Origin of the sequence: Allobosea sp. CS1GBMeth4, from assembly GCF_900185715.1 — a bacterium.
Taxonomy (GTDB): domain Bacteria; phylum Pseudomonadota; class Alphaproteobacteria; order Rhizobiales; family Beijerinckiaceae; genus Allobosea.
The window spans coordinates 217647-273702 of the sequence record NZ_FYAS01000019.1; the positions used below are offsets into that span (position 1 = coordinate 217647).

The 56056-nt window shown below is 68.4% G+C and carries 50 protein-coding genes (1 of these 50 running past the window's edge); 30 read left to right on the forward strand and 20 right to left on the reverse strand.

The genetic code is table 11. The annotated features are described in order from the left end of the window. The 14 genes from xdhB to CS1GBM4_RS12435 all read left to right on the forward strand — a co-directional run. Positions 1–2291, forward strand: the 3' portion of a protein-coding gene (gene xdhB / locus CS1GBM4_RS12370) for a xanthine dehydrogenase molybdopterin binding subunit (RefSeq protein ID WP_186419017.1). The gene continues 58 nt to the left of window position 1, outside the view; 2291 of the gene's 2349 nt are visible here — the last part of the coding sequence; the start codon falls outside the window, past its left edge; the stop codon is at positions 2289–2291. After that, positions 2288–3133 carry a xanthine dehydrogenase accessory protein XdhC gene (gene xdhC / locus CS1GBM4_RS12375; RefSeq protein ID WP_244607190.1) on the forward strand — a complete coding sequence of 282 codons (846 nt, stop codon included), beginning with the start codon at positions 2288–2290 and terminating at the stop codon, positions 3131–3133. The genes xdhB and xdhC overlap by 4 nt, the downstream gene beginning before the upstream one ends. After that, the gene (locus CS1GBM4_RS12380; RefSeq protein ID WP_186419018.1) at positions 3117–4676 is read left to right on the forward strand and encodes an ABC transporter ATP-binding protein; all 1560 of its coding nucleotides are present in this window, start codon (positions 3117–3119) and stop codon (positions 4674–4676) included. The genes xdhC and CS1GBM4_RS12380 overlap by 17 nt, the downstream gene beginning before the upstream one ends. Continuing rightward, the gene (locus CS1GBM4_RS12385; protein WP_186419019.1) at positions 4669–5733 is read left to right on the forward strand and encodes an ABC transporter permease; all 1065 of its coding nucleotides are present in this window, start codon (positions 4669–4671) and stop codon (positions 5731–5733) included. The genes CS1GBM4_RS12380 and CS1GBM4_RS12385 overlap by 8 nt, the downstream gene beginning before the upstream one ends. Before the next feature lie 196 nt (positions 5734–5929). Then, positions 5930–6853 carry an ABC transporter permease gene (locus tag CS1GBM4_RS12390; RefSeq protein ID WP_186419020.1) on the forward strand — a complete coding sequence of 308 codons (924 nt, stop codon included), beginning with the start codon at positions 5930–5932 and terminating at the stop codon, positions 6851–6853. Between the two features lie 32 nt (positions 6854–6885). Further along, entirely contained in the window at positions 6886–7959 is a 1074-nt protein-coding gene (locus CS1GBM4_RS12395; protein WP_186419021.1) for a BMP family ABC transporter substrate-binding protein, read from the forward strand. Positions 7960–8226: 267 nt separating this feature from the next. Beyond that, complete coding sequence (locus CS1GBM4_RS12400; RefSeq protein WP_186419022.1) at positions 8227–9396, forward strand: ABC transporter substrate-binding protein; 1170 nt, start codon at positions 8227–8229, stop codon at positions 9394–9396. A gap of 98 nt (positions 9397–9494) precedes the next feature. Continuing rightward, positions 9495–10421, forward strand: a complete 927-nt coding sequence (locus CS1GBM4_RS12405) for a branched-chain amino acid ABC transporter permease (protein WP_186419023.1) — start codon at positions 9495–9497, stop codon at positions 10419–10421. Continuing rightward, positions 10418–11410: a branched-chain amino acid ABC transporter permease gene (locus CS1GBM4_RS12410; RefSeq protein ID WP_186419024.1), complete on the forward strand. Its 993-nt coding sequence runs from the start codon at positions 10418–10420 to the stop codon at positions 11408–11410. The genes CS1GBM4_RS12405 and CS1GBM4_RS12410 overlap by 4 nt, the downstream gene beginning before the upstream one ends. Continuing rightward, positions 11403–12152, forward strand: a complete 750-nt coding sequence (locus tag CS1GBM4_RS12415; RefSeq protein ID WP_186419025.1) for an ABC transporter ATP-binding protein — start codon at positions 11403–11405, stop codon at positions 12150–12152. The genes CS1GBM4_RS12410 and CS1GBM4_RS12415 overlap by 8 nt, the downstream gene beginning before the upstream one ends. Next, entirely contained in the window at positions 12152–12850 is a 699-nt protein-coding gene (locus CS1GBM4_RS12420; RefSeq protein WP_186419026.1) for an ABC transporter ATP-binding protein, read from the forward strand. Before CS1GBM4_RS12415 ends, CS1GBM4_RS12420 begins: the two co-directional genes overlap by 1 nt. A 14-nt stretch (positions 12851–12864) precedes the next feature. After that, positions 12865–13323 (forward strand): cupin domain-containing protein, encoded by a 459-nt coding sequence (locus CS1GBM4_RS12425; RefSeq protein WP_186419027.1) that lies wholly within the window; start codon positions 12865–12867, stop codon positions 13321–13323. A 94-nt stretch (positions 13324–13417) separates the two neighbouring features. Further along, positions 13418–13759 carry a hypothetical protein gene (locus CS1GBM4_RS12430; protein ID WP_186419028.1) on the forward strand — a complete coding sequence of 114 codons (342 nt, stop codon included), beginning with the start codon at positions 13418–13420 and terminating at the stop codon, positions 13757–13759. Between the two features lie 107 nt (positions 13760–13866). After that, a complete protein-coding gene (locus tag CS1GBM4_RS12435) occupies positions 13867–14241 on the forward strand; it encodes a PilZ domain-containing protein (RefSeq protein ID WP_186419029.1) in 375 nt (124 codons plus the stop codon). A 7-nt stretch (positions 14242–14248) separates the two neighbouring features. Here the strand turns inward: CS1GBM4_RS12435 and CS1GBM4_RS12440 are convergent, their stop codons facing one another. Beyond that, complete coding sequence (locus CS1GBM4_RS12440; RefSeq protein ID WP_186419030.1) at positions 14249–15490, reverse strand: flavin-dependent oxidoreductase; 1242 nt, start codon at positions 15488–15490, stop codon at positions 14249–14251. A gap of 282 nt (positions 15491–15772) precedes the next feature. Between CS1GBM4_RS12440 and CS1GBM4_RS12445 the strand changes: the two genes are divergently transcribed. The 3 genes from CS1GBM4_RS12445 to CS1GBM4_RS12455 all read left to right on the forward strand — a co-directional run bounded on the left by CS1GBM4_RS12445 (position 15773) and on the right by CS1GBM4_RS12455 (position 18282). After that, complete coding sequence (locus CS1GBM4_RS12445) at positions 15773–16045, forward strand: HU family DNA-binding protein (RefSeq protein ID WP_066468590.1); 273 nt, start codon at positions 15773–15775, stop codon at positions 16043–16045. Between the two features lie 343 nt (positions 16046–16388). Beyond that, positions 16389–17564: a VWA domain-containing protein gene (locus tag CS1GBM4_RS12450; protein WP_186419031.1), complete on the forward strand. Its 1176-nt coding sequence runs from the start codon at positions 16389–16391 to the stop codon at positions 17562–17564. Positions 17565–17667: 103 nt separating this feature from the next. Beyond that, positions 17668–18282 (forward strand): hypothetical protein, encoded by a 615-nt coding sequence (locus CS1GBM4_RS12455; protein WP_186419032.1) that lies wholly within the window; start codon positions 17668–17670, stop codon positions 18280–18282. Here the strand turns inward: CS1GBM4_RS12455 and CS1GBM4_RS12460 are convergent. After that, positions 18275–18697, reverse strand: a complete 423-nt coding sequence (locus tag CS1GBM4_RS12460) for a universal stress protein (RefSeq protein ID WP_186419033.1) — start codon at positions 18695–18697, stop codon at positions 18275–18277. The two genes, CS1GBM4_RS12455 and CS1GBM4_RS12460, sit on opposite strands and share 8 nt — an antisense overlap. Before the next feature lie 255 nt (positions 18698–18952). Between CS1GBM4_RS12460 and CS1GBM4_RS12465 the strand changes: the two genes are divergently transcribed. Beyond that, a complete protein-coding gene (locus tag CS1GBM4_RS12465) occupies positions 18953–20188 on the forward strand; it encodes an MFS transporter (protein WP_186419034.1) in 1236 nt (411 codons plus the stop codon). Between the two features lie 63 nt (positions 20189–20251). Here the strand turns inward: CS1GBM4_RS12465 and CS1GBM4_RS12470 are convergent, their stop codons facing one another. Together CS1GBM4_RS12470 and CS1GBM4_RS12475 are read right to left on the reverse strand one after the other, a co-directional pair. Further along, positions 20252–20572 (reverse strand): 2Fe-2S iron-sulfur cluster-binding protein, encoded by a 321-nt coding sequence (locus CS1GBM4_RS12470; protein ID WP_186419035.1) that lies wholly within the window; start codon positions 20570–20572, stop codon positions 20252–20254. Positions 20573–20760: 188 nt separating this feature from the next. Continuing rightward, on the reverse strand, positions 20761–21096 hold the full coding sequence (locus CS1GBM4_RS12475; RefSeq protein ID WP_186419036.1) for an Hpt domain-containing protein: 336 nt from the start codon (positions 21094–21096) through the stop codon (positions 20761–20763). A gap of 261 nt (positions 21097–21357) precedes the next feature. Here CS1GBM4_RS12475 and CS1GBM4_RS12480 point away from each other — a divergent pair, with 261 nt between their 5' ends. Then, on the forward strand, positions 21358–27378 hold the full coding sequence (locus CS1GBM4_RS12480) for a hypothetical protein (protein ID WP_186419037.1): 6021 nt from the start codon (positions 21358–21360) through the stop codon (positions 27376–27378). Between the two features lie 135 nt (positions 27379–27513). Next, complete coding sequence (locus CS1GBM4_RS12485; protein ID WP_186419038.1) at positions 27514–27891, forward strand: DUF1232 domain-containing protein; 378 nt, start codon at positions 27514–27516, stop codon at positions 27889–27891. Positions 27892–27987: 96 nt separating this feature from the next. On the opposite strand, the gene CS1GBM4_RS12490 is transcribed toward CS1GBM4_RS12485, so the two are convergent. The 5 genes from CS1GBM4_RS12490 to CS1GBM4_RS12510 form a co-directional block, all read right to left on the reverse strand. Further along, a complete protein-coding gene (locus CS1GBM4_RS12490) occupies positions 27988–28584 on the reverse strand; it encodes an ABC-type transport auxiliary lipoprotein family protein (RefSeq protein WP_186419039.1) in 597 nt (198 codons plus the stop codon). Between the two features lie 12 nt (positions 28585–28596). Next, a complete protein-coding gene (locus CS1GBM4_RS12495; protein ID WP_186419040.1) occupies positions 28597–29730 on the reverse strand; it encodes an MlaD family protein in 1134 nt (377 codons plus the stop codon). A gap of 12 nt (positions 29731–29742) precedes the next feature. Next, entirely contained in the window at positions 29743–30459 is a 717-nt protein-coding gene (locus CS1GBM4_RS12500; RefSeq protein ID WP_244607197.1) for an ATP-binding cassette domain-containing protein, read from the reverse strand. A 128-nt stretch (positions 30460–30587) separates the two neighbouring features. Then, on the reverse strand, positions 30588–31733 hold the full coding sequence (locus CS1GBM4_RS12505; protein WP_186419042.1) for an MlaE family lipid ABC transporter permease subunit: 1146 nt from the start codon (positions 31731–31733) through the stop codon (positions 30588–30590). 141 nt (positions 31734–31874) lie between these two features. Beyond that, positions 31875–33062 (reverse strand): MFS transporter, encoded by a 1188-nt coding sequence (locus tag CS1GBM4_RS12510; RefSeq protein WP_186419043.1) that lies wholly within the window; start codon positions 33060–33062, stop codon positions 31875–31877. 66 nt (positions 33063–33128) lie between these two features. Between CS1GBM4_RS12510 and CS1GBM4_RS12515 the strand changes: the two genes are divergently transcribed. Next, on the forward strand, positions 33129–34055 hold the full coding sequence (locus CS1GBM4_RS12515; RefSeq protein WP_186419044.1) for a hypothetical protein: 927 nt from the start codon (positions 33129–33131) through the stop codon (positions 34053–34055). A gap of 61 nt (positions 34056–34116) precedes the next feature. Here the strand turns inward: CS1GBM4_RS12515 and CS1GBM4_RS12520 are convergent, their stop codons facing one another. The 3 genes from CS1GBM4_RS12520 to CS1GBM4_RS12530 all read right to left on the reverse strand — a co-directional run bounded on the left by CS1GBM4_RS12520 (position 34117) and on the right by CS1GBM4_RS12530 (position 36994). Next, on the reverse strand, positions 34117–34995 hold the full coding sequence (locus CS1GBM4_RS12520) for an ABC transporter permease (protein ID WP_186419045.1): 879 nt from the start codon (positions 34993–34995) through the stop codon (positions 34117–34119). After that, positions 34992–35801 carry an ABC transporter ATP-binding protein gene (locus CS1GBM4_RS12525; RefSeq protein ID WP_244607191.1) on the reverse strand — a complete coding sequence of 270 codons (810 nt, stop codon included), beginning with the start codon at positions 35799–35801 and terminating at the stop codon, positions 34992–34994. The genes CS1GBM4_RS12520 and CS1GBM4_RS12525 overlap by 4 nt, the downstream gene beginning before the upstream one ends. A gap of 164 nt (positions 35802–35965) precedes the next feature. Further along, complete coding sequence (locus CS1GBM4_RS12530; protein WP_186419047.1) at positions 35966–36994, reverse strand: ABC transporter substrate-binding protein; 1029 nt, start codon at positions 36992–36994, stop codon at positions 35966–35968. Between the two features lie 273 nt (positions 36995–37267). On the opposite strand from CS1GBM4_RS12530, the gene CS1GBM4_RS12535 reads away from it, so the two are divergent. After that, entirely contained in the window at positions 37268–38068 is an 801-nt protein-coding gene (locus tag CS1GBM4_RS12535; RefSeq protein WP_186419048.1) for a creatininase family protein, read from the forward strand. Between the two features lie 100 nt (positions 38069–38168). Here the strand turns inward: CS1GBM4_RS12535 and soxR are convergent, their stop codons facing one another. Beyond that, complete coding sequence (gene soxR / locus CS1GBM4_RS12540) at positions 38169–38630, reverse strand: redox-sensitive transcriptional activator SoxR (protein ID WP_186419049.1); 462 nt, start codon at positions 38628–38630, stop codon at positions 38169–38171. Between the two features lie 76 nt (positions 38631–38706). Here soxR and CS1GBM4_RS12545 point away from each other — a divergent pair, with 76 nt between their 5' ends. Together CS1GBM4_RS12545 and CS1GBM4_RS12550 are read left to right on the forward strand one after the other, a co-directional pair. Further along, positions 38707–39261 carry an NAD(P)H-dependent oxidoreductase gene (locus CS1GBM4_RS12545; protein ID WP_186419050.1) on the forward strand — a complete coding sequence of 185 codons (555 nt, stop codon included), beginning with the start codon at positions 38707–38709 and terminating at the stop codon, positions 39259–39261. A gap of 233 nt (positions 39262–39494) precedes the next feature. Continuing rightward, positions 39495–40265 carry an MBL fold metallo-hydrolase gene (locus tag CS1GBM4_RS12550; RefSeq protein ID WP_186419051.1) on the forward strand — a complete coding sequence of 257 codons (771 nt, stop codon included), beginning with the start codon at positions 39495–39497 and terminating at the stop codon, positions 40263–40265. Between the two features lie 169 nt (positions 40266–40434). Here CS1GBM4_RS12550 and CS1GBM4_RS12555 read toward each other — a convergent pair whose 3' ends face one another. The 3 genes from CS1GBM4_RS12555 to otnK form a co-directional block, all read right to left on the reverse strand. Next, positions 40435–41964 carry a malonyl-CoA synthase gene (locus CS1GBM4_RS12555; protein ID WP_186419052.1) on the reverse strand — a complete coding sequence of 510 codons (1530 nt, stop codon included), beginning with the start codon at positions 41962–41964 and terminating at the stop codon, positions 40435–40437. A 188-nt stretch (positions 41965–42152) separates the two neighbouring features. Continuing rightward, complete coding sequence (locus CS1GBM4_RS12560) at positions 42153–43481, reverse strand: malonyl-CoA decarboxylase (RefSeq protein ID WP_186419053.1); 1329 nt, start codon at positions 43479–43481, stop codon at positions 42153–42155. A gap of 81 nt (positions 43482–43562) precedes the next feature. Then, complete coding sequence (otnK, locus tag CS1GBM4_RS12565) at positions 43563–44828, reverse strand: 3-oxo-tetronate kinase (RefSeq protein ID WP_186419054.1); 1266 nt, start codon at positions 44826–44828, stop codon at positions 43563–43565. 352 nt (positions 44829–45180) lie between these two features. Between otnK and CS1GBM4_RS12570 the strand changes: the two genes are divergently transcribed. The 5 genes from CS1GBM4_RS12570 to CS1GBM4_RS12590 all read left to right on the forward strand — a co-directional run bounded on the left by CS1GBM4_RS12570 (position 45181) and on the right by CS1GBM4_RS12590 (position 51215). Further along, complete coding sequence (locus CS1GBM4_RS12570; protein ID WP_186419055.1) at positions 45181–46686, forward strand: ABC transporter substrate-binding protein; 1506 nt, start codon at positions 45181–45183, stop codon at positions 46684–46686. A 148-nt stretch (positions 46687–46834) separates the two neighbouring features. Further along, positions 46835–47779 (forward strand): ABC transporter permease, encoded by a 945-nt coding sequence (locus CS1GBM4_RS12575; protein WP_186419056.1) that lies wholly within the window; start codon positions 46835–46837, stop codon positions 47777–47779. Continuing rightward, on the forward strand, positions 47779–48651 hold the full coding sequence (locus CS1GBM4_RS12580) for an ABC transporter permease (protein WP_186419057.1): 873 nt from the start codon (positions 47779–47781) through the stop codon (positions 48649–48651). The genes CS1GBM4_RS12575 and CS1GBM4_RS12580 overlap by 1 nt, the downstream gene beginning before the upstream one ends. Before the next feature lie 22 nt (positions 48652–48673). After that, positions 48674–50476, forward strand: a complete 1803-nt coding sequence (locus tag CS1GBM4_RS12585; protein ID WP_186419058.1) for a gamma-glutamyltransferase family protein — start codon at positions 48674–48676, stop codon at positions 50474–50476. 13 nt (positions 50477–50489) lie between these two features. Further along, positions 50490–51215: a DUF1028 domain-containing protein gene (locus CS1GBM4_RS12590; RefSeq protein ID WP_186419059.1), complete on the forward strand. Its 726-nt coding sequence runs from the start codon at positions 50490–50492 to the stop codon at positions 51213–51215. 118 nt (positions 51216–51333) lie between these two features. Here the strand turns inward: CS1GBM4_RS12590 and CS1GBM4_RS12595 are convergent, their stop codons facing one another. From CS1GBM4_RS12595 to CS1GBM4_RS12610, 4 genes are all read right to left on the reverse strand, one after another. After that, positions 51334–52290 carry a dihydrodipicolinate synthase family protein gene (locus CS1GBM4_RS12595; RefSeq protein WP_186419060.1) on the reverse strand — a complete coding sequence of 319 codons (957 nt, stop codon included), beginning with the start codon at positions 52288–52290 and terminating at the stop codon, positions 51334–51336. A 71-nt stretch (positions 52291–52361) separates the two neighbouring features. Continuing rightward, a complete protein-coding gene (locus tag CS1GBM4_RS12600) occupies positions 52362–53351 on the reverse strand; it encodes a TRAP transporter substrate-binding protein (protein ID WP_186419061.1) in 990 nt (329 codons plus the stop codon). A gap of 33 nt (positions 53352–53384) precedes the next feature. After that, positions 53385–54653 (reverse strand): TRAP transporter large permease, encoded by a 1269-nt coding sequence (locus CS1GBM4_RS12605; RefSeq protein WP_186419062.1) that lies wholly within the window; start codon positions 54651–54653, stop codon positions 53385–53387. Beyond that, positions 54653–55279, reverse strand: coding sequence for a TRAP transporter small permease (locus tag CS1GBM4_RS12610; protein ID WP_186419063.1), 627 nt, complete (start codon positions 55277–55279; stop codon positions 54653–54655). The genes CS1GBM4_RS12605 and CS1GBM4_RS12610 overlap by 1 nt, the downstream gene beginning before the upstream one ends. Before the next feature lie 86 nt (positions 55280–55365). On the opposite strand from CS1GBM4_RS12610, the gene CS1GBM4_RS12615 reads away from it, so the two are divergent. After that, positions 55366–56031: a GntR family transcriptional regulator gene (locus CS1GBM4_RS12615; RefSeq protein WP_186419064.1), complete on the forward strand. Its 666-nt coding sequence runs from the start codon at positions 55366–55368 to the stop codon at positions 56029–56031. The last annotated feature ends 25 nt before the right edge of the window (positions 56032–56056 follow it).

Below are 56056 nucleotides of genomic sequence, written 5' to 3' on the forward strand. Positions count from 1 at the left end.
CGCTGACGCATGATTCCGCCGAGAAGCATGTCGCCGGCGAAGCCCTCTACATCGACGACATCGCCGGGCCGGCGGGTCTCGCCCATGCCTGCCTCGGCCTCTCGACCATCGCGCATGGCAATCTGCTCTCGCTCGACCTCTCGGCCGTCGAGGCAGCGCCGGGCGTGCTCGCTGTCGTGACGGCCGCCGACATTCCCGGCGAGAACGACATCTCCTCGACGCATCGGCACGACGAGCCGGTGTTCGCGACGACGGAGATCCTGCATCACGGCCAGCCGCTCTTCGCGGTCGTCGCCGAGAGCCGCGAGCAGGCCCGCCACGCCGCGACGCTGGCGAGGGCGACCTGTGACGAAGGGCCTCCCCTGCTCGACGTCGCCGCTGCGCGTGCCGCCGGCTCCGATCTCGTCACTGAGCCGCTGAAGCTGGAGCGCGGCGACATCGCGGCCGCCCTCGCGGCGAGCCCGCGCCGGCTGAAGGGATCGATGGCGATCGGCGGCCAGGATCATTTCTATCTGGAGGGCCAGATCTCGCTCGCCATCCCCGGCGAGGACCAGGACATGCTGGTGCTGTGCTCGACCCAGCATCCGAGCGAAGTCCAGCACATGGTTGCCCAGGTCCTCGGCGTCGGCGCGCACGCGGTCACCATCGAGGTCCGGCGCATGGGCGGCGGCTTCGGCGGCAAGGAGACGCAGGCGAACCTCTTCGCCTGCGTCGCGGCGCTCGCCGCCCGCAAGCTGAAGCGGCCGGTGAAGCTGCGGCCCGATCGCGATGACGACATGATCGTCACCGGCAAGCGTCATGATTTCGTCGTCGACTACGAGATCGGCTTCGACGACGAGGGCCGCATCCACGCGGTCGATGCCGTCTATGCCGCGCGCTGCGGCTGGAACGCCGACCTCTCCGGCCCGGTCACCGACCGCGCTTTGTTCCATATGGACAATTGCTATTTCTATCCGGCGGTGCGGGCCCGTTCGGAGCCCCTGCGCACGCATACGGTCTCGAACACAGCCTTCCGCGGCTTCGGTGGGCCGCAGGGCATGGTCGGGGCCGAGCGCCTGATCGAGGAGGTCGCCTACGCCACCGGCCTCGACCCGCTCGATGTGAGGAAGCGCAATCTCTATGGCGGCGAAGGCCGCACGGTCACGCCCTATCATCAGCCGGTCGAGGACATGATCGCCGCCGAGGTGATCGACGATCTCGAGCACTCCTGCGATTACCGCGCCCGTCAGGCGGCGATCCGTGCGTTCAACCGCGAGAGCCCCGTCGTCAAGCGCGGCATCGCGCTGACGCCGGTCAAGTTCGGCATCTCCTTCACCGCCACCTGGTACAATCAGGCCGGCGCGCTGGTGCATGTCTATACCGACGGCACGGTGGCGCTGAACCATGGCGGCACTGAAATGGGCCAGGGGCTCCACCAGAAGGTGGCCCAGGTCGTGGCCCAGGCCTTCGGCATCGGCCTCGACCAGATCAGGATCACCGCGACGACGACCGGCAAGGTGCCGAACACTTCGGCCACGGCCGCCTCCTCCGGCTCCGACCTCAACGGCATGGCGGCGCTCGACGCCTGCGAGACGATCAAGGCAAGGCTCGCCGCCTTCGCCGCCGAGCATTGGCAGGAAAAGCCGGAAGCGATCGCCTTTCTGCCCGGACACGTGCAGGTCGGCGCGCGCGAGATCGGCTTCGCCGATTTGGCCAGGGCAGCCTATATGGCCCGCGTCCAGCTCTCCGCGACCGGCTTCTATGCAACGCCGAAGATCCATTGGGACCGCAAGGCAGGCAAAGGCCACCCGTTCTACTATTTCGCCTATGGCGCCGCCGCCGCCGAGGTCGCGGTCGACACGCTGACCGGCGAATACAGGGTCGAACGCGTCGATATCCTGCACGATTGCGGCAACTCGCTGAACCCGGCGATCGACAAGGGCCAGATCGAGGGCGGCTTCCTGCAGGGCATGGGCTGGCTCACCACCGAGGAACTGGTCTGGGACGAGAAGGGCAGGCTCAAGACCCATGCGCCCTCGACCTACAAGATCCCGGTCGCCTCCGACCGGCCGCGCATCTTCAACGTCGCGCTGCTGGAGAACGCCCCCAATCGCGAGCACACCATCCATCGCTCCAAGGCGGTGGGCGAGCCGCCGCTGATGCTGGCGATCAGCGTTCTGCACGCGCTCTCGGACGCCGTCGCCAGCGTCGGCGATCACCGCTTCTGCCCGAGGCTCGACGCGCCGGCGACGCCGGAGCGGGTGCTCGACGCGGTCGAGCGGGTGCGGGCGCTGGCGGAGGCGGCGCGATGACGCTCGCCGACTTCCTCGCCGCCAACCTGAAAGACGGCGCCGTCATCGTCCGCATCGCCGATGTGCAGGGCTCGACCCCGCGCGAGGCCGGCGCGACCATGATCGTCAGCGCCCGCGGCAGCGCCGGCACGATCGGCGGCGGCCAGCTCGAATTCCACTGCCTCGATCTCGCCCGCATCCTCCTCGACAGCGGCGGGCCGCAACAGGTCGCCGACATCCTGCTCGGCCCGCAGATGGGGCAATGCTGCGGCGGGCGCGTGCGGGTCGCGATGGAGAGGGCGACCGCAAGGCACCTGGGGACGCTCAGGCAGGACGAGGCAAAGGCCGCAGCCGAGCGGCCGCAGGTGCTGATCTTCGGCGCCGGCCATACCGGCAAGGCGCTGGCGTGCAGCCTCGCCCTGCTGCCCATCGCGGTGACTGTGATCGACGACCGGCCAGGCCAGTTCGCCGACGTGCCGGAGGCAATCACCTGCCTGCATCTCGACGACTCTGAAACCGCGATCGCCGCAGCCCGAGCCGGCTCGGCCTTCGTCGTCCTGACCCACAGCCACGCCCTCGATTACCGCCTCGCCGAGGCGGCGCTGCTGCGGGGCGACGCTGCCTATGTCGGCATGATCGGCTCGGGCACCAAGCGCGCACGGTTCGAGGCCAGCTTCCGCCGCCGCCATCCCGGCAGCGACGCCTTGAGGCATCTCACCTGCCCGATCGGCGGATCGGATGTGCATGACAAGCGTCCCGCGGTGATCGCCGCCTTGACGAGTGCCGAGTTGGTGCGTTGCTTGCTTGGCAGGAAGGCCAGCAAACGCGCGAGGACACCGAACCGTCATGACGCAGCCGCCTGATCAGACGGCGCCTTCGCGCCTGGCGCTCGCGCATGTCTCGAAGAGCTTTCCCGGGGTAAGAGCTAATCACGACATCAGCCTGTCCGTCCGCCCCGGCGAGATCCATGCCCTGCTCGGGGAGAACGGCGCCGGCAAGTCGACTCTGGTCAAGATCATCTACGGCGTGCAGCGTGCCGACGAGGGCGAGATCCGCTTCGACGGCCGGCCGGTGGAGATCGCCTCGCCCAAGGCGGCGCGCCAGCTCGGCATCGGCATGGTCTTCCAGCATTTCTCGCTGTTCGACGGCATGACCGTGCTGGAGAACATCGCGCTCGGGCTGGACGAGACGGTGCCCGCCGATGAGCTGAAGGCGCGGATCAGGACGATCCTCGACAGCTATTCGCTGCCGCTCGACCCGGATCGCGAGGTGCACACGCTCTCGGTCGGCGAGCGCCAGCGCATCGAGATCGTGCGCTGCCTGCTGCAGAAGCCGAAGCTGCTGATCATGGACGAGCCGACCTCGGTTCTGACGCCGCAGGAAGTCGAGCGCCTGTTCGGGACCCTGCGCCAGATCGCCGGCCAAGGCTGCTCGATCCTGTACATCAGCCACAAGCTGCACGAGATCAAGGCCTTGTGCGAGACCGCGACCATCCTGCGCGGCGGCAAGGTCGTCGCGACGTGCGACCCGCGCGTCGAGACGACGCGACGCATGGCCGAATTGATGATCGGCGCCGAATTGAAGAGCATCGAGCGGCCGGCCGGCGGCGGCGGGGTCGGTCCTGCCCGGCTCAGCGTCGAACGCCTCGACATGCCGGGCGAGCCGCCCTTCGGCACCAGCCTGAAGGGCGTCACCTTCTCTGCCCAGGCCGGCGAAATCCTCGGCGTCGCCGGCGTCGCCGGCAACGGGCAGGCCGAGTTGCTGATGGCGCTCTCGGGCGAGCATACTGCGGGCCGTGCCGATGCGATCAGGCTCGACGGCCGGCCGATCGGTCTCGCCGACGCCGGCGCACGCCGCGCCGCCGGCCTCGCCTGCGTGCCCGAAGAGCGCAACGGCCACGCCGCCGTGCCCGATTTCTCGCTCGCCGACAACGTCGTGCTGACCGCGCGCCATCGCCTGCCCCTCGCCCCGTCCGGGCTGATCCGCCAGGGGCCGGTCGAGCGCTATGCGGGCGAGGTCATCGCCCGCTTCGATGTCCGCACCACCGGCCCCGCGGCGCTGGCCGGCTCGCTCTCGGGCGGCAATCTGCAGAAATTCATCATGGGCCGCGAGATCGGGCAGAAACCCGAGGTGCTGGTTGTGGCGCAGCCGACCTGGGGCGTCGATGCCGGCGCCGCCGCGGCGATCCGGCAGGCCCTCGTCGATCTCGCCGCGCAGGGCTCGGCCGTCGTGGTGATCTCGCAGGACCTCGACGAGCTGCTCGAACTGTCGGATCGGCTTTGCGTGATCAACGAAGGCAGGCTCTCGGCGGCGCGGCCCGTCGCATCGCTGACGCTCGACGAGATCGGCCTGATGATGGGCGGTATCCACGGCGAGAGCTCCGGGGCGGAGCCGGCGCATGCTTGAGTGGCGGCGCCGGCGCGAGCCCAGCCGGGCGATGCTCTATCTGAGCCCGCTGATCGCGATCGGACTCACCATGGCGACGGGCGTGCTGGTCTTCGGCGCGATCGGCTATGACGGCCTTCGCGCCGTCGCGGCGATCTTCGTGGCGCCGCTGATCGAGCCGCAGCGCTGGCCCGATCTCGGCGTCAAGGCCGCGCCGCTGATCATGATCGCGCTCGGCCTCGCCATCGGCTTCCGCGCCAATGTCTGGAACATCGGCGCCGAAGGGCAATATGTGATCGGCGCGATCGCCGGCACCGGCGTCGCACTCCTGACCCACGACATGACCGGCTGGTGGATCCTGCCGGCCATGGCGCTCGCCGGCATTCTCGGCGGCGCTGCCTGGGCGGCGATCCCTGCCCTGCTGAAGGTCAGGCTGCAGGTCAGCGAGATCCTGACCAGCCTGATGCTGACCTATGTCGCGGTACAGTTCCTGTACTACCTCGTGCGCGGCCCGTGGAAGGACCCGGACGGCTTCAACTTCCCGCAGACCCGGATGTTCAGCGCCGACCAGACCCTGCCGGCGGTCGCCGAAGGCTCGCTCGTCCATCTAGGCGTGCCGCTCGCGGTCCTGCTCGCGCTCGTCGCCTGGTTCGTCATGAGCAAGACCGTCGCCGGCTACGCCGTGCGCGTCGTCGGCCGCGCGCCGGCGGCCGCACGCCATGGCGGCTTCGATGCCGACCGCGTCACCTGGGCGACCCTACTCGCCGGAGGCGGCCTCGCCGGCCTTGCCGGCCTGTTCGAGGCGGCCGGCCCATTCGGCCAGCTCACGCCGCAATTCCCGGTCGGCTACGGCTTCACCGCGATCATCGTCGCCTTTCTCGGCCGGCTCTCGCCCCCCGGCATCGTCTTCGGCGCGCTGGTGCTGGCCGTGACCTATGTCGGCGGCGAGATCGCCCAGAGCACGGTGCGCCTGCCCTCGGCCGCGACCGGCATGTTCCAGGCACTGCTGCTGTTCTTCCTGCTCGCGACCGATGTGCTGGTGCGCTGGCGGCTGGTCTTCAGAGCGAGGCCGGCATGAACGAACGGCCTACAGTGCTTCTCGGATCGCGCGACAAGCCCCCTCTCCCCTTGCGGGAGAGGGTCGGGGCGAGGGGTCGCGCGACGGTTCCGGCCGTGCGCCTTTTGAAACGCCAATCGGCAACGCTAGCGCGACCCCTCATCCGGCCGCTGCGCGGCCACCTTCTCCCACAGGGGGAGAAGGGAAGGCTTACCCCATGACCGCCGCCATCCTCGTCTCGATCTTCATGACCCTCGCCGCCGCGGCGACGCCGATCCTGCTTGCGGCGCTGGGCGAGCTCGTCACCGAGAAGGCGGGCGTCCTCAACCTCGGCGTCGAGGGCATGATGCTGTGCGGCGCCGTGGCGGGCTTCGCCGTCGCCTATTCCAGCGGAAGCGTGGCGCTCGGGCTCCTCGCCGCGACCGTGGCCGGCGTCGCGGCGGCGATGGTCTTCGCGCTGCTGACGCTCGGCCTCGGCTCCAACCAGGTCGCGACCGGCCTCGCCCTGACGATCTTCGGCATCGGCGCCTCCTCGCTGATCGGCGCCGGCTTCGTCGGGCGCACGATCGACCGGCTCGGGCCGCTCTTCCCGGCCGACTATGCGGCGCATCCCTGGCTGCGCCTCGCCTTCGGCCATGACGCGATCGTCTATCTCTCGCTCGCGCTCGTCGTCGCGGTCAGCCTGTTCCTGCGGCGGACGAAGGCCGGGCTGATCCTGCGCGCCGTCGGCGAGAACGCCGACTCCGCCCATGCCATCGGCTATCGCGTGCTGGCGATCCGCGCGGCCGCGACCGCCTTCGGCGGGGCATTGGCCGGGCTCGGCGGCGCCTATTTCTCGCTGGCGCTGACCCCGATGTGGGCCGACCGGCTGACCGCGGGCCGCGGCTGGATCGCACTCGCCCTCGTCGTCTTCGCGGCCTGGAAGCCCGGCCGGCTCCTGGCCGGCGCCTATCTCTTCGGCGCGGTCGCGACCTTCGAGCTCCAGGCCAAGGCGGCCGGCTGGAGCCTCATTGCGCCCGAGGTGCTGGCGATGACACCCTATCTTGCGACGATCATGGTTCTGACCATGATGTCGCTGGGACGACGGACCGGCGGACGGGATGCGCCCGCCTGCCTCGGCAAACCTTTCCCGACGCCCTGACGGCGCCGCAACCGACAACGGGGAACACGACCATGTCGACCATCATCACCCGCCGCACGCTCCTGGCCGGCGCAGCCGCGAGCTCGGTCCTGCCGTTCGCCGGCGCGCGTGCCCAGGCGCCGTTCGGCGTCGGCTTCATCTATGTCGGTCCGATCGGCGACCATGGCTGGAGCTGGACGCACGACCAGGGCCGCAAGGCGCTGGAGAAGGAATATGGCGACAAGATCAAGACCAGCTTCATCGAGAACGTCGCGGAGGGGCCGGATGCGGTGCGCGCCATCCGCCAGCTCGCCCAGGCCGGCAACCAGCTGATCTTCACCACCTCCTTCGGCTTCATGAATCCGACGATCCAGGTCGCCAAGCAGTTCCCGAAGATCAAGTTCGAGCACGCCACCGGCTATCAGCGCGCCGAGAATGTCGCGACCTACAATGCCCGCTTCTACGAGGGCCGCGCCGTGATCGGCACCATCGCCGGGCACATGTCGAAATCCGGCCAGGCCGGCTACATCGCCTCTTTCCCGATCCCGGAGGTCGTGATGGGCATCAACGCTTTCCACCTCGCGGCGAAGAAGGTGAACCCGAACTTCAAGACGAAGGTGATCTGGGCCTCGACCTGGTACGACCCGGCCAAGGAAGCGGACGCGGCCAAGGCCCTGATCGACCAGGGCTGCGACGTGATCAGCCAGCACACCGACAGCCCCGCCGCCCTGCAGGCGGCCGAGCAGCGCGGCGTCTTCGCCTTCGGCCAGGCCTCCGACATGAAGGCGTTCGCGCCCAAGGCGCAGCTCTCGGCCATCGTCGACGATTGGTCGGGCTACTACGTCAAGCGCGTCAAGGAGGCGATGGACGGCAGCTGGAAGAGCGGCGACGTCTGGGGCGGCATCAAGGACGGCATGGTCAAGCTTGCGCCCTATAACGACGCCGTGACGCCGGCGGCCCGCGCCGCCGCCGACGAGGTGCAGAAGGGCATCGTCGCCGGAACGCTCCATCCCTTCACCGGCGAGCTCAAGGACCAGAAGGGCACGCTGCGCCTGAAGGCGGGCGAGACCGCCTCGGACGAGATCCTGTCCAAGATGGACTGGTATGTCGACGGCGTGCAGGCGTAAGGCGGCAGTCAAGCCAGCGTCATGCTCGGGCTTGACCCGAGCATCTCTTGCCGGTGGATGCGCGGTCAGCGCCTTCTCGTCACGAGCTTCTCGGGCCTGCGCTTCGCTTCGCCCGAGAATGACGCTCTTCGCCACGCAAGAAATTCCCCATGAGAACCCCCTTGCAGATATTTTAAGCTTGAAACAATATGGCTGAGGCCGCCGTCTGGACGGGGATGGGGAACCCCGCCGGCGGCGCATTTGGCAGGTCCCGGGAGGACATCAGACATGACGCTCAAATTCAGCCTGTCGCTCGGTGCCGGCGTGCTCGCGCTCGGCCTCTCGGCCGCGCAGGCGCAGGAGCCCTTGAAGATCGGCGTGGTCAGCGTGCTGACCGGGCCCGCGGCCGCGCTCGGCCAGCAGGTCCGCGACGGCTTCCAGCTCGCGGTCGACCAGAACGGCGGCAAGCTCGGCGGCGTGCCGGTGCAGATCACCGTGATCGACGACGAGCTCAAGCCGGACGTCGCGGTCGGCAAGGTGCGCGGCTTCGTCGAGGGCGGCAAGGTCGACTTCGTCGTCGGCCCGGTGTTCTCGAACATCCTCGGCGCGATCGCCAAGCCGGTGCTCGATTCCGGCGCCTTCCTGATCAGCCCGAACGCCGGACCGTCGACCATGGCGGGCAAGGCCTGCCACCAGAACTTCTTCGTGACCTCGTACCAGAACGACCAGGTCCACGAGGTGCTGGGCAAATACGCGCAGGACCAGAACTACAAGAAGGCCTATATCATCGCGCCGAACTACCAGGCGGGTAAGGACTCGCTCGCCGGCTTCAAGCGCTACTTCAAGGGCGAGGTCATCGACGAGGTCTATGTCCCGCTGAACGCGCTCGACTTCTCCGCCGAGCTCGCCAAGATCGCCTCGGCCAAGCCTGACGTCGTCTTCGCCTTCCTGCCCGGCGGTCTCGGCGTCAACTTCGTCAAGCAATGGTCGCAGGCGGGGCTCACCGGCAAGGTGCCCTTCCTCTCGGCCTTCACGGTCGACGAATCGACCCTGCCGGCGCAGCAGGACGCTGCGGTCGGCATGTTCGGCGGCATGACTTGGGCCCCGAACATGGACAACCCGCAAACGAAGAAGTTCGTCGCGGCCTATGAGGCGGCCTACAAGATCGTGCCCGGCTCCTACGCCCAGCAGGCCTATGACGCGGCGCAACTGATCGACTCCGCGGTCAAGGCCGCCGGCGGCACGGCCGACAAGGACAAGCTGCGCGCCGCGATCAAGAAGGCGGACTTCACCTCGCTGCGCGGCAAGTTCAAGTTCAACACCAATGGCTACCCGATCCAGGACTTCTACCTGGTCAAGGTCGCCAAGCGGCCGGACGGCAAGTTCCAGACCGAGATCGCCCAGAAGGTGTTCGCGGATTACGCCGACCCGCACGCGAAGGATTGCGCGCTGAAGTGACGCGAAGCGTCATCCTCGGGCGGAGCGCAGCTTCGACCCGAGGATCTCCTTCCAAGAGATGCTCGGGTCGAGCCCGCGCATGACGGGATAGCTTTGCCATGACCGCCAGCCTCCTCATCGTCCAGATCCTGAACGGGCTGCAGCTCGGCATCCTGCTGTTCCTGGTGGCGGCAGGGCTGACGCTGGTCTTCGGCGTGATGGACTTCATCAACCTGGCGCACGGCGTGCAGTACATGCTCGGCGCCTATCTGGCGGTGACCTTCGTCGCGCTGACCGGCTCGTTCGTGCTCGGGCTGGTGCTGGCGCTGGCGGCGGCGCTGGCCATCGGCCTCGCGCTCGAATTCCTGGTCTTCCGCCATCTCTACGAGCGCGACCATCTCGACCAGGTCCTCGCGACCTTCGGGCTGATCCTGCTGCTCAACCAGAGCGTCAAGATGATCTGGGGCGCGGCTCCCCTCTCCGTCCCGGTGCCGGACTTTCTCAGCGGCAATGTCGCGCTGATGGACGGCATCCTCTATCCCGTCTACCGCTTCGCGCTGATCGGCGCGGGGCTTGGCGTCGGCGCCCTGCTCTGGTTCATCGTCGAGAAGACGCGGACCGGCATGCTGCTCCGCGCCGGCGCCTCGAACGCGCCGATGGTCTCGGCGCTCGGCGTCGACATCCGCAAGCTGTTCATGATCGTCTTCGCCTTCGGCACCATGCTGGCCGGCTTCGCCGGCGCGATGGCGGCACCGATCCTCTCGGTCGAGCCCGGCATGGGCGACACGGTGCTGATCCTCGCCTTCGTCGTGATCGTCATCGGCGGAATCGGCTCGATCCGCGGCGCCTTCGTCGCGGCGCTCATCGTCGGCCTGGTCGATACGCTCGGCCGCTCCTTCATGAACGATCTGCTCCGGCTGTTCATGAGCGCCCCCTCGGCACGGGCGACCGGCGCCGCCCTGTCCTCGATGCTGATCTATCTGCTGATGGCGGTGGTGCTGTTCCTCCGGCCCGAAGGCCTCCTGCCGGCGCGGGGGCGGACATGAGCGCCGCTGCCACGACGGCCGAGGTCACCAGCGTCGCGCCGCCGCCGGAGCGCGCCAAGGTCCTGCTCCCGGCCATCCTGTTCCTTCTGCTGGCGCTGGCGCCGCTCGCCGTCACGCTCGGCATGCCGGCCGGCTGGCTCGCCCTGCTGACGCGCGCGATGATCTTCGCCATCGCCGCGCTCTCGCTCGACCTGATCCTCGGCGTCGGCGGGCTCGTCTCCTTCGGCCACGCCGCCTTCATCGGGATCGGCGCTTACGTCACCGGCATCATGATCACCGAAGGCAGGAGCGAAGCGCTCGTGATCCTGCCGGCGATCCTGGCCGCCTGTGCGGTGTTCGGCGCCATCACCGGCGCGGTCTGCCTGCGCACGCGCGGCGTCGCCTTCATCATGATCACGCTCGCCTTCGGCCAGATGGTCTATTTCCTGGCGCAGGCGCTCTCGGCCTATGGCGGCGACGACGGGCTGACGCTCTACGAGACGAGCCGTTTTCTCGGCTTCGATCCGTTCGCGAACCGCATCGCCTTCTTCTACACGGTGCTGGCGGCCCTCGCGGGCGCCTACCTCCTGATCCGCGGCCTCGTCGCCTCGCGCTTCGGCCGGGTGCTCCGGGCTGCGCGGGAGAACCCGACCCGCGTCAGCGTCACCGGCTTCGACGTCACCCGCGTGCGCCTCGTCGCCTATGTGATCAGCGGCATGCTGGCGGGCTTGTCCGGCTTCTTCCTCGCCAACCACACCGAGTTCGTCAGCCCGGCCTTCATGTCCTGGCAGCGTTCGGGCGAGCTGATCTTCATGGCGGTGCTCGGCGGCGTCGGCTCGCTGCACGGCGCGATCATCGGCGCCATCGCCTATCTGATCGCCGAGGACGCGCTCTCGCATCTGACCGAGCATTGGCGCGCCATCTTCGGGCCGTTGATCGTCCTCTTCGTCCTGTTCACGCGCGGCGGCATCGTCGGGCTGCTGCGCAAGCTGGGCTCGCGCCATGGCTGAGCCGGTCCTCGCCCTCGACGGCGTGCGCAAATCCTTCGGCGCGCTGAAGGTGACCGACGGCGTCAGCCTCGCCGTCGCGCCGGGGGAGTTGCATGCGCTGATCGGCCCGAACGGCGCCGGCAAGACCACGCTGGTCCACCAGATCTCCGGCATGCTCAGGCCGGATGCGGGCACGATCCGCTTCCGCGGCCAGGACGTCACCGCGCTCGATGCGCAGAGGCGCGCCCGCCACGGCCTGGCCCGGACTTTCCAGATCACCTCCACCATCGCCTCGCTCTCGGCGCTGGAGAATGTCGCGCTCGGGGTGCAGGCCAGGGCGGCCCACCCGCTCTCCTTCTTCCGCAATGCCGCCAGCGACGAGCGCCTCAACCGTCCCGCCCGCGCCGCGTTGGACGCCGTCGGCCTGTCGGATCGCGCGCACATTCCCGCCGGCAGCCTGTCGCATGGCGAGAAGCGGGCGCTGGAGATCGCCATGGCGCTGGCGCTGGAGCCGGCGGCGATCCTGCTCGACGAGCCGCTCGCCGGCGTCGGCAAGGAGGAGGGCGAGCGGTTGATCGCGCTGCTGAGGAGCCTGAAGGGGCGCTACGCCATGCTGCTGGTCGAGCACGACATGGAGGCGGTCTTCGCGCTGGCCGACACCGTCAGCGTGCTGGTCTATGGCCGCGTCATCGCCTCGGGCGATCCGGCGAGCGTCAGGGCCGATCCGGCCGTGCGCGAAGCCTATCTCGGCGAGGAGGGCTGATGCTGACCGTCGAGAACCTCGATGCCGGCTATGGCGAAGCGCAGATCCTGTTCGGCGTCGATCTGTCGGTCGGCGCCGGCGAGGTCGTCACCCTGCTCGGCCGCAACGGCATGGGCAAGACCACGACCGTGCGGGCCATCATGGGGCTGATCCCGCCGCGCTCCGGGCGCGTCAGCTTCGGCGGCGTCGACCTCACCGGCAGCGCCCCGTTCCGGCTGGCGCAGGCCGGCATCGGGCTCGTGCCGGAGGGGCGGCAGATCTTCCCGACGCTCTCGGTCGAGGAGAACCTCGTCGCGACCGCGGCCAGCCGCTTCGGGCCGCCGCGCTGGACGCTGGAGCGCATCTACGCCTTCATGCCACGGCTCGCCGAGCGCAAGGCCAACCGCGGCAACCAGCTCTCCGGCGGCGAGCAGCAGATGCTGGCGATCGGCCGCGCCCTCATGACCAATCCCAAGCTGGTCATCCTCGACGAGGCGACCGAGGGGCTGGCGCCGATCATCCGGCAGGAGATCTGGTCCTGCCTGTCGGCTCTGAAGGCCGAGGGCGAGTCGATCCTGGTCATCGACAAGAACGTCGATGCGCTGGCGAGGATCGCCGACCGGCATGTCGTGCTGGAGAAGGGCCGGGTCGCCTGGCGCGGCACGAGCGACGAATTGCGCAGCGACAGCGCGGTCAAGGACCGCTTCCTGCATCTCTAGGGAGGACACCGACGATGAAGCCACTGACCGCCGGCGTGACCAGGGCCAATGAGGGGATCGATGCGATCTCCTGGAACATCCTCGGCCAGACCTATGTGCCGAAGACGCTGAGCGAATCGAGCTTCTCCTGGCACGCCACCTTCCCGCCCGGCACCTTCGTGCCGCCGCACATCCATCCGACCCAGGACGAGTTCATCTACATGCTGGAGGGCCGGCTCGATCTGGTGCTCGACGGCCAGGAATCGCATGCCCTCCCCGGCGATCTGATCCGGCTGCCACGCAACGTTCCGCATGGTCTGTTCAACAAGAGCGACGCGCCGGTGAAGTGCCTGTTCTGGGTCTCGCCGACCGGCCGGCTCTACGACCTGTTCTGGGCGATCCACTCGATGACGGAACAGAATCCGGCCGAAGTCGTTGCGCTATCGGCGCGCTACGAAGTCGACTTCCTGCCGCCGCCGCCCGAAGGCGCTTGAACGAAAGGCGGTTCGCGCGCCAGGGATGAAGCGGCCGGGCATCGGCCGCTCGTTCGGCCCTTGGCAGGTTGAGGCATCCGCAGAGGAGGTTTCGATGAAAACTGCCCTGTTCGCCTTCGCCGTTCCGCTGTTCGCAACCGCCGCCGAAGCCATGCCGCCGGCCGTACCGGCGCCGGCCGGCCTGCCGATCGAGCAGGTGCAGATGCAGTGCGACTATAATCGCTGCGTCGACGTGCGCACGGGCGTCTACACGCAGAGCACCTGTAACCGGCGCGGCTGCTTCCCGCTCGGTGGTCCGCGCGGCCAGCTCGGCCCCTATGGCGAGGATTATCGCTATGGCCGTGGTCGCCGCGGCTATTACGACGACGGCTATTATGGCGGCGGCTACTATCGCGGCCGGCGCCAGTATAGCGGCAGCCCCTATGGCGGCTGGTGACGGTCCGACGCCGGACAGCCGCGGTTAAGGATAAGCCGAACTTGCCGGTGAAGCCGGCGGCGATCGGGCGCATGATCTCGGCTCGAGTCAGAACGAGGGCCAGGACCATGCCCGCTCCCGTCACAGAACGCCGCCGCTCGGCCCGGACCCGAACCTTCATCGGCGGCAAGGTGATCTTCAACCAGCGTCAGTCGACCCTGGACTGCACAGTCAGGAACCTGTCTGACGATGGCGCTCTGCTGGTCTTCCCGGACAGCGTGACGCTGCCCGACCTGTTCGAGCTCTATTTTCCGCTGAAGCGCGAGAGCCGGATGGCGCGCAGCCGCTGGCGCGACGGCGACAGGATCGGGGTCGCCTTCGCCGCTCCGGCGAAGCAGGACGCCGAGCCGGTCCAGCTCGACCTGATGCGACGCCTGCGCCAGCTCGAGCAGGAGAACGCGGCGTTGAAGGCGCGCATCGTCGAACTGACGGAAGGCGCCTGACAGCGGCTCAGCGGCGTGCCAGCTGCTCCGCCGCGAACCCCGCCTTGCCGGCATAGGCCTTCACGATCTGCTCGCGCTTGCCGTAGGGCAGGACACGCTCGACATCGTCGAAGCCGTTCGGCGCGAGCGCCTCGACCGCGTCGATGACGCGCTCCGGCCCGCCGGCCCGGTTCATCGCGACGATCTCGGCCGTCGCCGGCAGGCGCCGGGCCTCATAGGCCGCCAGCGCATGGCGCGGGTGCTCGGCCCGGACCAGGAGGTCGGCGAGGCAGCGCGCGTCGAGGATGGCCTGCGAGGCACCATTGGAGCCGACCGGATACATCGGGTGGGCGGCATCGCCGAGCAGCGTCACCCGGCCATGGCTCCAGCGCGGCAGCGGGTCGCGGTCGCACATCGGATATTCCCAGAAGGTGCCGCTCGCCTTGATCAGGGCGAGGATGTCCACTCCCGGAACAGTGAAGCGGCGGGCGAAGGGCAGGACATCCTCGAGCCGGCCGGCCTTGGACCAGGCCTCCTTCGGCGGCGGCTTCGACGGATCGCCCGTGCGGATGTTGACGACCCAGTTGGTCAGGCGCGTTCCGGGCTTGCGGCCCTCGGCGATCGGATAGAGCACCAGCTTTCCGGCCATGCCGCCCGCGATGATCATGCTCTCGCCGTCGAGGAAGGCCGGCCAATCACAGGCGCCGCGCCACATCTGGACACCGTTCCAGCGCGGTCCTCCCTGGTTCGGGAAGTAGTGCGCGCGCACCGTCGAATGGATGCCGTCGGCGCCGATCAGAATGTCGGCGCGCGCCGTCTCGCCGGCCTCGCCCATTTTGGCATCGGCGAAATGCGCGGTGACGCCGCCTTCATCCTGCAGGAACCCCTGCAGGCGCCGGCCGGTGCGGATCGCATCCGGCCCGAGCCGTTCGGCCACCGCGTCGCGGATCACGCCCTGCAGCCGGCCGCGATGGATCGAGAATTGCGGCACCGGCGCGCCCGCATGCAGGCCTCGCGGCTCGCGCCAGACGGTCTGCCCGAACCGGTTCATGTAGATGAGCTCGTGCGTGCGGATCGCGACCGCGTCGAGCGCCGGCAGCAGGCCCAGCTCCGCCAGCTCGCGAATGGCGTGCGGCAGCGTGTTGATGCCCACGCCGACCTCGCGAATCTCGCTCGCCTGCTCGTAGACGGTCGCGGCGATGCCGCGTGCGTGCAGCATCAGGGCCAGTGACAGCCCCCCGATGCCGCCGCCGATGATGATGGCCTTCATGCTGCGATCCGCTCCCCTGAATTATTTCAAGCTTCAAATAACTGCGGGCGCCTTGTCAATCGCTCCACAAAGCTGGTGAAAACCGCCGTATTTTCGCGGCTTTTGACAGGAAGGAAGCCGATTGCTGTGCGTATGTACGGCCGATGCCGTCGTGTTCCGGCGGCAGGCATGCCAAATGGCGGGTTCGTGCGCGATTGCGCGTCGATTCGCCGCGACGTGCCGGAGCCTTTCGGGGCTCGGCACGACGTCAACTCAAACAATGATTGGTCTCAGGAGGTTTTCATGACCAAGAACGAACTGATCGCCGCGATCGCGGACGAGACGGGCAAGACCAAGGCTGATGTCTCGGCCATCCTCGGCTCGCTCGCCGGCGTCGTCGCCAAGACGCTGAAGTCCGGCGGCGACGTCACCCTCGGCGGCATCGGCAAGCTGGCCGCGGCCAAGCGCGAGGCGCGCGAGGCCCGCAACCCGTCGACCGGCGCGACGATCAAGGTTCCGGCCAAGACGGTCGTGAAGTTCAAGGTCACCAAGGATCTGGCCGACGCCGTCGCCTGAACCTCGTCGGACAGCGGCGGCCCAGCAGGGCCGGCCCCGGCCGGGTCGTCTCCATTCGATCCGGCTTTCCTATAAGGATGCGGATCGTTCGGCCGGCCAGCTTGCAGTGCAAGCTGGCTGGAACGGACTCGCGCCGCCGCTGCTTGACCTCGGGGCGCTGCTAGTGGTCTGCTTCCGATACTCGCATCGCCTGTCACGGAGCGGCGGCGCGAATGTCGGGATCGACAAGACCACTGGCAACTCCCTGATCATCTGGTGGAACTTATGAGTTTGACATTTGCTCTCAGCCTGACGCGAGGCCGGAGGCAAATGTCGAATTCGTTCCGCTAGTCGCAAGAGCGCGATGTTCCTTCGTCTTTTCACCGAGCTGCGGGCGGCCAAGGTGCCCGTCACCCTGCGCGAATATCTCGCGCTGCTGGAAGGTGTCGAGGCAGGGCTCGCCGAGTACCGCGTCGACGAGTTCTATTATCTCGCCCGCGCCTGTCTGGTGAAGGACGAGCGCCATCTCGACCGTTTCGACCGCGTCTTCGCCGAGGTGTTCAAGGGCCTGGAAACGCTCGGCGACGCGTTCGAACAGGTCGGCATTCCCGACGAATGGCTGCGCAAACTGGCCGAGAAATTCCTCACCGAGGAGGAGAAGGCCCAGCTTGAGGCCCTCGGCTGGGACAAGCTGCTGGAAACGCTGAAGCAGCGCCTCGCCGAGCAGAAGGGCCGCCATCAGGGCGGCTCGAAATGGATCGGCACCGCCGGCACCTCGCCCTATGGCGCCTATGGCTACAATCCCGAAGGCGTGCGCATCGGCCAGGACAAGAACCGCAACTTCCGGGCGGTGAAGGTCTGGGACAAGCGCGAGTTCAAGGATTTCGACGACACGCGCGAGCTCGGCGTGCGGAACCTGCGGATCGCGCTGCGCCGCCTGCGCAAATTCGCCCGCACCGGCGCGGCCGAGGAGCTCGATCTCGACCGGACCATCGCCGAGACCGCCAAGCACGGCTATCTCGACGTCAAGCTCAGGCCCGAGCGGCACAACGCCGTGAAGGTCCTGCTCTTCCTCGATGTCGGCGGCTCGATGGACTGGCATGTCGAGCTGGCCGAGGAGCTGTTCTCGGCGGCACGGGCCGAGTTCAAGCATTTCGAGCATTTCTACTTCCACAACTGCCCCTATGAGCGGGTGTGGAAGGAGAACCGGCGCCGGCACGACCAGGTGATCCCGACCTTCGAGGTGCTGCGCACCTATCCGGCCGATTACCGGCTCGTCTTCGTCGGCGACGCCTCGATGAGCCCCTATGAGATCGCGATGCCCGGCGGCTCGGTCGAGCACTGGAACGAGGAGGCCGGCGAGGTCTGGATGCGGCGGCTGACCGAGCGCTTCCCGAAATCGGTCTGGCTCAACCCGGTGCAACAGCACCTCTGGAGCTACACCCAGTCGATCCGCCAGATCGCCGGGCTGATGGGCGGGCGGATGTTCCCGCTGACGCTCGACGGCCTCGACGGCGCGATGAAGGCGCTGACGCGGTAGACCCCAGATCCATCATGCTCGGGCTCGACCCGAGCATCTCTTTCAGGAGATTCTCGGGTCTCCGCTTTGCTCCGCCCGAGAATGACGGCTAGAGCATGCCGCCATGAGCCTTGCCGACGACGACATCCCCCTGCCCTCCTGGCGCCAGCGGCCGCGGCCGGTCGGCTTCGAGATCGCCTACCGGCTGAAGGGCGACGTGCTGGAGGTCGATTCGACCCGCAAGGTCGACCAGGTCAGGCTGTCCGCCGTCGAACAGGTGCGCTTCCTCTATGCGCCCGGCAATGTCTCGGCGAAGGGCTACCGGACGCAGCTGCGGCTGAGCGACGGCCGGACGATCAGCTTCGGCAACCTGTCCTGGCGCTCCCTCACCGACATCGAGCGCGACGATGCGCGCTATCATGCCTTCGTCTCGGCGCTGTCCGCCGCGATCATCCGCGCCAGCCCGAAGGCGCGCTTTGTTGCCGGCAAGCCCTATCCGCTCTGGCTGGCGCTCGCGCTCGCCGGCGGCGGCGCGCTCGCCATGCTGAGCTATTTCAGCCTGCGCGCCCTCCAGCAGGGCGCCACCGCAGCCGCCGGGCTGGGGCTCGTGCTCGCGGCGGCCTCGTTCTGGCAGGTCTGGCCGATGATCAGGCTCAACCGGCCGAGGGACCTCGCGAGGGGCGAGGTCCCGGACGAACTCGTCCCGGGCCGGAGCGAGGGCTCGGCCGCCGCTACCTGACCACCAGCACCGAGCACTTCGCCCGCCGCACGATGGTCGAGGCGTTCGAACCGATCACATAGGCCAGCATGCCGGGCTCGTGCGACCCGATCACGATCAGGTCGGCGCCGCTGGCGTCGGCTTCGGCCAGCACCTCGCCATGGACCGATCCGACCAGAACCTTGGCCGAGACCCGCTCGGCCGGCAGGTTCACCTTCGCCGCGATCTCCGCGAGCTTGGCTTCGGATTCGGCCTGCTGGCCGGCGTCGAAGTCGGCCGGCACGAACTCCATATAGGTGATCGGCACGAGGGAGCGGACATAGACCAGCCGGATGGAGCCGTCCGATTGCGCCGCGAAGGCTTCGGCCGCGGCGATGGCGGGAGCCGCCAGATCGGCCTCGGCGAGATCGACCGGCACCAGAATCGATTTGTACATAGCACCCTCCTCCGGCGTGGCCCGCCCGGCAGATCATGGCCGGACGATCGGAGCCGACGCCGACCCACTATGTCGGAGCCGCTTCCCCCGAGGAAGAGTGTCGCGTCGTCGCGAACCCCCTCGGCTGCGGATCGTGGCGGCCCATCGATCGCGCCGGTGCATGCCAGCCATAAGGCGGTGGAATTTGACGAGGGGCATCGGGACCTCGACAGTCCGCCGCCGGGCCTTGCGCCGCGCTCGTGATCGGATGGACAGATGACCGAAGCCGCCTCCCCGGCCCCGCGCACCGGGCTGTTCGCCTCGCCCACGGCCTTCCTCATGGTGCTCGCCTTCATCAACTGGCTCGGCTACGCCAGCTGGAGCGCGCTGCTCAACAATTTCGCCAAGGAAGCCGCCGGCTTCACCGGGCAGGATATCGGCATCCTGCAATCGGTCCGCGAAATCCCCGGCTTCCTGGCCTTCACCGCCATCATCCTGTTCTGGATCATGCGCGAGCAGATGCTGGCCTATCTCAGCCTGCTGACGCTCGGCCTCGGCGTGGCGCTGACCGGCTATTTCCCCAGTCTCGGCGGCCTCCTGCTGACGACGACGATCATGTCGCTCGGCTTCCACTATTACGAGACGGCGCAGCAATCGCTGCAATTGCAGCTCTTGCCGAAATCGGAAGCGCCGCGCCTGCTCGGCAAGATCGCGGGGGCGTCGGCGGTGGCGCAACTCACCGCCTTCGGCGCGATCGCGCTGATCTGGCGCCTCTGGCAGCCGAGCTATGCGCATGTCTTCCTCGGCGCCGGCCTCATCGCGGTCGCGCTGACGGCAGCGGCGATGCTGCTCTTCCCACGCTTCCAGGGCGTCGTGCCGCAGAACAAGGGCTTCGTGCTGCGCAAGCGCTACTGGCTGTACTACGCCCTGACCTTCATGTCGGGCGCGCGGCGACAGATCTTCATGGCGTTCGGCGGCTTCCTGCTCGTCGAACGCTTCGGTTACGACGTCGCCGCGACCGCGACGCTGCTGCTGGCGACCTACGGCATCAACATGTTCGCCGGCCCCCTGCTCGGCAGCCTCGTCGGCAAGGTCGGCGAACGGGCGACGATCCAGCTCGAGAACGTCTCGCTGATCGCCGTCTTCATCGGCTATGCGCTCGCCAGCCACGGGCAATTCGGCGCGGCCGGCGCGCTCGTCGCAGGCGTGCTCTTCATCGTGGACGGCGTCTTCTTCACGCTCGTCCTGGCGCAGCGCACCTATTTCCAGAAGATCGCCGACCCCGCCGACATCGCGCCGACCTCGGCGGTGGCCTTCACCATCAACCACATCGCGGCAGTGTTCCTGCCGATCACCTTCGGGCTGATCTGGCTGCGCGATCCGGCGATCGTGTTCTATATCGGCGCGGCGGTGGCGACGGTCTCGCTCAGCCTGTCCCTGCTGGTGCCGCGTCATCCGGTTCCCGGACATGAGACCACGCTCGCGGCGCCGCCTGCGGCAGCGGCGGAATAGGCCACGCCCGTCTTTCCGGGGCTTCGCCCCGCGGAGAGCCCGGAGACACGGCCCGTTCCGGGCTCAGCCCTGGCGGGCCGGCGTGCGCACGACGAGCCCGTCGAGATCGTCCCGCACCCTGATCTGGCAGGAGAGGCGCGAGTTCGGGCGCACGTCGAAGGCGAAGTCGAGCATGTCCTCCTCCATCGGCTCGGCACGGCCGGTCTTCTCCGTCCAGGCCTCGTCGACATAGACATGGCAGGTGGCGCAGGCGCAGGCGCCGCCGCATTCCGCCTCGATGCCCGGCACACCGTTGCGGACCGCCACCTCCATCACGGTCGAGCCCGTCTCGCCCTCGACCGTTCGGCTGGTGCCCTGGGCGTCGATATAGGTGATCTTCGGCATCATGAACTCCGGCCCGCCTTGCGGCGGCTGCGCGGCTGGCGCGGTCGGGGGGAACCGGCCGGGCTTCCTGGCGGCGCCGCAAGCCGGTTCGCGGGAACGTCGTCCGCGAGGGCCCGCGGACATCGCATCTCTAGAAGATTTCGAAAGCCGATGAAACGGCGATGTCGACGGCGCCCGACGCTGCGGCGTCAGGCCGCGCAATCGAGCCGCGAGATCACCGCCCGCGCCTCGGCCGCCGCGAGCGTCAGGGCGTCCAGCGCGTCCTCGCGCGGCGCGGAACCGGCCTGGCCGAGCTGCTGCTCGATCCGGTCGGCGGCCTCGGCGACCTGCCAGGCGCCGATCGCGCGCGCGGCTCCCTTCAAGGTGTGGGCGGCGTCGCGGCGGAGATCGGCGTCGCCGCCATGGATGGCGCGCAGATGACGGGCGCATTGCTGCGCGAACAGCGTCAGCAGCTCGCGCTCCAGCTCCGCGTCGCCGCCGGTCTGGCGGGCGAGATGCACGAGGTCGATGGCACTCTGGGGCATGGGGAACTCGGTCTTCTTGCAAGCTGCGGAACGTGTGCAGCCTCCTGACCCATCAGGAAGCGCCGTTATGGTGAACGAGGCGTTAACGACGTTTGTGAATCAGACGGTCAAACGGGTTTCATTCCCTGCTTGCCTCAACTACCCTTCGAGACGGTAAACGATGGGCGTCGTGTCGCTTCACGGATCCGGCTGGAGGCTGCCGGCCCCGGCCCCGCGACGGAATGCGCCGCCCGTCGCGAGTAGCGTAGCGAGGCGGCATCCATGACCCGGCAGAACAAGCTCCAAGATCCGACCGAGGCGGCGATGTCGGCGATCGAGGAGGCGCTGAGGCTCGATCCGTCGAAGAGCGAGGGGGAGGCCTCGGCCGAGCCGAGGCTGCCCTCGACCGGGGAGAACGAACTCAGGATCGAGCTGCCGCGCGTCGAAGGCGCTCCTGCGATGCCGCCCGGGCCCGAAGCCATGCAGGAGCCGTCTGCCGCTCCGCCCCGCTCGGCCATCGCACCGGACACCAGCCGCGTCGCCAATGACGACCGCCGGGATTCCTCCTCGCTGGTGCAGGCCTTCGCCGCCCGCCCGTCGGGCAAGCCCTATTGGCTCGCTGCTCTGGCCTCGCTCGCCTGGCTGGGCGCCGTCGGCTTCACTCTGGTCAGCCGCTACGGCTCCTTCGCCGAGGGCCTGCCGGCCGGCATGGCCGCCTGGGGTCCGGGCCAATGGGCGCTGCTGGCGCTCGGCGCCGGCGCTCCGGTGGTCTTCTTCTTCGTGCTGGCAGCGCTCTACCGCCGGACCCAGGAGATGCGGCTGGTCTCGCGCGCCATGACCGAAGTCGCGCTGCGCCTGGCGGAGCCGGAGGTGGTGGCGACGGATTCGGTGCTGTCGCTCAGCCAGACCATCCGCCGCGAGGTCGCCGCCATGGGCGACGGCATCGAGCGCGCCGTGGCGCGTGCCGGTGAGCTCGAGACCATCGTGCGCGGCGAGATCGCGACGCTGGAGCGCGCCTATGCCGACAACGAAATCCGGCTGCGCTCGCTCATCGACGAACTGGTGAACCAACGCGAATCCGTGGTCGGCAACGCCGAGCGCGTGAAGTTCGCCATCAGCGGCGCGCATGAGAGCATCACCAAGGACCTCGAGACCGCCAGCCGCTCGATCGCGGAAGCGGTGGCGGAGGCCGGCGACCGCGTCACCTCGCGGCTCACCGACAAGGGCGACCAGATCACGCTCGCGCTCGGCCATGCCGGCGAGCGCATGGTCGACGAGATCAGCGGCCGCGGCAATGAATTGGTCGAGCGCCTGCAGTCGACCTCGCACGACGTCAGCGAGCGCATGACCAGCGCCAGCCAGTCGGTGACGGCGGTGCTCGACAACCGCGCCCAGGAGATCGCGAGCTCGCTGGAACGCACCGGCGCCGTGCTCACCGAGGGCCTGACCGCCGGCGCCCGCGACGTCACCCGCGCGATCAGCGAGACCGGGGCGCAGGTCGTGGAATCGCTGGCGAGCCGTGCCGAGACCGTCAACGAGACGCTGCGGGTCACCGGCGACACGCTCGCCCAGGAAATCTCGCAGCGCGGCGCCAGCGTCGCCGAACGGTTCGAGCAGAGCGGGCGCACGCTGGTCGAGCTGTTCGACGAGCAGAGCACCAGCCTGACCCTGCGCCTCACGGAAACCGGCGAGACGCTCCGCAACTCGATCAGCAGCGAGGGCGAGAGCGTCACCACCCGGCTCGCCGAAGTCGGCCGCGGCGTGCACATGCTGCTCGGCAAGCAGAACGAGCTGGTCGTCAACCGCATCCAGGAGGTCGGCGAGACCGTCCACGGCCTCATCGCCAGCCAGGGCGAGACGCTGGTCGAGAAGCTCTCCGGCACCGTCCAGACCGTCGACGGCCTGCTGCGCGAGAACACCGATTCGATCGTCCTGCGCTTCGACGAGGCCGGCAAGGGCCTCAACACCCTGATCGGCGAGCGCGGCGAGGAGCTGACCGCCCGGATCTCCGCCGTCGGCGCGACCGTGCACAGCCTGTTCTCCGAAGAGGCGAGCAGCCTGGTCACCCGCCTCTCCGATGTCGGCCACGAGGTGCGCAGCACGATCGGCGAACAGGGCGACCACCTGGTCGGCCGCCTGTCCGAGACCGGACAGCGCCTGCAGGAGGCGATCAGCGAGCGCGGCGACGGGCTGGTGCTGCGCATGGCCGAGATCGGGCAGAGCGTCGAGCACGCGATCGGCGAGCGTGCGGACACCATCGTCGCCCGCGTGGCCGATGCCGGCCGCAGCGTCGAGACGGTGATCGGCGAGCGCGGCGACAGCCTCGTCGCCAGGCTGTCCGACACCACCGAGGAGATTCACCGGACGCTCGGCGACCGCGCCGAAGGCATCGTTGCCCGCGTGGCACATGCCGGCCGCGACGTCGAGGCGGCGATCGGCGAGCGCGGCGACGGCCTCATCGCCCGGCTGTCGGAAGTCGCCCGCGAGGTCCACGCCACCATCGGCGAGCGTGGGGACAGCCTCGTCGCACGCCTGTCGGATGTCGGCAGCGAGGTCCAGACCGCGATCGGCAGCCAGCGCGAGACGCTGGTGACGCAGCTCGCCGATGCCGGCGCCAGCGTGCGCGATCTGCTCGCCGCAGAAGGCGAAGCGCTCAGCGGCCGCGTGATCGCCACCGGGCAGGACATGCAGGAGCTGCTTGCCGGCCAGAGCCAGGCGCTGGTCACCCGCGTCGCCGATGTCGGCCGCTCGGTCCACGGCCTGCTGGCGGAACGCGGCAACGCGCTGATCGACCGCCTCGCCGAAGCCAGCGGGACGGCGCATCAGCGGCTCGACGAGACCGGAGAGGCGCTGGCCGCCAAGATCCTCGCCGCCAGCGAGACCGCGAAGTCGGTCATCGACGACCAGCACAGCGGCTTCATCGCCCGGCTCGGCCAGGCGGGAGACGAGGTCGGCAGCCTGCTCGGCACGCAGCGAGACGCGATCATCGCCGGCCTCACCGCGACGGGCCGCGAGGTCCATGGGCTCCTCGGCGAGCAGAGCCAGATGCTGGCCTCCCGTCTCGGGGAGGCGACCAAGGCCCTGTCCGACGCGATCAATGTCGACGGCCGCGAGATCGCGGACCGCGTCACGGAGGCCGCGACGGCCCTGCGCGGCACCTTCACGACCGAAGCCGAGCGGGCGAGCAGCCTGCTCGCTGCCACCGGCAAGGATGTGGTGATCGCGCTGACCCAGCAGGGCGGCCGCGTCAACCAGGCACTCGCCGCCAATGCCGAGTCGCTGCTGCGCTCGGTCGACGCCCGCTCGCAGGCGCTCAACGAGTCGCTCGCCAGCAAGCACGACGCGCTCAACCGGCTCTTCGACGTCCAGGGTCGCGAGATCGAAGCCACGATCGGCGCCCGTCTCGGCGCCTTCGAGGAGATCATCGTCACCCGCGGCGGCACGCTGGCGGCCAAGCTCGGCAACGACGCCCGCTCCTTCACCGATGCGGTGACGCTGCGGCTCGGCCAGGTCGAGAAGCTGCTCGGCGAGGAAGGCCAGGCGCTGGCCGAGCGCATCGGCGAGCGCTCGCAGCAGGCCGCCGAGATCATGATGGCGCGCACGCAGGAAGCGGCCGCCTCGATGGAGGCGCAGATCAAGACCTTCGAGGAGCGCTCCAGCGCCAAGAGCGCCGAGATCGCGACCTCGCTCGACGGTCTCATCGTCCGCATCGACGGCAATCTCGGGGCCCGGGCCACGGCGCTCAACGAGGCGCTGGTCGAGCGCACTGTCGACATCGCCCGCGTCATGGCCGAAGGCGGGCGCGAGGTCACCCGGGCGCTCACGGCCAAGGCCGACGAGATCGGCGAAATCGTCACGAGCAAGAGCGAGGCGCTGACGCAGACGCTCGCCGAGAAGGCCGACAGCATCAATGCGACGCTCGGCGGGCGCGCCTTGCAGATCGCCGACACGCTCGACCAGAGCGTGGCGCGCTTCGAGGAGCGCGTCGTCAACCGGCTCGACACGGTCTCCGGCACGCTCGATTCCCGCGGCACCCAGATCGCGCAGACCTTGCAGGGCACGGCGGATTCCGTCGCCAGCGCCCTCGAGGCCCGCACCGAGGACCTGCGCGCCCTGTTCGAGGGCAAGGGCAACGGCCTGATCACCCTGCTCGACGAGCGCGGCAGCCAGATCGCCCAGACGCTGCAGGAGAAGTCGGACGGCCTCGCCGCCGCGCTGGCCGAGCGGTCCGACGAGCTGCGCGCCGTGTTCGACGAGCGCGGCGGCGGCATCCTGAACGCGCTCGGCCATCGCGGCAGCCAGATCGCGCAGGTCCTGCAGGAACGGTCCGACGGCATCGCCACGGCGCTGTCGGGACGGACGGAGGAATTGCGGGCCCTGTTCGACGAGCGTGGCGGCGACATGCTGAATACGCTCGACCAGCAGAGCCGGCATCTGGCCCGGACCCTGGCGGAACAATCGGAGGGGATGAGCGCGGCGCTGAGCGCACGCACCGAGGAGATCCGGACGCTGTTCGACGAGCGCGGCAACGGCGTCGTCGATGCGCTCGGGCGGAAGGGTGCCACCCTCGCCTCCCAGTTCGCGAGCATCGGCGAGGCGCTGGTCAACAACATCGAGAGCCGCGGCAGCTCCGTGGTCGCCGGCCTGCGCGAGCGCGGCGCCGAGATCAGCCAGGCGCTAGAGCTCGCTTCGAGCGCGCTGCGCGAGACGATCGAGACCGGCACGAACCAGTCGGTCGAAGCGCTGCTGAAGACCAATGAACAGCTGCGCAGCGAGCTCGGCAGCATGCTCGGCCGCCTCGGCGAGGCCAACAAGCTGATGCAGCAGATCGTCACGGGCGCGAACAAGAACCTCGCGGCGGTCGAAGGCAGCCTGTCCGGCCGGGTCGAGGAACTCCAGAACGTGCTCTCGACGGTGGTGCAGGAGACCAACCGCACCTCCGAGCAGGTCGCGAGCCAGATCGCGGCGCTGAAGGGCTATTCGGAAGGGACGCTGCGCGACACCGTCGCGCTGATCTCGCGGATCGACCAGCAGGGCTCGGCGATGACGGAGACCACGCAGGCCAATGCCGCGGCGCTGAGCGCCGTGGCGCAGCGGCTGGAGCAGGTCGAGGCCCGCGTCGGCAACGTCCTGGCCGACCGCAAGGAGGCGCTCGAGCACCTGCATGGGCTGATCGCGACGCGCACGGACGATATCGAGCAGATCACCCGCTCCTTCTCGTCGCTGCTCGACGAGTCGCTCAGCAATGCCGAGACGCGCACGCGCCAGCTCAGCGCCGTGCTCAGCGACGCCGCCGAGTCGACCAGCAGCGCCATCGCCCAGCAGTTCGACTCGATCCGCGCCAACAGCGGCCGCGAGCGCGAGCGCACGGCCCAGGCCCTGCGGACGGCTTACGAGGAGGTGGTGAACGAGGTCTCCGGCGAGCTCGCCAAGGTCACGGAGCGTTTCCAGAACGCCGCCGAGGACATGCGCGCCATGTCGGCGGAGATCCATCGCGAGCTCGAGACGACCCGAACCGAGCTCAAGCGCGGCGTTCTCGAATTGCCGCGCGAGACGCAGGAGTCGACCGCCGCCATGCGCCGCGTCGTCGCCGACCAGATCAAGGCGCTGAACGAGCTGACCGAGATCGTCTCGCGCTCAGGCCGCAGCAGCGATATCGCGCGTCCGCAGGGCGAGCGCCGGGGCAGCACGTATCAGCCGTCGACCAGCGTCTCCGCCTCGGTCGCCGTGCAGAGCGCGCCGGTGCTGACGGAGCCGCTGCGGGCCTCGATCGACCCGACACCGGAGCCGGTCCGTCCCGAGCCGCGGGCCCAGGCTCGGCCGGCCCCCGCCCCCGAGCCGGTGCGGCCGGAGGTCCAGCGGGTCGAAACAGCCCCGGCGAAGTCGGGCTGGCTCTCGGACCTGCTCAGCCGTGCCTCGCGCGACGATCGGGCGCCGGAGGCCTCGAGGCCGACGGCGCACAGCATCGAGAAGCTCGATTCGCTTTCGGTCGACATCGCGCGGATGATCGACCACGACGCCGCGGTCGAGCTGTGGGAGCGCTACAAGCGCGGCGAGCGCAACGTCTTCACCCGCCGGCTCTACACGCTGCAGGGCCAGCAGACCTTCGACGAGATCCGGCGCAAATACCGCCGCGATACCGAGTTCAAGCAGACGGTCGACCGCTATATCGAGGAGTTCGAGCGCCTGCTCGGCGAGGCGGCCAAGGACGACCGCGATTCGATGGTGGCGAAGACCTACCTCACCTCGGAGACCGGCAAGGTCTACACGATGCTGGCCCATGCCAGCGGACGGTTCGAGTAAGAGCAGCCGCCATCTCGGCGCGACCAGGGCCGCCCTCCCCGGAGGGCGGCCTTTTCGTGAGCGGATATTCGGCATCGGTCGGCCCGGCTAGAGGAAGCGCGGGCCGCGGGGCCGGCCCAAACCGACGAGGCGACGGTGGCAGGATGGATCGAGCGCGGAGAGCGATGGGCGCGCGCCGTCAAGCGGGATGTCGTGGCATTGTGGATCGCCGCGCGAGACTCTCGCACTCCCGTCCTGGCCAAGCTCGTCGCGGCGGCTGTCGCCGCCTACGCGCTCTCCCCGATCGACCTGATACCGGATTTCATCCCGATCCTCGGCTATCTCGACGACCTCGTCATCGTCCCGCTCGGCATCCTCCTCGCGGTTCGCCTGGTTCCGCCAGCCCTGATGCACGAGTTTCGCGAGCAGGCGGCGACCAGGGAACGGCCGGTCAGCCGAGCCGGGCAGATGGCGATCATCGGCCTGTGGGTCCTGGCGCTGCTGCTGACGGTATGGCTGATCTGCCGGCGATAGATCGCGGCGCGGTCCGCCGGCGCAGAATGGAGAGGCGTCGCGCGGGTGAGCCTGGGCCTCGCGAGACCCGGATGGCGCCTTTCCGCTCCGACGGGCTCAGCGCGCCCAGCGGGCGATCTGGATCAGCACCTGCGACAGCGCCTGGTCGAGAGCCTGCGCCGCCGCGGCCCCGTCGACGGCGCTGGCCGGCACGCGTGCCGAGAACACGCGGCCGCGCTGGATCTTGCCGGTGCGGTCGCCGACCAGCTTGGCCGTGATCTCGACCACGGCCTGGCCGCTGGCGGCGTCGATGTGGAAGCTGCGGATGTCGACGTTGAGCTGGAGATCGGGGACGATGCGCTCGCCGGGCCGGCCGACGGCGGCGATGCGGCTGCCGTTCTCGAAGGTCTGGATCAGGCGGGTCTGCACCAGGTTGGGCACCCGGTCGGCCCATTGCGCCCCGCCGAGGAAGGAGAGCGCGCCGCTCGAATCCTTGACGATCAGCCGGTCGGAATCGAGCGCCTGCACCGTGGTCGGCTGCGCGACGATCAGCACCCCGCCGCCACCGCCGATGCGGCCGAAATCGCGCGGCGCCGACAGATCATAGGTGGTCGGCGCCGAACCGCCGCCGCAGCCGGCCAGCAACAGCGCGCCGGCAGCCGCCAGAGACAGGGCGCGCAGACGATCGCGGAGCAGCGAAGGCGAAGTCAGCATGGTCATATCGAGCTAGCGCGATCCGCTGTACTGGGGAAGCGGCGCGCGGCCGCCGAAGATGAACTGCTGGGGATTGCGCTCGACATTGCGCAGCACGCGGTTCAGGTCGGACAGAGTGCGCTTGCCGTCGGAGGCGAGCGTCTCGAGATCGCGCAGGCCCGGCCCGGTGAAGCGGTTGATGCCGACCGTGATCTCGGCCGTGCGCTTGTCGAGATTGTCGGCGAGCACCCGGATCGACTTGGCCGCATTGGCGACCTCGGCGAAAGCGCCCTGCCCGTCCTGCGTGTTCAGGAACGCCTGCGCGGCCTTGAGCACGCCCTCGACCTGGTCGGCCGCGCGGTTGAGCTTGTCCGTGATCGAGGCGACGTCGCTGATCGCTTTCGAGACATCAGTGCTCGAACCGCCGAGCGCGGCGGTGAACTTGTCGATATTGTCGACGATGTCGGTGATCTTCTTCTGGTCGATCGAGCGCACGACCGCGGTCAGCTCCTCGCTCAGCGTGCCGAGCTTCTGCGAGAGCGGCGCGATGGTATCGGCGATCTGGCCGAAGCTCGTCATCAGCTTGTCGACATTGCCGGAATTGTCGCCGAGCGCCTGGGAGAACTTCTCGACATTGCGGACCGTGTTGGTGATCGATCCTGAATTGGTCTTGATCAGCCCATCCAGGTTGCCGAGCACCTCGTCGGCCTTCTTGGCGACGTTGCGGACCGATTCGATGATGTCCTGGAATTCCGAGCGCTCGGCGATGATGGTCGGCAAAGTCTCGCCGGGCTTCGCCTGCAAGACGGGCGCGTCCGGCTCACCACCGATGAGCTGCAGGGCGACCACGCCGGCGAGGCCCTGCGCCTCGATGCGGGCGCGGGTGTCGACCCGCAGCGGCGTCGTCTTGTCGACCTCGATCACGCTGAAGATGCGGCGTGGATCGTCGGGCTGCAGGCCGATCTGCTTGACCTCGCCGACACGCAGGCCGTTGAAGAGCACGCTGGAGCCGCGTCCGAGGCCGGTGACGGTGCCGGCGAAGATCACGCGGACATCCTGCTTGCGCCCGCCGCCGCCGCTGCCGAACCAGTAGACGAAGCCGAACATCGCCGCGATCACGGCGAGGGTGAAGAGGCCGACCAGGGCGTAGTTCGCACGGGATTCCATCGCGAGCGTCCGTCACGTCCTCGATTGATTCTCCGGCATGCGGGCGCGGGCGCGCTCGCCGCCGAAATAGGCCTTCAGCCAGGGATGATCGGAAGCCAGCATGGTGGCGAGCGGACCGACCGCGATGACATGCTTGTCCGCCAGGGCGGCAATCCTGTCGCAGGCTACGTACAGACTGTCGAGGTCATGCGTTACCATGAACACGGTCAGGCCCAAAGTCTGCTTGAGCGTCATGATCAGCTCGTCGAACTCGCTGGCGCCGATCGGATCGAGACCCGAGGTCGGCTCGTCGAGAAAGACGATCTCGGGGTCGAGCGCCAGCGCGCGGGCGAGCGCCGCGCGCTTGATCATGCCGCCGGACAGCTCCGAGGGCACCTTGTCGGCGGCGTCGGGCTTCAGCCCCACCATCTCGATCTTAAGCATGGCGAGCTCCTCGAGCAGGCGCGGCGAGAGCTTGAGATATTCGCGCATCGGCAGCTGGATGTTCTGCTTGACGGTCAGCGCCGAGAACAGCGCCCCCTGCTGGAACATCACGCCGAAGCGGCGCTCGAGCCGGCGGCGGCCGGGGGGATCGAGCCTGTCGACGTTCTCGCCGAAGACCTCGATCGTGCCGCGCTGCTTGCGCACCAAGCCGAGGATGGTGCGGGTCAGCACCGATTTGCCCTGCCCCGAGCCGCCGACGAAGCCGAGGATCTCGCCACGCAGCACGTCGAGATCGAGCCCCTCCATGATGACCTTGTCGCCGAAGGCGACCTTGAGATCGCGGACGCGGATCACGACCTCGGGCGCCGGCTGTGTCGTGTCCGGTGGCTCGGGCGGAGCGACCGATGTGGGCCTGTCGAGCATCGTCCGCCCGCTCACATCTCGATCGAGGCGAAGAACATGGCGAACAGCCCGTCGACCACGATGACCATGAAGATCGCCTTGACCACCGAGGCCGTCACCTGATGGCCGAGCGATTCGGCAGAGCCCTTCACCGCCAGCCCCTCGATGGAGGCGATCAGGCCGATGACGAACGCCATGAACGGCGCCTTGATGAGGCCGACGGCGAAATGCTGCCAGGTGATCACGGATTTCAGGCGCTCGAGGAAGGTGTCGAGGCCGATGCCGCCATAGAGCCAGCTGACCAGCCCGGCGCCGACCAGGCCGGACATCGCCGAGATGAAGGTCAGGATCGGGAGCGAAATGATCAGCGCCAGGATGCGCGGCACCACCAGCACCTCGATCGGATCGAGCCCCATCACCCGAAGCGCATCGATCTCCTCGCGCATCTTCATCGAGCCGATCTCGGCAGTGAAGGCCGAGCCGGACCGGCCTGCCACCATGATCGAGGTCAGCAGCACGGACAGTTCGCGCAGCACCAGGATGCCGGTCAGATTGACGACGAAGGCGGTCGCGCCGAAGCGCTGGAGCTGGAAGATGCCCTGCTGCGCGACGATGCAGCCGACCAGGAACGAGATCAGGACGATGATCGGCGCGCCGGCGAAGGCGATCAGCTCGACCTGGTTGACCAAGGAGGGGCCGCGGAAACGACGCGGCCCGAACAGGACGCCGACGCAGGCTGTCATCACCTCGCCGAGAAAGACCGCTCCGCCCGCGAGGTCGCGGCCGAAGCGGATGACGGCCTGGCCGATATTGACGAGCACGGTCACGAGCCCGATCGGGTGGACCGGAGGCCGGTAGTCGCCGGCCTCGTGCTCGACCTCGCGCAGGAGCACCGCGTGCTCCGGGCGGCTGCTGGTCACCTCGACCGCGACGCCGTGCGCCTGCCCCTCCTGCCGCACCTGGCCGAGCAGATAGGCACCGAGCGTGTCGAGCCGTTCGATCGCGGAGAGATCGAGCCTCGCCTGGCCGACGGAGCGGACACGCTCGGAGAGCTCATTCGTCAGAGCCTCCAGGCGCGGGGCCCGCTCGACGCTCCAGCGCCCGGCCAGCGACACGGCGAGGACACCGCCATCGTCGCGGTAGACCGCCTGCGGCTCAGCGTCGTTGACGACAGCCATGACGGTTCGCCCGCTCCCAGATCACGTTTGTCGCATTCGGGCGCTTACGCCCGAATGCGACAAACGTGATCGATTCCAAAGTTAGAGAGCATTGCTGCGGCGAAAAACCGGCTTCCACTTTTTCGCGCAATGCTCTCTGGCTCAGATTCGCCCCCCATAGCCTGTATCGCCGCGCGCCCGGTGGATGGCAAGCGCCGCAAGCAGCAGGCCGAGCAGCGCGACCGGCACCATCGCCAGGAAGACGCCCGGTCCCGACAGGCGATAGAGATAGCCCGAGAGAATGGTGGTCAGCCCCATCGCCAGCGCGCCGGCGGCAACCAGGCGCCCCTGCGCCGCCGCCCGGCGTGACTCCGGAGCGAGCGCCGACAGCGCAGCCAGCGAGCCGAGATGGGCGCAGCCGAAGGTGGCGCCATGCAGGAGTTGCAGGAGGAATGTGAGCGCCAGCCCGGAGTCCGCGCTCATCACGCCGAAGCGCAGCGCCGCCGCCACGGCCGCGAGCGCGATCCAGCGCAGGCCGGCGAGGCCCCGGGCGGCGATGCCGCCTCCCACCAGGAAGACGGCGATCTCGGCGAGGACGCCGACGGCCCAGAGCCAGCCGATCGCCTCGCCACTGAAGCCGAGGCTGCGCCAATGCAGCGAGCCGAAGGCATAGAGCGCCGCATGGGTGGCGTTGACGCAGGCCGCCGCGCCGATCGCGAGCCAGAAGGCCGGCCTGAAGCCGGCGGGGGAGCCGCCGTGCTGGACCGCCGGCGAGACGCCGCCGGGCGGAGACGGCGCCTGCAGGGCGGCGAGCGCCGCGAGCGAACTGCTGCCGGCCAGCACGAAGGGGATCAGCCAGGCGCCGTATTGCGCGATCAGATAGCCGCCCGCGAGGTTCGACAGCACGAAGGTGACGGAGCCCCAGAGCCTGACGCGGCCATAGTCCCTCAGCGCCCCGGCCTTCACCTGCGCGGTGGTCAGGACGTCGGCGAGCGGCACGACGCCCGACAGCGCGATCGCGCTGAGCGCGGTCAGAACGGCGATGGGGATCAGCTGCGCCTGCGGCGCCAGCGAGAAATACAGGAGCGCCGCCAGCGCATTCAGCAGCGCGAGCAGGATGTTGGGCCGCAGACGGTCGCCGAGGCCGGTGACCGACGAGGCGACGAAGACGCGCACCAGGATCGGGATCGCCAGGACATAGCCGATATCGACGTCGCTCAGGCCCTTCGAGCCGAGCCAGACCGGGAAGAACGGCAGATAGAAGCCGACGCCGAGGAAGTTCAGCCCATGCATGAGCGACAGGCGAACGGCCAGCAGGCGCGAAGGTCCGGTCCGGAGCGGCGGTGACATGCCCGTGGCAGCGATTTCTTAAAGAATCATCAGCAAGTTCGCAGATGGGCACTTTCGGCCGGCGAGATGCGATTCGGCCAGCCCATGGAGAGCAGTCTGGCCATGAGCGACGCGCGTTCGCTACCTCCGCTGAGTCCGGCCGACTACGACATGATCGCCGCTGCCGTGATGGAGACCACGCGCGGCCGTTGGTTCCTGGCCGAATACGCCCGGCGCAACCGGCAGGCCGACACCGAGATGGTGCTCGCCGCGATCGCTCGGCTCGAGCAGCTCTGCACGCTTCCCGCCGCCGGCGCGGAGCCCGATCCCGGCCTGTCCGAAACGGCACGCACGATCGCCGAACTGCGCGACGACCTCGATCGCGCCGGGGTCGCCGGCTCCTCCGCTCGCCTGTCGATCCGCATCCACGAGACCGCCTCCGGGATCATGGAAGCGGCCGAAGCGATCCAGGAGATCGCCTGGACCCTCCGCGAAGCCGGGTCCGCACCCGAGCTGTGCGACCGCCTCGACCGCCGCGCGACCGAGATCTCTGGCGCGACCACGGTGATCGAGGCCGGCGCGGATCAGATCGAAAAGGTCGCGGACACGATCGCGATGCTCGATTCGACCTTGCGCGCAACGGTCGATCACACGCCGCTGGCCCTGACGGAGCAGGCCCAGCCGGTCCCAGCCGCCGCTTCGGAAACGCCCAGGCGATCGGCCGCGAGGGCGGACACCGATCCGACGGACATCGACGTGGTCGAGGCCGGCACGCAGCAGCGCGCGCCGCTGAGCGAGGCCGGCCTGCATCCGCCGACCAAGCTCTATCGCCGGCGCAGCAGCATCCAGGTTGCCGAGGACGACATCGGCTTTTCCGAACTCGGCACCTCTCCGGAGTCGATCGCCGCTCCGCCGGCGGCCAGCTCCGCCCGTGTCGAGCTCAGCTATTCTGAAGCCGATCTGCGGGCGATCGGCTCGCTGCCGGTCGAGGATCGCCTGCGCTTCTTCGGCTGATCTCGCGGTTTCCTCCGCGAGTCCGAGGCCGCTTCGCCTGGCGATGCCGGGGACCCCCGGTTCAGTTCTCGCGCTTCAGCGCGCTCTCGTGCCAGCGCCGCAACAGGAGATGCGAGATCAGGCTGGTCGCCAGGAAGATGGCGATGCCCGAGAGCGAGATCATCAGCAGCGCCGCGAAGACGCGCGGGATCTTGAGCTGGTAGCCGGCCTCGAGGATGCGATAGGCCAGCCCCGATTCCGCGCCACCCGTTCCGGCCACGAACTCGGCGACGACGGCGCCGATCAGGGCGAGGCCGCCGGAGATCTTGAGACCGGCGAGGAAATAGGGCAGCGCCGCCGGCAGCTTGAGATAGCGCAGCGTCTGCCAGCGCGTCGCGCCATGCAGCTGGAAGAAGTTGATCAGGTTGTGGTCGGCCGAGTTCAGCCCGAGGATGGTGTTCGACAGGATCGGGAAGAAGGCGACGATCCAGGCGCAGATCAGCAGCGACAGGCCGATGTCGCCCGCCCAGATGATGATCAGCGGCGCGATCGCGACGATCGGCGTCACCTGCAGGATCACCGCATAGGGCAGGAGCGCCATCTCCAGCCATTTCGACTGGGTGAACAGCACGGCGAGCGCGACGCCGACGACGACCGCCGCCGCCAGCGCCAGGAAGGTGATGCGCAGGGTGATCCAGAGCGAGCCGGAGAGCGTGGCCCAGTCCGCGATCAGCGTCTGGCCGACCAGGACCGGGCCCGGCAGCACATAGGACGGCACCTCGTTCCAGCGCACGGCGAACTCCCAGAGCCCCAGCACCAGGAGGCCGACGGCGACCGGCGCGAGGAGGCGCGGCCAGAGGCTGGCCGGCAGACCGAGAATGGATGGCTCGGCGAGCAGGAGCGGGCGGGCTTCGGCATCGGTGCCGTCGTGCGGCACCGGCGTCGCGGAGGAGGAACTCATGCGCCGATCGCCTCCTTGAGCTTGGCGGAGGCGAGCCGACAGAGATGGGCGTATTCGGCCGAGGTCCGGAACAGGTCGTCGCGCGGATAGGGCGCGGCGACGTCGAGTTCGGCCATCACCCGCCCGGGCCGGGCCGCCATCACCACGATGCGCTGCGAAAGGTAGACCGATTCGAAGACCGAATGGGTGACGAAGACCGCGGTGAAGCGCTCGCGCCACCACAGGTTCAGGAGGTCGTCGTTGAGGCGGTGGCGGGTGATCTCGTCGAGCGCGGCGAAAGGCTCGTCCATCAGCAGGATCTTCGGCCGCATCACCAGCGCGCGGGCGATCGAGACCCGCATCTTCATGCCGCCCGAGAGTTCGCGCGGATAGGAGCTTTCGAAGCCCTTCAGCCCGACCAGCGCCAGCATCTCGGCCGCGCGCTGCCGCGCCTCGCGCTTCGGCACATGCTTCAGCACCAGCGGCAGCATGACGTTGGCGAGCGCATCGGCCCAGGGCATCAGCGTCGGGTCCTGGAAGACGAAGCCGAGATCGCGCCCTGCCCCGCTCTCTCCGGCCCCGGGCCAGTCGATCGTGCCGGAGGACGGGCTGCCCAATCCGGCGATCATCCGCAGCAGGGTCGACTTGCCGCAGCCCGAAGGGCCGAGCAGGCTGACGAACTCGCCGGCACCGAGGTCGAGATCGACGTCACGCACCGCGAGCGTGCCGTTGGCGAACTGCTTGGAGACCCGGCGGACGGAGACGAGCGGAGTTCCCCCCTCCTCGCGCGCCGTCACCCGATCTGTGCTCAGAGAGGCTGTGTCCAAAGGCCTGACGGTCCGTTCTGACGCGCGTATTGCATCTGGCTCGTCATTCCGGCCGCAGCGCAGCGGAGCGCCGGAATCCATCATAGGGCGGCGCGCTCTACGATGGATTCCGGAGCCGCGCCGCTACGCGGCTTGTCCGGAATGGCGGCGCAGGTTGAAGGAGTTCACGGCTTGCCGACGCCCTTGTTGATGAACTCGAGGCTGTAGGCCTTCTTGACGTCGAGGCCGGCGGGAACGACGCCGGCCTCGCTCATCGTCTTGTAGAAGCTCGCCCAGCGCGCATCGGTCATCGCACCGATGCCGAGCGTCAGCGCGTCGCCCGAGACCACGATGCCGCGCTCGTTCATCACCTTGAGCGCATAGTCGATCTTCTCCTGGTCCATGTCCGGGTTGTCCTTCAGGATCCGGGCATTGGCGGCGGCGATGTTGGGGCCGCCCTTCATGTATTCGGCCCAGCCTTCGAGCGTCGCGGTGACGAAGCGCTGCACCACGTCCTTCTTCTCGTCGACCATCTTCCGCGAGACGGTGATCGTCGTGTTGTAATTCTCGAAGCCGGCATCGGCGAGCAGGTGAACGACCGGCTCCACGCCGGCCTTGCGGATGACGAAGGGCTCGGAGGAGAGAAAGCCCTGCTGGCTCAGCTTCTTGTCGGCCAGGAACGGCGCCATGTTGAAGGTGTAGGGCCGGATCTGCTCGTCGCGATAGCCGAATTTCAGCTTGAGGAACGGCCAGAAGCCGACGCGGGCCTGCGCCGCGATCAGGATCGGCTTGTCCTTGAGGTCGGCGAGGGTGTCGTTGCCCTGCCCCGGATGCGAGATCAGGACCTGCGGGTCCTTCTGGAAGATCGAGGCGATGCAGAGGAAGGGCAGGTTCTCCTGCGCGAAGCTCAGCGCCTCCAGCGAATTACCCATGATCATGTCGACGCGGCCGCCGAGCAGGAGCTGGGTCGGATTCTGCTGCGGGCCGCCGGGACGCAGGTCGACGTCGAGCCCGTACTTCCTGTAGATGCCGTTGGCGAGGGCGAGATAGAAGCCGCCATGCTCGGTCTGGGCGCGCCAATTGGTCTGGTAGCTGACCTTGTCGAGAGTCTGCGCGTTGACGCGCGCACCCGGGACCGGGATCAGCACCGAGGCGGCGGAGCCACCGAGCAGGCCGAGCGCAGCGCGCCGGTCGAGGCGATATTTCATCGTCATGGCCGAACCCCCTCCATCATCTCACGAACCCGCCGCGCAAGGCCCTGCGCATGGCAAGCAGCTTGTATGCCACGGCGCGCGGGCCGCTGGAAATGTCGCGTCGGCCTTTCGCACAGGCGGGCCGCACCGGGGAAGCCTCCGGCCCGCATGCCATGCGCCTGCCGTGCGCCCTTCCCTCGCCATCCGCGGGCACTATGCTGTGCAGTCCTGCCGTCCTGAGACAGCAGGCGCGAATCGCGGATTCGCAGCCCTTGACCAACGAGATCCGAGACGATGACCGCACGCTTCTGGGGCGATCTGAGAACCACGGAATTCGCCGGGCTCTCGCCGGAGACGACCGTCGCCGTGCTGCCGCTCGCGGCGATCGAGCAGCATGGTCCGCACCTGCCGGTCTCGGTCGACACCACGGTGATGAACGCGATGCTGGCGCTGGCGATGCCGCAGGTGCCGGCCGGGTTCGAGGTGCTGGTCCTGCCGACTTTGGCGATCTGCAAATCGAACGAGCACCTGCATTCGCCGGGGACGCTGACCATTTCCTGGGAGAGCGCGATCCGCAGCTGGATCGAGATCGGCGAGAGCGTGAAGCGCGCCGGCCTGCGCAAGCTCGTGCTCGTCACCTCCCATGGCGGCAATGTCGACCCGATGAAGGTGGTGGCTCGCGAGCTGCGCGTCAGCCAGGGGATGTTCGCGGTCTCGAGCTCCTGGAGCAATTTCGGCCTGCCGCCCGGGCTCTATGACGAGATGGACGCCAGGCACGGCATCCATGCCGGCGACATCGAGACCTCGCTGATGCTGCATTTCCGGCCCGACCTCGTCGACATGAGCAAGGCCGAGCGCTTCGTGCCGCGCACGATCGAGATGGCCGACGAGGGCTATAAGTGGCTCAGGCCGACCGGCGCCCACCCCTTCGCCTGGATGGCGCAGGATGTTCATTCCTCCGGCGCGGCGGGCGATGCCAGCCTCGCCACCGCCGAGAAGGGCAAGGCGACGGCCGAGTTCCAGGCCAGGGGCTTCGTCGAATTGCTGGCGGACGTGGCGCGCTTCCCGCTGGCGAAGCTGCATGAGGCCGATTAACTTGCGTCATGCTCGGGCCGGAGGAGACCCTGCTTCAGCCATCCCGTCAGGAGATTCTCGGGTCTGCGCTGGGCTCCGCCCGAGAATGACGCCTCTGGCGTCAATCCGGATCGAGCAGCCGCGGGCCCGCGCCCTGCTTGCCGAGCTCGTCCCAGGGATTGTGCAGCGGACAGCTCTTCACCGAGAGGCAGCCGCAGCCGATGCAGTCCTCGAGATGGTCGCGCAGGCGCGTCAGCCGGTCGATGCGCCGCTCCAGCTCCTCCTTCCAGGCCGAGGACAGCCGGCTCCAATCCTCCGCCGTCGGCGTGCGCTCCTGCGGCAGCGCCTGGAAGGCCTCGCGGATGGTCCTGAGCGGGATGCCGGCGCGCTGGGCCACCTTGATGATGGCGACCCGGCGCAGCACCTCGCGCGGGTAACGGCGCTGGTTGCCGGCGTTGCGGCGGCTGCGGATCAGCCCCTCGGCCTCGTAGAAGTGCAGCGCGGAGACCGCGATGCCGCTGCGGCTCGCGACCTGGCCGACACTGAGATCGTCGGCAAAGGGAGTGCGGAACTGATGCGTCATCGCGCTTGACCTCAACATTACTTGAGGTTTTATAGAGGCGGCTCCGCTGCATCGCCAGCCCCTTTCGGAGCCTTTCATGCATCGTCCGCTCATCCCCCAGATCAAGGTCGCCGTGATCTACGGCAGCACGCGCCAGGGCCGCCTCTGCGACAAGGTCGCGGCCTGGACGATCGCGCAGATCGAAGGTGACGGCCCGTTCTCGGTCGAGTCCGTCGATCCCGGCGCGCTGGATCTCGCCGAGCAGAGGGCCAGGCTCGACCGCGCCGATGCGTTCATCGTCGTCACGCCGGAATACAACCGCAGCTTCCCGGCTCCGCTGAAGGCGCTGATCGACGCGACCAGCGCCGAATGGCGCGGCAAGCCGATCGCCTTCGTCTCCTATGGCGGCGTCTCGGGCGGCCTGCGCGCCGTCGAGCAACTGCGGCTCGTCTTCGCCGAGATGCATGCGACGACGATCCGCGACGGCGTCTGCTTCGCCAATGCCTGGGACCAGTTCGACGAGACCGGCCGCCTCGTCCAGGCCGACCGCGCCGAGCGGGCGATGGCGACCATGCTCGGGCAGCTGCACTGGTGGGCGAGCGCGCTCAGGACCGCCCGCAACACCGTGCCCTACGGCCAGTTCGCGGCGTGAGTGGCGTTCGGCGCGACCGACACGAGAAATCCGGCGGCTAGTTCGCGGCGGCCCTTCTCCTCAGGCAGCCGGCCGGAGGAGAATTTCCCGTCCGGGCAGCTCGCGATGGATATTTCGCCTGAAAACGCAGGCATCTAACGCCGCGATGCAGTTTGCTTCACAAATTCGAACTGGTCGCGGCAGCGGCATCCGGGAAGGATCGGGCGGACCGATCCTCCTTCCGCGGAGCCGCCATGCAGCTCAAACTCCTGCGCAACGCCCTGCTCAAGCTCAACTATGCCGGCAAGACCCTGCTGATCGACCCGGATCTCGGCGAGAAGCTCAGCCGCCGCTCGATCGCCGGCAGGTCGCAGAACCCGATGGTCGACCTGCCCGAGCCGATCGAGGAGATTCTCGCCGGCGTCGACCACATCATCGTCTCGCATCTGCACGCCGACCATTTCGACGAGGTCGCCAAGGCGCGAATCCCGAAGGACATCCCGCTGATCTGCCAGCCCGGCAACGAGGAGGCGATCCGGGCAGCGGGCTTCACCGACGTCACCCCGCTCGACCATTTCGTCCGGCTCGGCCCGATCGTGGTGAAGCGGCAGCCGGCGCAGCACGGCACCGGAGCCGTGGCCGAGGTGATGGGCAAGGTGATGGGCCTCACCCTGGAGGCGCCTGGCGAGCCGAGCGTCTACTGGTGCGGCGACAGCGTGCTCTACCCGCCCTTGCAGGAGGCGGTGGCCAAGGCCGAGCCCGACGTCATCGTCACCCATTCCTGCGGCGCGCTCTGGGACGGCACGCTGATCGTGATGGACGCGGCGCAGACGCTCGACCTCGCCGAGGAGGCGCCGCAGGCGGTGATCGTCGCGACCCATATGGAAGCGCTCGACCATGCCAGCGTCAGCCGCGCGGCGCTGCGCGAGGCGGCCCAGGCCCGTGGCATCGGCCGCGATCGACTGCTGATCCCGGCCGATGGCGAGAGCGTGGAATTGAGGGCGCCGGCGCAGGCCGGCGTTTGAACAGCGGCCGGAGGGGCGCTCCGCCAGGTCAGGTCACACCATCATTCCGGACAAGCGCCGAAGGCGCGCCGCTCCGGGATCCATCGCAGAGCGTCGAGCTCTGCGATGGATCCCGGCGTTCCGCTTCGCTCCAGCCGGAATGACGGCGGAGTACAGGTGAAGCCGGGCCCTACTCTCCCGCTTCGACCCGCTTGGCGTAGATGTCCTTGTACTGCTCGCGCAGCAGGTTCTTCTGCACCTTGCCCATGGTGTTGCGCGGCAGTTCGGCGACGATGAAGACCTGCTTGGGCAATTTGAACTTGGCGAGGCGCTGCTCCAGTGCCCTGGCGACGCCGGCTGCGCTGATGTCCGCGCCGGGCTTGGCCACGACCACGGCAGTGACGCCCTCGCCGAAATCCGGATGCGGACAGCCGATCACGGCGCTCTCGATCACGCCCGGCATCTCGTCGATCTCGGCCTCGACCTCCTTGGGGTAGACGTTGTAGCCGCCGGTGATGATCAGGTCCTTGCCGCGCCCGACGATGTGGACATAGCCGGCCGGGTCGATCTTGCCGAGGTCGCCGGTGATGAAGAAGCCGTCGTCCCTGAACTCGGCCCTGGTCTTCTCGGGATTGCGCCAATAGCCCTTGAAGACGTTCGGACCGTTGACCTCGATCATGCCGATCTCGTCTCGGGCGAGCTCCCTGCCGGTCTCCGGATCGGTGACGCGCACCGACACGCCCGGCAGCGGGAAGCCGACCGTGCCCGCCACCCGTTCCCCATCATAGGGATTCGAGGTGTTCATGTTGGTCTCGGTCATGCCGTAGCGTTCGAGGATGGCGTGGCCGGTGCGCTCGCGCCATTCGCGATGCGTTTCGGCGAGCAGCGGCGCCGAACCGGAAACGAAGAGGCGCATATGCTTCGTCGCTTCCCTGTTCAGCCGCGGATCCTGGAGGAGCCGCACATAGAAGGTCGGCACGCCCATCATGCTGGTCGCCCTCGGCAGGTACCTGAAGACCTGCTCCGGATCGAACTTCGGCAGCAGGATCATCGACGCGCCGGCGAAGAGGATCACATTGGTCGCGACGAAGAGGCCGTGGGTGTGGAAGATCGGCAGGGCGTGGAGCAGCACGTCGTCCCTGGTGAAGCGCCAATAGTCGACCAGCGCCAGCGCGTTCGAGGCGAGGTTGTCATGGCTGAGCATGGCGCCCTTGGAGCGCCCGGTCGTGCCCGAGGTGTAGAGGATGGCGGCGAGATCGTCGGCACCGCGATCGATGTCGGCGAAATCGGTCGCCGCGGCCTTGGCCCGGTCGAGCAGGCCGCCCGCGCCGACGCCGAGCGTCTCGAGCTTGGCGCCGGCCTTGTCGGCGAAGGGACGGTGCACCTCCGCCTTCGCGGGATCGCAGACGAACACGGCCGGCTCGGCGTCGCCGAGGAAGTAATCGATCTCCGCGGGGGTATAGGCGGTGTTGAGCGGCAGGAAGATCGCCCCGGCGCGGACGGTGCCGAGATAGAGCATCAGCGCCTCGATGCTCTTCTCGACCCGGACCGCGACGCGGTCGCCCGGCTTCACGCCGAGCGCCACCAGCGCATTGGCGAAGCGGGCCGAGACCGCGACCATGTCGGCGTAGGTATAGGTCCGGCCGTCGTCCAGGATCGCGAAGGGCGCTTCCGGCGCCGGCATGCGGGCCTTGATCAGGTCGAACAGGTGATTGCCCATGATCCGGGCTCCTTTCGGGCGTTACCGCAAGAAATCTTCAGCCCGCGCCCCGGGGCGCCGCGCCGGCGGCGTCGCGGAAGGATGGTCCGGATATCTCCAGGACCTTCCGAAGCATCCTTCGAGACGCGCCAGCGGCGCCGCTCGGGACGAGGACTCGCCCCTTCACATGACCTGAAGGGCTTCATGAATCAATTGGCGGCCGGCCGCAGCTGCTTCCTCACCGAAGAGGAGGCGACCACCGTGTCGCGGCTGGCGAAGGCCTCGTGGTTGGCCTCGATGTCGTCGAGGTCGTAGCGGTAGTTGACCATCACGCCGAGAGACTCGCGCAGGCCGCGCTCGGCGAGATTGCCGCCGACATTGATCCGCTCCAGCCGCGCGCCGTTGCCGAGATGGAAGCGGGCGACCGGGTCGATCACGCGCCCGGACGGCGTCCGCGCCCGCAACATGTAATGCGCCATCATCTGGCCGAGCAGCTTGTCGCGCCGGGCGCGCGCCGCTTCGTCGAGCACCGCGACCTCCGCCGGCGCCTGCATCAGCAGCGCCGCCTCCTCATTGGTCAGGCCGAGCGCGGCCGGCTCCGCAAGCGCCTGGCCGAGCCAGCGCGCGAAGCCAGGGACCGGCGAGAGCGTGACGAAGAGATCGAGCCCCGGCAGTTCCCGCTTCAGATCCTCGGCGACCTGCTTGATCAGGAAATTGCCGAAGGAGATGCCGCGCAGGCCTTCCTGGCAGTTGGAGATCGAATAGAACACCGCCGTGGTGGCGGAGGAGGCGGGCAGCACCGCGCGTTCTTCGCTCAGCACATCGACGATGCGGCTCGGGCTCTCGCGGGTCAGCGCCACCTCGACGAAGATGAGGGGCTCGTCGACGAGCTGCGGATGGAAGAAGGCGAAGCAGCGCCGGTCCGCGGGCTCGAGCCTGCGGCGCAGATCGTCCCAGTCCTTGATGGCGTGGACGGCCTCGTAGCGGATGATCTTCTCCAGCACATTGGCCGGCGTCGTCCAGTCGATGCGACGCAGCACGAGGAAGCCGCGGTTGAACCAGGAGGCGAAAAGATGCCGGAAATCGGCGTCGACCGCCTTGAGCTCCGGCTCCTCCTGCATCGCCTCGAACAGGCTCTCGCGCATCCGCACCAGCACATGCGTGCCGCCGGGCGCGAGATTCAGGCGGCGGAACAGCTCCTGCCGGCGCGGTTCCGACGCCTGGTGGAGCTGGCCGATCGTCGCGGCGTCGGGCGTCAGCCGATAGCGCTCCAGCGCGGCGTCGAGCCGCTCGCGATCGGGCCCGAAACGTTCCTGGAGCAGGCGGAAGAAGGCGAGCCGTCCAGCCTCGTCGAGCTGCTCCCATTCATCGAGAACCGCCTGCGCCAGCGCCATGCCGGACGCCTCGCCGCGTCCCGAGAGCAGGTCCTCGCAGAGCCTGTCGAGCGGGCGCCGGCGGTTCGAGGCGAAGCGCTCGAAATTGATCAGCGCCCGGCCACGGTCGGCGACGCTGGTCAGGAGATCGCCAAGAAACGCCATCTGCACCCCCAAGGCCTGCGGTCGGCGTCATCCTATACGAGTTTGCCGCAGTGCAAACGCGGGCGCCGCGACACGATCGCGCTATTTCAGCAGGTCCCACGCCTTCAGGAAGAAATCAGGCGCGCCGAAGTTCCCGGACTTCAACGCCACGACCATCTCCGGCCCGTCGACGACGCGGGTCCACGGCACGCCGGGATCGATCTCCGGGCCGATCTCCAGCGTGCGGATGGCGAGGCCCTGGACCACCGCGCCGGACGTCTCGCCGCCGGCGACGAGCAGGCGGGTGACCCCGGCGGCGTTCAGGAGCCGGGCGAGCTCGGCGAAGGCGTGCTCGACCGTCGCGCCGGCAGTCTCGCGGCCGAGCCTGTCCTGCACCGAGGCGACCTCGGCCGGATCGTCGCTGGAGTAGACGAGGAATGGCTTGTCGGCCGGCTGGGCGAGCGCCCACTCGGCCAGCATGGCCGGCGCCTGCCCGCCTGCCGCCAGCGCCAGCGGATCGACCTTCAAGGCGGGAATGCCGGCCGCGAGCGCCGCCCCGATCTGCCCGCGCGTCGCCGCCGAGCAGCTTCCGGAGATGATGCCGGCGCGTCCGGCCGGCGCCGGGAGATGGCTCGCCGTCTCGCGCCAGGGCAGAAGCCCCGCCTTGCGGAAGTTCTCGGGCAGGCCCATCGCGATGCCGGAGCCGCCCGTCAGCAGGACATGGTCCGAAATCGCCTCGCCGAGCACCATGAGATGGCCATTGTCGAGCGCGTCGGTGACGACATAGCGCACGCCCTGCGCCGCCAGCTCGGCCAGGCGCTTGCGCACCGCGGCGGCGCCCTGGTTGACCGCGGCATAGGATGCGAGCCCGACCTCGTGGCTGGTCTGCGCGCCCATCAGGCGCATCAGGTTCGAGTCCCGCATCGGCGTCAGCGGGTGGTCCTTCATCGAGCTCTCGTGCAGGGGCACATCGCCGACGAAGAGATAGCCCTGGAAGATCGAGCGGCCGTTGGCCGGAAAAGCCGGGCAGATAATGGCCTGATGGGCATTGAGCCGCTGCATCAGGGCGTCCGCGACCGGGCCGATATTGCCCTTGGCGGTCGAGTCGAAGGTCGAGCAGTACTTGAACAGGATCTGCCGCGCCCCGGCAGCGAGCAGCGCCTCGCAGGCCGCGAGCGAATCCGCCACGGCCTCGGCGACCGGACTGGTGCGCGACTTCAGCGCGACCACGACCGCGTCGGCTTCCGGCAGGCTGGCGCCGGCGGCCGGCGCGCCGATGACCTGCACGGTGCGCATCCCCGCGCGATTCAGCATGAGGGCGACGTCGGTCGCCCCCGTCATGTCGTCGGCGATCACACCCAGCAGCATCGTCCAGCCTCCCGCGCCGCCGTCACAAGCGCGTGAGCGGCGGGGGATTTGCATACCAGACTCGGCAGGCGCCGCGACAGGCCTCCGTCGCGCCGCCGCCATGCAGACGCAGGGCGGGACGATGCAGGCAGGCCGTCACACTGTATCCATTGCACCAGTCGCGGCGACATGGAATGCTCCGGATGCGAAGCGGGAGACGCGATGCGAGCCCTATCGACGATCATCGCGAAATGCGCCAGCTTGGTACCAAACGGAACCAGCTGGCGTGTTCGGGCCGACAGCCATCACGCCAGCACCGCGGCCGGGCGCAGCACGACCGCCACGCAACGATAAACCACAAAGGGGAACAGCGATGAAACGTCTCGCCGTGCTGGCTTCGGCCGCCCTGCTCGGCCTCGCGGCACTTCCGGCTCAGGCCCAGTCGCCGGCGACCTTGCGCATCGGCTTGCAGGAAGACCCCGACGTGCTCGACCCGCACAAGGCGCGCACCTTCGTCGGGCGCATCGTCTTCATGGGGCTGTGCGACCGGCTCGTCGACATCACGCCGGAGCTGAAGATCATCCCGCGGCTCGCGACCGAATGGTCGTTCTCGAGCGACGGGCTGACGCTGACGATGAAACTCAGGACCGACGCCAAGTTCCACGATGGCGAGACGTTCGACGCCGCGGCGGCCAAGGCCAATCTCGAGCGGGCGATGACGCTGCCGGATTCGCTGCGCAAGTCGGAGCTCGCCTCGGTCGCCAGCGTCGAAGCGCCCGATCCGGCGACACTGGTGCTCAAGCTGAAGCGCCCGGACGCGACGCTGCTGGCCCAGCTCACCGACCGCGCCGGGATGATGCTGTCGCCGAAGAGCCTTGGACCCGACATCAGCGCCAAGCCGGTCTGCTCCGGCCCCTACCAGTTCGTCGAGCGCGTCCAGAACGACCGGATCGTGCTGGACAAGTTCAAGGGGCATTGGGAAGCGGACAAGTACCAGTTCGACCGGGTCGTCTACCGCGCCATCCCCGACACCACCGTCCGCCTCGCCAATCTGCGTGCCGGCGAGCTCGACATGCTGGAGCGCCTCGCGCCGACCGACGTCAAATCGGCCAAGGCCGACAAGAGCCTCAAGGTCGAAAGCACCGCCAATCTCGGCTACCAGGGCATCACCATCAACACCAACCATGGCGAGGCCGCCAACCAGCCGATGGGCAAGGACAAGCGGGTCCGGCAGGCGCTGTCGCTGGCGATCGACCGCAAGGTCCTGAGCCAGGTCGTGTTCGAGGGGCTCTATGCGCCGATGAACCAGCCCTTCAATCCGGGCAACCAGTACCTTTCGGCGGACCTGCCCGTGCCGGAGCGCGACGTCGCCAAGGCCAGGGCGCTGCTCAAGGAGGCCGGACACAGCAAGGTGAGCGTCGAGCTCTTCGTCACCAACAACCCGGTCGACGCCCAGCTCGGCCAGGTGATCCAGGCGATGGCGCAGGAGGCCGGCATCGACATCCAGATCCGCTCGAGCGAGTTCGCCAGCCAGCTGCGCGACCAGCAGCAGGGCAAGTTCCAGATGAGCCGGATCGGCTGGTCCGGCCGCATCGACCCGGACGGCAACATCCACCAGTTCGTCACCAGCAAGGGCAACCAGAACGACGGCAAGTATTCGAACGCAGAAGTCGACAAGCTGCTCGACGAGGCCCGGACGATCTACGACGTCGCCGAGCGCAAGAAGCGCTACGACGCGGCGCAGAAGATCCTGCAGGACGAATTGCCGATCGTCTATCTCTACAACCAGACCGTCTTCTTCGCGCTGCGCTCCAACATCGAGGGCTTCGTGATCAATCCCGACGGGATGATCCGGCTTTCGGGACTGAAGCGGTCGTAACTGTGACGCCTCACCCGAACACCGGGGCGCCGTCATTCCGGGCGAGCATGGCTCGACCCGGAATCCATCGAAGAGCGCTGAACTCTACGATGGATTCCGGCGCTCCGCCTCGCTGCCGCCGGAATGACGACGAGCATGAGTTGATCCCATGTTCGCGCTGATCGGCCGGCGCCTCCTGATCGCGATCCCGACGCTGTTCCTGGTGTCGCTGTTCGTCTTCGCCCTGCAGCGGGCGCTGCCGGGCGACCCGTTCCTGGTCATCGCCGGCGAGGAGCGCGACCCAGAGGTGATCGCACGGCTGCGCCAGATCTACCGGATGGACGACCCCGTCGTCGTGCAGTTCTTCGCCTGGCTCGGTCAGGTGATTCAGGGCGATTTCGGCCGCTCGCTGCGCACCGGCGAGCCGGTGCTGAGCCTCATCCTGCAGAAGCTGCCGGTGACGATCCAGCTCGCCACCGCCTCGATCATCGTCGCGCTCGCCATCGGGCTCCCGGCCGGAATCGTCGCGGCACGTCGCAAGGGCACGATCGTCGACTACTCGGCCAGCGCGCTCGCCTTGTCGGGCCTGTCGATCCCGAATTTCTGGCTCGGGATCATGCTGATCCTCGTCGTCGCCGTGCAGTTGAAATGGTTGCCAGCCTCGGGCTTCGAATCGATCTTCGTCGATCCGAAGGCGGCGATCGAGCGCCTGATCATGCCGGCCTTCGTGCTCGGCGGCGGACTCTCGGCCTTCATCATGCGCCATACCCGCTCGGCCATGCTCGAGGTGCTGCGCTCCGACTATGTGCGCACCGCCCGGGCCAAGGGGCTCGACGAGGACACCGTCGTGCACCGGCATGCGCTGCGCAACGCGCTGATCCCGATCATCACCCTGTCGACTCTGCTGTTCGGCGAGTTGCTCGCCGGCGCGGTGCTGACCGAGCAGGTCTTCACCATTCCGGGCTTCGGCAAGCTGATCGTCGACGCCGTGTTCAACCGCGACTACGGCGTGGTGCAGGGCGTGGTGCTGTGCACGGCGCTGGGCTTCATCCTTATGAACCTCGTCGCAGACATCCTCTACATCCTCGCCAATCCGCGCCTGAGGAACGCCTGATGAGCGCGTTGACCGAAACCGGCGCCACCGGGACATTGCGGACGCGCCCGGGCGTGCTGCACCGGCTCGTCCGCAACCGCTCGGCGCTGATCGGCGGAGCGCTCGTGCTGCTCTTCGTGCTGATGGCGCTGCTGGCGCCGATCCTGCCGCTGTCCGACCCGCTGAAGTCGAACTTCCTCGCAATCCGCAAGCCCCCCTCGGAGCTGTACTGGTTCGGCACCGACGAACTCGGCCGCGACCAGGTCGCGCGCCTGTTCTTCGGGGCGCGGACCTCGCTCCTGGCCGGCATCGTCTCGGTCGCGATCGCGCTGGCGATCGGCATCCCCTTCGGCCTCGTCGCCGGCTGGTATGGCGGCTGGATCGACGCCGTGATCTCGCGCGTCACCGAGGCCCTGCTCGCCTGCCCTTTCCTGATCCTCGCCATCGCCTTCGCCGCGGTGCTCGGCCCCTCGCTCACCAATGCAATGATCGCGATCGGGCTCTCGGCGGTGCCGATCTTCATCCGGCTGGTGCGCGGCCAGGTGATGACGGTCAGGGCCGAGGATTTCGTCGAGGGCGCGCGTTCGATCGGCGCGCGCGACCTGCGCCTGATGCTGGTGCATGTCCTGCCCAACACGCTGTCGCCGGTGATCGTGCAGGCGACCCTGTTCATGGCACAGGCGATCATCCTGGAAGCCGCCCTCTCCTTCCTTGGCCTCGGCCAGCAGCCGCCCTCCCCGTCCTGGGGGCAGATGCTCAACGTCGCCAAGAATTTCATGGAGCAGGCACCTTGGATGTCGGTCGCGCCCGGCGTCGCCATCTTCCTGGCGGTCCTCGGCTTCAACCTGCTCGGCGACGGCCTGCGCGACGCGCTCGATCCCAAAGAATCCTGACCTACTGCCCAAGGATAGCCCCATGTTCACCACCCGCCCCGAGATCCTCGGCACGTTCGGCGTCGTCACCTCGACGCATTGGCTCGCGACCGCCGCCGGCATGGCGATGCTGGAGAAGGGCGGCAACGCCTTCGACGCCTGCGCCGCTGCGGCCTTCGTGCTACAGGTTGTCGAGCCGCATCTGGTCGGCCCGGCCGGCGATATGCCGGCAGTGTTCTATTCCGCGCAGACGAAGAAGGTCGAAGTGCTCTGCGCGCAAGGCCCGGCGCCGGCCGCCGCGACGATCAGGGCCTACAAGGAGCTCGGCATCGACATCATCCCCGGCGACGGCCTGCTCTCGACCGTGATTCCCGGCGCTTTCGGCGGCTGGATGACGCTGCTGCGCGACCATGGCCGCCTGCCGCTGCGCGAGGTGCTGGAGCCGGCGATCGGCTATTTCGAGCAGGGCCATCCGATGCTGCCGCGCGTCTCCGACACGATCGCGGGGCTGACCCATCTCTTCAGCGAGGAGTGGCCGACATCGGGGGCGGTCTACCTGCCCGGCGGCAGTGCCCCCAAAGCCCGCGAGCTCTTCCGCAACCCCGCCGCGGCCGCCACCTACAAGCGCATCCTCGCCGAGGCCGAGGCCGCCGGCGGCGACCGGCAGAAGCAGATCCAGGCCGCGTATGACGCCTGGTACAAGGGCTTCGTCGCCGAGGCGATGGACGCCTTCTGCCGCAAGACGGAAGCGATGGATTCGACCGGGCGCCGCCACAAGGGACTGCTCACGGCGCAGGATCTGGCGGGCTGGACGCCGCATTACGAGACCCCTGCGAGCGTGACCTATCACGGCTGGGAGGTGTTCAAGATCGGCCCCTGGGGCCAGGGTCCGGTCTTCCTGCAGACGCTGAAGATCCTCGAAGGCATCGACCTGTCCGGCATGGGCCCGGCGAGCCCCGAATTCATCCATCACGTCGCGGAAGCGATGAAGCTCGCCTTCGCCGACCGCGAGGCCTATTACGGCGATCCCGACTTCGTGAAGGTGCCGCTGGCGACGCTCCTGTCGGACGACTATGCCCGAGGCCGGCGCGAGCTGATCGGCAGCGACGCCTCGCTGGAGATCCGGCCGGGCTCCGTACCCGGCTTCGAGCAGCAGGTGGCGCAGGCGCTCGCCAATATCCGGATCGCCGGCCAGAGCGGCGCCAAAGGCGGCGCGACGGTCGGCGAGCCGACGCTGGCTGCGATGGTCGCCTCCTCGCGCCGCGGCGACACCGTCCATATCGACGTGATCGACCGCTGGGGCAACATGGTCGCGGCGACGCCCTCGGGCGGCTGGCTGCAGTCCTCGCCGGTGATCCCGGAGCTCGGCTTCCCGCTGAACTCGCGCGCCCAGGCCTTCTTCCTCGAAGAGGGTCTGCCCTCCTCGCTCGCGCCCGGCAAGCGCCCGCGCACGACGCTGACGCCGACCATCGCCTTCGAGAACGGCGAACCGCGCCTCGCCTTCGGCACGCCGGGCGGCGACCAGCAGGAGCAATGGCAGCTCGGCCTGTTCCTGCGCCGGGTCCATCACGGCCTCAATCTGCAGGAGGCGATCGACCTGCCGCTGTTTCACACCCAGCATTTCCCCTCGACCTTCTATCCGCGCGAGGCGCGGCCCGGCCATCTCACGGTCGAGGAGAGCGTCGGCGAGGCGACATTGGCCGATCTGGCGCGGCGCGGCCACAGGCTGGAGCGGGCGCCGGCCTGGACGGTCGGGCGACTGACCGCCGCGGAGAAGAGTGCGAATGGCCTCTTGCGCGCGGCGGCGACCCCACGTCTGATGCAGGCCTACGCGGCCGGGCGGTAGGAGGCCTGCTTCCATGACATGGTCCATCGTCGCGCGCGACGCCGCGACCGGCGCCTATGGCGTCGCCGTATCGACCTGCGCCTTCGCCGTCGGCTCGCGCGTGCCCTATGGCTGCGGCCGGGTCGGGGCGATCGCGACGCAGGCCTTCGTCAACCCGCTCTACGGCGTCGACGGCCTCAAGCTGCTTCAGGAAGGGCGTTCCTCGGTCGAGATCATCGCCAGCCTGACCGCGGCCGACGAAGGCCGGGCGCACCGGCAATTGCATGTGATCGACCGCGACGGCCGCACGGCGTCCTATACGGGCAATGCCTGCATCGACTGGTGCGGAGCGGTCGACGGGCCGCAGGTCTCGGTCGCCGGCAACATGCTGGCGGGGCCCCAGGTCGTGCAGGAGACGCTGAAGGCCTATGTCCAGAATTCGGGCCTCGACTTCGACGAGCGCCTGCTCGTGGCGCTCGAGGCCGGCGAGAAGGCCGGCGGCGACAAGCGTGGCCGGCAATCCTGCGCGATCAAGATCTGGGCCGGCGAGCCAGTGCCGAGCTTCGACATCAGGGTCGACGACCATGCCGATCCGCTCGCGGAGCTGCGCCGGATCTGGCGGGTGGCGCATCAGCGCTATGTGCCGTTCCAGAAGGCTTCGCCCTCGCGGGCGCGTCCGGCCGGCATCACCGACCGCGCCGAGCTCGACCGGCTGTGCAGCGAATACGCCGCGGCATGGAACGCGCGGCACCCGGAGTGACGATCGGCAGAGCCGATCGTCATGCTCGGGCTTGACCCGAGCATCTCGGAAACCAGTGTCTTCTCGTCATGAGATTCTCGGGTCGGCGCTGCGCGCCGCCCGAGAATGACGGCTGATCTCACGCCGCCCTGGCGGCGCGGCTCTCGGCCGCCCATTTAGCGTACCAGCTCTTGAAGCGGCGCCATTCGGTCTCGACATAGTTGCGCTGGGCGTCGGACAGCCTGTCGCTGTCGTTGAAATGACGCTCATAGGCCTTGTGCCCTTCCAGCACCATCAGGTGCTTGTAGTAGAGCACCAGGTCGACGCCCTCGTCGAAGGAGGAGAGCACGTAGAGCGCGCGCTCGAGCTCGAGCGCGTCGCGCTCGGCCTGCGGATCGCCAGCGGCGGCCTTCTCCGAGAGCGCGACGAGGTGCAGCACTTCCTTGGGCAGCGCGTTGCCGATGCCGGTGATCGCGCCCTTGGCGCCGCAACGGATGAAGCCGTGCGTGACCTGCGTGTCGACGCCGACCATCAGGGTCAGGCTGGGATCGCGATTGGTGATGTGCTCGGCCGCATAGGTGAGCGCGGCGCCGCCGCCGAACTCCTTGAAGCCGACGAGATGCGGATAGCGCTCATGCAGGGCGAAGAACAGGTCGGCCTTGGTCTCGTAGCCGTAATAGGGGCTGTTGTAGATCACCGAGGGCAGGTCGACCGCCGCCGCCAGGATGCCCTCGAAATGGGCGCGCTGGGCCTGCAGCGAGGAGCCGCGCGAGAGCACGCGCGGGATGACCATCAGCCCCTGCGCCCCGGCCTGCTTGGCATGGGCCGCGAGCGCGGCGGCGCGCTTGGGGTTCTGCGCGCCGGTGCCGACGATGAGCGGGATGCCCGCCTTCACCAGGGCCTCGACGCCTTCCATGCGCTGCTCGTCGGTGAGCAGCGGCCAGTCGCCCATCGAGCCACAATAGACGACGGCCGACATGCCGGCCTCGATCAGATGGCGGCCGGTGCGAACGAGTTCGGCATAGTCGACGGCGCCCGAGGCGGTGCAGGGGCTCATCAGGGCGGGAATGGTGCCGCTGAAGATGTTCTTGGTCATGGCTGGGTCCGCTCCGCGGGAGAAGTGCGGCTGCGGGCGACATGCCCGCAGCCGCGATAATAGGCCGAAAATCAGGCCGCGATCGACTTGCCGGCCTTGCGCAGATCGGCGAGCACCGGCGCCTTGGGCAGCCAGATCTTGTCGAACTCGGCGACGACCGCCTCGGCGTCCTTCGGGTCGGCGATCTTGAATTTGGCGCCGGCCGCCTTGAACTGCTCGACGAGCTTGGGCTCGTTCCCGGCGAGCGCGTCGATCTGCTCGTCGAGGGCGGCACGCACCGTCTTCTGGATCAGCTCGCGGTCGGCTGCGGGCATGCCCTGCCAGACGCGGCCCGAGGCGAGCGCGATCACCGGCATGAAGATGGCGTTCATCTGCAGGATGGTCTTCGAGACCTTGTCGAAGCGCTGGTTCCAGGAGAATTCGAGGTCCGCCTCGAGCCCGTCGACCTGGCCGTTGGTCATGGCGTCGAAGACCTGCGGCGTCGGGATCGGGGTCGGGGCAGCGCCGAGCAGCTGGTAGAAGTCGCGATAGACCGGCGTCGGGTTGATGCGCAGCTTCATGCCCTTGATGCCAGCGATGCCGTCGATCTCCTTCGCGGAGAAGACGGCACGCATGCCGGTGATGCCCCAGGCCAGGCCGACGCAGCCGGTCTCGCGCGGCAGCACGTCGAACAGCTTCATGGCGACGGGATCGCGCACCAGCTTGGCGATCTTGGCGGTCGAGTCGACGATATAGGGCGCGGTGATCGCGCCGATCGCCGGGACGCGCGAGCCGAGCTCGGCGGCCATGATCCAGCCCATGTCGAGCGCGCCGGACTGCATCTGCTGCAGCATCGCCGCCTCGTTGCCGAGCTGACCGGAGTGGAAGACCGTCAGGTTGAGCCGGCCGTTGGTCTCGGCCTTCAGGCGCTCGCCGACCTTGACGGCCGCGACGTTCCAGGGATGGCCGTTGGGAGTGAGGATGCCGAGGCGCAGATCCTTGCTCTGGGCAAGCAGCAGGGCCGGCTTGGCGATCGGCAGGGTCGCCGCGGCGGCGATCAGGTGACGGCGCGAGATGGTCATGACGGTACTCCCCTTATTGATTGGCAGGCGGGTTCACTTCACCAGGGCCAGCGACAGCCATGGGTAGATCGAGAGCAGGGCCAGGAGGACGCAGGAGATGATGAAGAAGGGCAGCGTCACCAGGAACATCCTGCCGGGCTTGGCCCCCGTCACCGCGGCGGCGACGAAGAAGCAGAGGCCGACCGGCGGCGAGAGCAAGCCGAGCACCAAATTGATCACCGCGACCACGCCGAAATGGCGAGGGTCGATCGCATAGACCTCGGTCGCGATCGGCAGCAGGATCGGCACAGTCATGATCAGGCCGGGAATGCCGTCGATCACCGTGCCGATGACGAGCAGGATGACGTTGACCAGCAGCATGAAGGTCACCGGATCCTTGGCGATGGCCTGGATCGAGGCAGCGACGGTCTGCGGGACCTTGCCGTAGACCAGCACCCAGGAGAACACGGCGGCGGCGGCGACGAGGAAGAGCACGATCGCCGAATAGACGCCGGCGCGCAGCATCATCTGCGGCATCTGCTCGAACTTGAGCTGCTTCGTCCAGTAGCGGCCGATCAGCGCCGCCGCGACCGAGCCGACGGCGGCCGCTTCCGTGGCATTGGCGAAGCCGCCCAGGATCGAGCCGACGATGACGATCGGGATCAGCAGCGTCGGCGCGGCGCCGAGCACGATCCTGGCGCGCTCCCGCAGCGAAAGCCTGTTGCCGGCCGGGTAATTGTAGACGAAGCCCATGCCGGCGATGATGAGGAAGAACAGGAGCGTCAGCAGCACGCCGGGCACGATGCCCGACAGCAGCATGTCGCTGACCGAGACCTGGGCCAGCACGGCATAGACGACGAACATCACCGAGGGTGGGATGATCGGGCCGAGCATGCCGCCATAGGCGGTGAGGCCGGCGGCGAAATCCCTGTCGTAGCCCTTGCGTTCCATCTCGGGGACCATGACCTGCGCCATGATCGCGACCTGCGCCGTCGCCGAGCCGAGGATCGAGGCGACGAACATGTTGGCGAGGATGTTGACATAGGCCAGGCCGCCCTTGAGCGAGCCGACGAAGGCCATCGCCAGGTCGACGATGCGGCGGGTGATGCCGCCGCCGTTCATGATCTCGCCGATGAGAATGAAGAGCGGGATGGCGATCAGCCCGTAACTGTCGACGCCGCCGAACATCTGCAGCGGATAGTTCGGCAGGAGCTGCATGTTGCCGGTCGCCGCGATGTAGATGATCGCGCCGAGGCAAAGGCACAGCGCGATCGGCACGCCGGCCAGCATGATGCCGAGGAAGGCTCCGATCGTGACGGCCATCAGTTCACCACCCCGTCTGCATTGGCGGCGAAGCCGGGCAGCTCCCGCCTGGCGACGAGGCCGATATCCTCGAACAGGTTCGCCAGAGCATGCAGGCTCATCGACAGGGCGAAGAGCGGCATGATCAGGTAGATTACCCAGGTCGGCCAGTTCAGGGTCTGGGTCCGCTCCGTGTAGATGAAGTTGAACGATCCGGCGGCGTACTCCCTGGCGTCGAAGCCGGCCTGCGCGATACCGACCGGATCGAGCCAGAGCCAGCACATCACGGCGAGCGCGATGCCGAACAGCAGCACGCCGAAGGTCGCGACCGCGCGGAAGATCGCGGCGCCCCGCGCCGGCAGGCGCTCGGTCAGCATCGTCACCGCGAAATCGAGCCGCATGCGCGTCATCGCCGAGGCGCCGATGAAGGTGAGCCAGACCACGCTGTAGACGGCGGATTCGTCGATCCAGTAGATCGGATGGCCGCTATAGCGGGTGACGACGTTGAGCAGAATCAGCGCCGAGAGCAGGAACATCAGAGCCTGGATGGCGCGCTGCTCCAAGCGGAGCAGGCGTCCGGATAAGGAGACGATCGCCTCCGGCACGGCCATGGAGCGGCTGTGCGCCGCGACAGCTTGATTGCTCATCTTGCCTTCCCCATGCCATCTTGTAGATTGTATAAAATCTACCTGTCAATGGCCTTCCACGACGCCATCCACTACGGTGCCAGCCGATGTCCCCGCCCCTGAAGCACCGCACCCTGTCCTCGGCGATCGTCGATCGTCTGCGCCAGGACATCCTCGACGGCAGCTATCCGGCAGGCTCGCAATTGCGGCAGGACGCGCTGGCACAGGCCTACGAGGTCAGCCGCATCCCGGTTCGCGAGGCGCTGTTCCAGCTCGAGGCGGAGGGCTTCGTCAGGATCGTGCCGCACAAGGGAGCGATCGTCTCGGGCCTGTCGCTGGACGAGATCAACGACGTCTTCGAGCTGCGCGAGCTCCTCGAGCCGCGCCTCCTGGCGAGTTCGCTGCCGGCCCTGACGGCGGAGGATTTCGCGGCCGTCGCCGGCATGGAAGCGGCGTTCGAGGAAGCGATGCAGGCCGGCGATGTCGGCCGCTGGGGCGTGCTCAACGCCGATTTCCACCTGGCGCTCTATGCCCGCGCGACCCAGCCGCGCACGCTGTCGATCGTCTCGGGGCTGCTGCAGACCAGCGACCGCTATACGAGGCTGCAATTGCAGCGCAGCTCATCGATCGAGCGGGCCCAGGCCGAGCACAACGAGTTGATCCGGCTCTGCCGCGCCGGAGCGATCGGCGAGGCGTCCCGCCTGCTGGTCGACCATATCGAGCTGGTGCGGCGGGACCTGGTGGCGTTCCTGGAGGAACGCGGGAAGGGATAACAGCGCCCTACCCCGTCATGGTCGG

Excerpts from the sequence above, each read along its gene's own strand:
- CS1GBM4_RS12405 (WP_186419023.1), top strand. The coding sequence starts at position 9,495 with ATGACCGCCAGCCTCCTCATCGTCCAGATCCTGAACGGGCTGCAGCTC.
- CS1GBM4_RS12595 (WP_186419060.1), bottom strand. The coding sequence starts at position 52,290 with ATGACCAAGAACATCTTCAGCGGCACCATTCCCGCCCTGATGAGCCCC.
- CS1GBM4_RS12380 (WP_186419018.1), top strand. The coding sequence starts at position 3,117 with ATGACGCAGCCGCCTGATCAGACGGCGCCTTCGCGCCTGGCGCTCGCG.
- CS1GBM4_RS12490 (WP_186419039.1), bottom strand. The coding sequence starts at position 28,584 with ATGCTGACTTCGCCTTCGCTGCTCCGCGATCGTCTGCGCGCCCTGTCT.
- CS1GBM4_RS12550 (WP_186419051.1), top strand. The coding sequence starts at position 39,495 with ATGCAGCTCAAACTCCTGCGCAACGCCCTGCTCAAGCTCAACTATGCC.
- CS1GBM4_RS12475 (WP_186419036.1), bottom strand. The coding sequence starts at position 21,096 with ATGCCCCAGAGTGCCATCGACCTCGTGCATCTCGCCCGCCAGACCGGC.
- CS1GBM4_RS12520 (WP_186419045.1), bottom strand. The coding sequence starts at position 34,995 with ATGAGTTCCTCCTCCGCGACGCCGGTGCCGCACGACGGCACCGATGCC.
- CS1GBM4_RS12610 (WP_186419063.1), bottom strand. The coding sequence starts at position 55,279 with ATGAGCAATCAAGCTGTCGCGGCGCACAGCCGCTCCATGGCCGTGCCG.
- CS1GBM4_RS12425 (WP_186419027.1), top strand. The coding sequence starts at position 12,865 with ATGAAGCCACTGACCGCCGGCGTGACCAGGGCCAATGAGGGGATCGAT.
- CS1GBM4_RS12420 (WP_186419026.1), top strand. The coding sequence starts at position 12,152 with ATGCTGACCGTCGAGAACCTCGATGCCGGCTATGGCGAAGCGCAGATC.
- CS1GBM4_RS12600 (WP_186419061.1), bottom strand. The coding sequence starts at position 53,351 with ATGACCATCTCGCGCCGTCACCTGATCGCCGCCGCGGCGACCCTGCCG.
- CS1GBM4_RS12460 (WP_186419033.1), bottom strand. The coding sequence starts at position 18,697 with ATGTACAAATCGATTCTGGTGCCGGTCGATCTCGCCGAGGCCGATCTG.
- CS1GBM4_RS12430 (WP_186419028.1), top strand. The coding sequence starts at position 13,418 with ATGAAAACTGCCCTGTTCGCCTTCGCCGTTCCGCTGTTCGCAACCGCC.
- CS1GBM4_RS12495 (WP_186419040.1), bottom strand. The coding sequence starts at position 29,730 with ATGGAATCCCGTGCGAACTACGCCCTGGTCGGCCTCTTCACCCTCGCC.
- CS1GBM4_RS12395 (WP_186419021.1), top strand. The coding sequence starts at position 6,886 with ATGTCGACCATCATCACCCGCCGCACGCTCCTGGCCGGCGCAGCCGCG.
- CS1GBM4_RS12560 (WP_186419053.1), bottom strand. The coding sequence starts at position 43,481 with ATGGCGTTTCTTGGCGATCTCCTGACCAGCGTCGCCGACCGTGGCCGG.
- CS1GBM4_RS12590 (WP_186419059.1), top strand. The coding sequence starts at position 50,490 with ATGACATGGTCCATCGTCGCGCGCGACGCCGCGACCGGCGCCTATGGC.
- CS1GBM4_RS12480 (WP_186419037.1), top strand. The coding sequence starts at position 21,358 with ATGACCCGGCAGAACAAGCTCCAAGATCCGACCGAGGCGGCGATGTCG.
- CS1GBM4_RS12385 (WP_186419019.1), top strand. The coding sequence starts at position 4,669 with ATGCTTGAGTGGCGGCGCCGGCGCGAGCCCAGCCGGGCGATGCTCTAT.
- CS1GBM4_RS12470 (WP_186419035.1), bottom strand. The coding sequence starts at position 20,572 with ATGCCGAAGATCACCTATATCGACGCCCAGGGCACCAGCCGAACGGTC.
- CS1GBM4_RS12615 (WP_186419064.1), top strand. The coding sequence starts at position 55,366 with ATGTCCCCGCCCCTGAAGCACCGCACCCTGTCCTCGGCGATCGTCGAT.
- CS1GBM4_RS12555 (WP_186419052.1), bottom strand. The coding sequence starts at position 41,964 with ATGGGCAATCACCTGTTCGACCTGATCAAGGCCCGCATGCCGGCGCCG.
- CS1GBM4_RS12585 (WP_186419058.1), top strand. The coding sequence starts at position 48,674 with ATGTTCACCACCCGCCCCGAGATCCTCGGCACGTTCGGCGTCGTCACC.
- CS1GBM4_RS12535 (WP_186419048.1), top strand. The coding sequence starts at position 37,268 with ATGACCGCACGCTTCTGGGGCGATCTGAGAACCACGGAATTCGCCGGG.
- CS1GBM4_RS12455 (WP_186419032.1), top strand. The coding sequence starts at position 17,668 with ATGAGCCTTGCCGACGACGACATCCCCCTGCCCTCCTGGCGCCAGCGG.
- CS1GBM4_RS12450 (WP_186419031.1), top strand. The coding sequence starts at position 16,389 with ATGTTCCTTCGTCTTTTCACCGAGCTGCGGGCGGCCAAGGTGCCCGTC.
- CS1GBM4_RS12510 (WP_186419043.1), bottom strand. The coding sequence starts at position 33,062 with ATGTCACCGCCGCTCCGGACCGGACCTTCGCGCCTGCTGGCCGTTCGC.
- CS1GBM4_RS12580 (WP_186419057.1), top strand. The coding sequence starts at position 47,779 with ATGAGCGCGTTGACCGAAACCGGCGCCACCGGGACATTGCGGACGCGC.
- CS1GBM4_RS12530 (WP_186419047.1), bottom strand. The coding sequence starts at position 36,994 with ATGACGATGAAATATCGCCTCGACCGGCGCGCTGCGCTCGGCCTGCTC.
- CS1GBM4_RS12440 (WP_186419030.1), bottom strand. The coding sequence starts at position 15,490 with ATGAAGGCCATCATCATCGGCGGCGGCATCGGGGGGCTGTCACTGGCC.
- CS1GBM4_RS12500 (WP_244607197.1), bottom strand. The coding sequence starts at position 30,459 with ATGGAGGGGCTCGATCTCGACGTGCTGCGTGGCGAGATCCTCGGCTTC.
- CS1GBM4_RS12465 (WP_186419034.1), top strand. The coding sequence starts at position 18,953 with ATGACCGAAGCCGCCTCCCCGGCCCCGCGCACCGGGCTGTTCGCCTCG.
- CS1GBM4_RS12545 (WP_186419050.1), top strand. The coding sequence starts at position 38,707 with ATGCATCGTCCGCTCATCCCCCAGATCAAGGTCGCCGTGATCTACGGC.
- CS1GBM4_RS12445 (WP_066468590.1), top strand. The coding sequence starts at position 15,773 with ATGACCAAGAACGAACTGATCGCCGCGATCGCGGACGAGACGGGCAAG.
- CS1GBM4_RS12570 (WP_186419055.1), top strand. The coding sequence starts at position 45,181 with ATGAAACGTCTCGCCGTGCTGGCTTCGGCCGCCCTGCTCGGCCTCGCG.
- CS1GBM4_RS12415 (WP_186419025.1), top strand. The coding sequence starts at position 11,403 with ATGGCTGAGCCGGTCCTCGCCCTCGACGGCGTGCGCAAATCCTTCGGC.
- CS1GBM4_RS12400 (WP_186419022.1), top strand. The coding sequence starts at position 8,227 with ATGACGCTCAAATTCAGCCTGTCGCTCGGTGCCGGCGTGCTCGCGCTC.
- otnK (WP_186419054.1), bottom strand. The coding sequence starts at position 44,828 with ATGCTGCTGGGTGTGATCGCCGACGACATGACGGGGGCGACCGACGTC.
- CS1GBM4_RS12605 (WP_186419062.1), bottom strand. The coding sequence starts at position 54,653 with ATGGCCGTCACGATCGGAGCCTTCCTCGGCATCATGCTGGCCGGCGTG.
- CS1GBM4_RS12410 (WP_186419024.1), top strand. The coding sequence starts at position 10,418 with ATGAGCGCCGCTGCCACGACGGCCGAGGTCACCAGCGTCGCGCCGCCG.
- CS1GBM4_RS12575 (WP_186419056.1), top strand. The coding sequence starts at position 46,835 with ATGTTCGCGCTGATCGGCCGGCGCCTCCTGATCGCGATCCCGACGCTG.
- CS1GBM4_RS12390 (WP_186419020.1), top strand. The coding sequence starts at position 5,930 with ATGACCGCCGCCATCCTCGTCTCGATCTTCATGACCCTCGCCGCCGCG.
- CS1GBM4_RS12505 (WP_186419042.1), bottom strand. The coding sequence starts at position 31,733 with ATGGCTGTCGTCAACGACGCTGAGCCGCAGGCGGTCTACCGCGACGAT.
- CS1GBM4_RS12435 (WP_186419029.1), top strand. The coding sequence starts at position 13,867 with ATGCCCGCTCCCGTCACAGAACGCCGCCGCTCGGCCCGGACCCGAACC.
- xdhC (WP_244607190.1), top strand. The coding sequence starts at position 2,288 with ATGACGCTCGCCGACTTCCTCGCCGCCAACCTGAAAGACGGCGCCGTC.
- CS1GBM4_RS12515 (WP_186419044.1), top strand. The coding sequence starts at position 33,129 with ATGCGATTCGGCCAGCCCATGGAGAGCAGTCTGGCCATGAGCGACGCG.
- soxR (WP_186419049.1), bottom strand. The coding sequence starts at position 38,630 with ATGACGCATCAGTTCCGCACTCCCTTTGCCGACGATCTCAGTGTCGGC.